Source organism: Halomonas sp. V046 (assembly GCF_052645355.1).
The window spans coordinates 1-57,671 of sequence record NZ_JBQXYF010000020.1 but is presented as its reverse complement, the minus strand read 5'-3'; the positions used below and the strand labels follow the sequence as shown (position 1 = coordinate 57,671).

Annotated in this window: 39 protein-coding genes and 1 pseudogene (1 of these 40 running past the window's edge); 27 read left to right on the top strand and 13 right to left on the bottom strand. The window is 66.7% G+C overall.

The window, feature by feature from the left end; all coding sequences use genetic code 11:
- Positions 1-352, top strand: partial view of a BCCT family transporter gene (locus ACUN9Y_RS20725; protein ID WP_445462646.1) — the end only. The gene continues 1,217 nt to the left of window position 1, outside the view; the window shows 352 of its 1,569 coding nt (coding positions 1,218-1,569); its start codon lies off the left edge, out of view; it ends in the stop codon at positions 350-352.
- 323 nt (positions 353-675) lie between these two features.
- Here ACUN9Y_RS20725 and ACUN9Y_RS20720 read toward each other — a convergent pair whose 3' ends face one another.
- Positions 676-1,284, bottom strand: a complete 609-nt coding sequence (locus ACUN9Y_RS20720) for a hypothetical protein (protein ID WP_445462634.1) — start codon at positions 1,282-1,284, stop codon at positions 676-678.
- Between ACUN9Y_RS20720 and ACUN9Y_RS20715 the strand changes: the two genes are divergently transcribed.
- Both ACUN9Y_RS20715 and ACUN9Y_RS20710 read left to right on the top strand, forming a co-directional pair.
- Positions 1,273-1,872, top strand: a complete 600-nt coding sequence (locus ACUN9Y_RS20715; RefSeq protein ID WP_445462633.1) for a hypothetical protein — start codon at positions 1,273-1,275, stop codon at positions 1,870-1,872. The genes ACUN9Y_RS20720 and ACUN9Y_RS20715 overlap by 12 nt on opposite strands.
- Before the next feature lie 169 nt (positions 1,873-2,041).
- Positions 2,042-2,716 carry a Fe2+-dependent dioxygenase gene (locus ACUN9Y_RS20710; protein ID WP_445462632.1) on the top strand — a complete coding sequence of 225 codons (675 nt, stop codon included), beginning with the start codon at positions 2,042-2,044 and terminating at the stop codon, positions 2,714-2,716.
- Between the two features lie 59 nt (positions 2,717-2,775).
- Here the strand turns inward: ACUN9Y_RS20710 and ACUN9Y_RS20705 are convergent, their stop codons facing one another.
- Positions 2,776-3,723, bottom strand: coding sequence for a GlxA family transcriptional regulator (locus tag ACUN9Y_RS20705; RefSeq protein WP_445462645.1), 948 nt, complete (start codon positions 3,721-3,723; stop codon positions 2,776-2,778).
- Positions 3,724-4,279: 556 nt separating this feature from the next.
- Here ACUN9Y_RS20705 and ACUN9Y_RS20700 point away from each other — a divergent pair.
- Positions 4,280-5,254: a GlxA family transcriptional regulator gene (locus tag ACUN9Y_RS20700; RefSeq protein WP_445462631.1), complete on the top strand. Its 975-nt coding sequence runs from the start codon at positions 4,280-4,282 to the stop codon at positions 5,252-5,254.
- A gap of 288 nt (positions 5,255-5,542) precedes the next feature.
- Complete coding sequence (locus ACUN9Y_RS20695) at positions 5,543-6,757, top strand: TauD/TfdA family dioxygenase (RefSeq protein WP_445462630.1); 1,215 nt, start codon at positions 5,543-5,545, stop codon at positions 6,755-6,757.
- A 75-nt stretch (positions 6,758-6,832) separates the two neighbouring features.
- Here ACUN9Y_RS20695 and ACUN9Y_RS20690 read toward each other — a convergent pair whose 3' ends face one another.
- Positions 6,833-7,912, bottom strand: a complete 1,080-nt coding sequence (locus ACUN9Y_RS20690; protein WP_445462629.1) for a GlxA family transcriptional regulator — start codon at positions 7,910-7,912, stop codon at positions 6,833-6,835.
- Between the two features lie 127 nt (positions 7,913-8,039).
- On the opposite strand from ACUN9Y_RS20690, the gene tmpA reads away from it, so the two are divergent.
- The 16 genes from tmpA to ACUN9Y_RS20610 all read left to right on the top strand — a co-directional run bounded on the left by tmpA (position 8,040) and on the right by ACUN9Y_RS20610 (position 37,227).
- Positions 8,040-9,239: a 2-trimethylaminoethylphosphonate dioxygenase gene (gene tmpA, locus ACUN9Y_RS20685; protein WP_445462628.1), complete on the top strand. Its 1,200-nt coding sequence runs from the start codon at positions 8,040-8,042 to the stop codon at positions 9,237-9,239.
- 29 nt (positions 9,240-9,268) lie between these two features.
- The gene (locus ACUN9Y_RS20680; protein ID WP_445462644.1) at positions 9,269-9,880 is read left to right on the top strand and encodes an HD domain-containing protein; all 612 of its coding nucleotides are present in this window, start codon (positions 9,269-9,271) and stop codon (positions 9,878-9,880) included.
- A complete protein-coding gene (locus ACUN9Y_RS20675; protein ID WP_445462627.1) occupies positions 9,874-11,493 on the top strand; it encodes a 5-guanidino-2-oxopentanoate decarboxylase in 1,620 nt (539 codons plus the stop codon). The genes ACUN9Y_RS20680 and ACUN9Y_RS20675 overlap by 7 nt, the downstream gene beginning before the upstream one ends.
- 171 nt (positions 11,494-11,664) lie before the next feature.
- On the top strand, positions 11,665-12,669 hold the full coding sequence (locus tag ACUN9Y_RS20670) for an ABC transporter substrate-binding protein (protein WP_445462626.1): 1,005 nt from the start codon (positions 11,665-11,667) through the stop codon (positions 12,667-12,669).
- Positions 12,666-13,499 carry a class II aldolase/adducin family protein gene (locus ACUN9Y_RS20665; RefSeq protein ID WP_445462625.1) on the top strand — a complete coding sequence of 278 codons (834 nt, stop codon included), beginning with the start codon at positions 12,666-12,668 and terminating at the stop codon, positions 13,497-13,499. Before ACUN9Y_RS20670 ends, ACUN9Y_RS20665 begins: the two co-directional genes overlap by 4 nt.
- On the top strand, positions 13,481-14,701 hold the full coding sequence (locus tag ACUN9Y_RS20660; protein ID WP_445462624.1) for a pyridoxal phosphate-dependent aminotransferase: 1,221 nt from the start codon (positions 13,481-13,483) through the stop codon (positions 14,699-14,701). Before ACUN9Y_RS20665 ends, ACUN9Y_RS20660 begins: the two co-directional genes overlap by 19 nt.
- Positions 14,702-14,708: 7 nt before the next feature.
- On the top strand, positions 14,709-15,635 hold the full coding sequence (locus tag ACUN9Y_RS20655) for an amino acid ABC transporter ATP-binding protein (protein WP_445462623.1): 927 nt from the start codon (positions 14,709-14,711) through the stop codon (positions 15,633-15,635).
- A gap of 100 nt (positions 15,636-15,735) precedes the next feature.
- Entirely contained in the window at positions 15,736-16,545 is an 810-nt protein-coding gene (locus tag ACUN9Y_RS20650) for a transporter substrate-binding domain-containing protein (RefSeq protein WP_445462622.1), read from the top strand.
- Positions 16,546-16,628: 83 nt separating this feature from the next.
- Positions 16,629-17,348: an ABC transporter permease gene (locus ACUN9Y_RS20645; RefSeq protein ID WP_445462621.1), complete on the top strand. Its 720-nt coding sequence runs from the start codon at positions 16,629-16,631 to the stop codon at positions 17,346-17,348.
- 1 nt (position 17,349) lies between these two features.
- Positions 17,350-18,099: an ABC transporter permease gene (locus tag ACUN9Y_RS20640; protein ID WP_445462620.1), complete on the top strand. Its 750-nt coding sequence runs from the start codon at positions 17,350-17,352 to the stop codon at positions 18,097-18,099.
- A gap of 1,030 nt (positions 18,100-19,129) precedes the next feature.
- On the top strand, positions 19,130-29,860 hold the full coding sequence (locus ACUN9Y_RS20635) for a VCBS domain-containing protein (protein ID WP_445462619.1): 10,731 nt from the start codon (positions 19,130-19,132) through the stop codon (positions 29,858-29,860).
- A gap of 38 nt (positions 29,861-29,898) precedes the next feature.
- Positions 29,899-31,611: a TolC family protein gene (locus ACUN9Y_RS20630; RefSeq protein WP_445462618.1), complete on the top strand. Its 1,713-nt coding sequence runs from the start codon at positions 29,899-29,901 to the stop codon at positions 31,609-31,611.
- Between the two features lie 55 nt (positions 31,612-31,666).
- On the top strand, positions 31,667-32,632 hold the full coding sequence (locus ACUN9Y_RS20625) for an efflux RND transporter periplasmic adaptor subunit (RefSeq protein WP_445462617.1): 966 nt from the start codon (positions 31,667-31,669) through the stop codon (positions 32,630-32,632).
- Positions 32,633-32,675: 43 nt separating this feature from the next.
- The gene (locus ACUN9Y_RS20620; protein WP_445462616.1) at positions 32,676-34,115 is read left to right on the top strand and encodes an efflux RND transporter periplasmic adaptor subunit; all 1,440 of its coding nucleotides are present in this window, start codon (positions 32,676-32,678) and stop codon (positions 34,113-34,115) included.
- Between the two features lie 5 nt (positions 34,116-34,120).
- Complete coding sequence (locus tag ACUN9Y_RS20615) at positions 34,121-36,292, top strand: HlyD family efflux transporter periplasmic adaptor subunit (RefSeq protein ID WP_445462615.1); 2,172 nt, start codon at positions 34,121-34,123, stop codon at positions 36,290-36,292.
- A 170-nt stretch (positions 36,293-36,462) separates the two neighbouring features.
- Complete coding sequence (locus ACUN9Y_RS20610; RefSeq protein WP_445462614.1) at positions 36,463-37,227, top strand: FadR/GntR family transcriptional regulator; 765 nt, start codon at positions 36,463-36,465, stop codon at positions 37,225-37,227.
- 388 nt (positions 37,228-37,615) lie between these two features.
- Here ACUN9Y_RS20610 and ACUN9Y_RS20605 read toward each other — a convergent pair whose 3' ends face one another.
- On the bottom strand, positions 37,616-38,521 hold the full coding sequence (locus tag ACUN9Y_RS20605; RefSeq protein ID WP_445462613.1) for a LysR family transcriptional regulator: 906 nt from the start codon (positions 38,519-38,521) through the stop codon (positions 37,616-37,618).
- Between the two features lie 113 nt (positions 38,522-38,634).
- On the opposite strand from ACUN9Y_RS20605, the gene ACUN9Y_RS20600 reads away from it, so the two are divergent.
- Both ACUN9Y_RS20600 and ACUN9Y_RS20595 read left to right on the top strand, forming a co-directional pair.
- Complete coding sequence (locus ACUN9Y_RS20600) at positions 38,635-39,351, top strand: AzlC family ABC transporter permease (protein ID WP_445462612.1); 717 nt, start codon at positions 38,635-38,637, stop codon at positions 39,349-39,351.
- Positions 39,341-39,649: an AzlD family protein gene (locus ACUN9Y_RS20595; protein ID WP_445462611.1), complete on the top strand. Its 309-nt coding sequence runs from the start codon at positions 39,341-39,343 to the stop codon at positions 39,647-39,649. Before ACUN9Y_RS20600 ends, ACUN9Y_RS20595 begins: the two co-directional genes overlap by 11 nt.
- Before the next feature lie 156 nt (positions 39,650-39,805).
- Here the strand turns inward: ACUN9Y_RS20595 and ACUN9Y_RS20590 are convergent, their stop codons facing one another.
- A complete protein-coding gene (locus ACUN9Y_RS20590) occupies positions 39,806-41,227 on the bottom strand; it encodes a sugar porter family MFS transporter (RefSeq protein ID WP_445462610.1) in 1,422 nt (473 codons plus the stop codon).
- 144 nt (positions 41,228-41,371) lie between these two features.
- On the bottom strand, positions 41,372-42,139 hold the full coding sequence (locus tag ACUN9Y_RS20585; RefSeq protein WP_445462609.1) for an SDR family NAD(P)-dependent oxidoreductase: 768 nt from the start codon (positions 42,137-42,139) through the stop codon (positions 41,372-41,374).
- A gap of 452 nt (positions 42,140-42,591) precedes the next feature.
- Here ACUN9Y_RS20585 and ACUN9Y_RS20580 point away from each other — a divergent pair, with 452 nt between their 5' ends.
- A complete protein-coding gene (locus tag ACUN9Y_RS20580; protein WP_445462608.1) occupies positions 42,592-43,812 on the top strand; it encodes an ROK family protein in 1,221 nt (406 codons plus the stop codon).
- Positions 43,813-44,181: 369 nt separating this feature from the next.
- Here ACUN9Y_RS20580 and araH read toward each other — a convergent pair whose 3' ends face one another.
- The 4 genes from araH to ACUN9Y_RS20560 all read right to left on the bottom strand — a co-directional run bounded on the left by araH (position 44,182) and on the right by ACUN9Y_RS20560 (position 49,642).
- The gene (araH, locus tag ACUN9Y_RS20575) at positions 44,182-45,195 is read right to left on the bottom strand and encodes an L-arabinose ABC transporter permease AraH (protein WP_445462607.1); all 1,014 of its coding nucleotides are present in this window, start codon (positions 45,193-45,195) and stop codon (positions 44,182-44,184) included.
- Positions 45,196-45,284: 89 nt separating this feature from the next.
- Positions 45,285-46,829 (bottom strand): L-arabinose ABC transporter ATP-binding protein AraG, encoded by a 1,545-nt coding sequence (gene araG / locus ACUN9Y_RS20570; RefSeq protein ID WP_445462643.1) that lies wholly within the window; start codon positions 46,827-46,829, stop codon positions 45,285-45,287.
- A gap of 10 nt (positions 46,830-46,839) precedes the next feature.
- Complete coding sequence (locus tag ACUN9Y_RS20565) at positions 46,840-47,832, bottom strand: arabinose ABC transporter substrate-binding protein (RefSeq protein ID WP_445462606.1); 993 nt, start codon at positions 47,830-47,832, stop codon at positions 46,840-46,842.
- 481 nt (positions 47,833-48,313) lie between these two features.
- Complete coding sequence (locus ACUN9Y_RS20560) at positions 48,314-49,642, bottom strand: aldose epimerase family protein (protein ID WP_445462605.1); 1,329 nt, start codon at positions 49,640-49,642, stop codon at positions 48,314-48,316.
- 252 nt (positions 49,643-49,894) lie between these two features.
- Here ACUN9Y_RS20560 and ACUN9Y_RS20555 point away from each other — a divergent pair, with 252 nt between their 5' ends.
- A complete protein-coding gene (locus tag ACUN9Y_RS20555) occupies positions 49,895-50,860 on the top strand; it encodes a LysR family transcriptional regulator (RefSeq protein WP_445462604.1) in 966 nt (321 codons plus the stop codon).
- A gap of 175 nt (positions 50,861-51,035) precedes the next feature.
- Here ACUN9Y_RS20555 and ACUN9Y_RS20550 read toward each other — a convergent pair whose 3' ends face one another.
- The 3 genes from ACUN9Y_RS20550 to ACUN9Y_RS20540 all read right to left on the bottom strand — a co-directional run bounded on the left by ACUN9Y_RS20550 (position 51,036) and on the right by ACUN9Y_RS20540 (position 56,091).
- Positions 51,036-51,962, bottom strand: a complete 927-nt coding sequence (locus tag ACUN9Y_RS20550) for a Gfo/Idh/MocA family protein (protein WP_445462603.1) — start codon at positions 51,960-51,962, stop codon at positions 51,036-51,038.
- A gap of 247 nt (positions 51,963-52,209) precedes the next feature.
- Positions 52,210-54,012, bottom strand: a complete 1,803-nt coding sequence (locus ACUN9Y_RS20545) for an IlvD/Edd family dehydratase (protein WP_445462602.1) — start codon at positions 54,010-54,012, stop codon at positions 52,210-52,212.
- A 279-nt stretch (positions 54,013-54,291) separates the two neighbouring features.
- On the bottom strand, positions 54,292-56,091 hold the full coding sequence (locus tag ACUN9Y_RS20540) for an IlvD/Edd family dehydratase (protein WP_445462601.1): 1,800 nt from the start codon (positions 56,089-56,091) through the stop codon (positions 54,292-54,294).
- 255 nt (positions 56,092-56,346) lie between these two features.
- On the opposite strand from ACUN9Y_RS20540, the gene ACUN9Y_RS20535 reads away from it, so the two are divergent.
- Together ACUN9Y_RS20535 and ACUN9Y_RS20530 are read left to right on the top strand one after the other, a co-directional pair.
- Positions 56,347-57,366: a TRAP transporter substrate-binding protein gene (locus tag ACUN9Y_RS20535; RefSeq protein ID WP_445462600.1), complete on the top strand. Its 1,020-nt coding sequence runs from the start codon at positions 56,347-56,349 to the stop codon at positions 57,364-57,366.
- 89 nt (positions 57,367-57,455) lie between these two features.
- Positions 57,456-57,671 (top strand): annotated as a pseudogene (locus ACUN9Y_RS20530) (TRAP transporter small permease subunit); the annotation flags it as partial.

The following is a 57,671-nucleotide window of genomic DNA, read 5'->3' as shown; positions in this document are numbered from 1 at the left end:
CGCCGACGGGGTGGCCGGTAGCGGGGCAATCGGCTGGATACTGTCGGCCTTGATGGTCTTTCTGCTGATGAGCTGGTTCGTCACAAGCTCAGACTCCAGTACCCTGGTGCTGACCACCATTCTGTCACTCGGCAACGACGATCCCCCCCAGGTCTTCCGCATCTTCTGGGGGGCCGTGATCGGACTAGTGGCGGCGGTACTGCTCATCGCCGGCGGGCTAAAGGCACTGCAGACCGCCCTGATCGCCGCGGCCCTGCCCCTGAGCTTCGTCATCCTGGCCATGACCCTTGGCGTGCTGGTGTCCCTGGTGCGCGAAGGCAGCCGAACGGCGGTAAAAAGCTCGGATGGGTAGCTTTGCGCCGGGCTCTGCATCGGACGTTGCATCGGACTTTGCGCCGAGATTGGTGACCTCGCCGGATCGAGGACATCGCCTTGTAGCGTGATGCCGAAGTGGTCCTGGACCGATGACGGATGACCGATAGCAGAGAGCGCCGCCCCTGGTCCCGGCGTACAGAAGCCCGCCGTCTTTGCAGACGGCGGGCTTCGTTGTGGTGCGTTGCAGCGTGCCGGGCAAGCCACGGCGACTGCCCCTCGATTCGATCGTCCGCCGTGGCCGAATCGACCACGCCCCGTCTCACGTCTCAACCCCGACGCAGGTCGCGTCGGCTCGTCGACTCAGGGGCCATCGGGCTCGAATCGGCCAAGCTCGACCTCGAGGCTGAACAGCGCCGCCGACAGGTCGCCGACACTCATCACCGGCGTCGCCGGCGCCTCGGCATCGGGCCAGGCCTTGAGCACCTTCTCGTAGCCGGACACCAGGGCGTCATAGGCCCCCGCCTGCCGGAAGAGCTCGGCATGCGTCTCGAGAGATTCCCGCGCGGTCAACACGAAGCCACGGCCGTCCTGGTACTCCAGCACGTCATGGAAGCTGCCGTCCTCGACCGCTTCGTCGTACTCCTGCAGGGCCGTCTTCAACAGCGCCAGTTGAACGCGAGCCTGGAAGGCCGGGTCCATCTCGATATCGTCCTCCACGTCGCTCATGGCGGTGCGAATGGTCGTCAGCACCTGGGCAAACGCCGGCTCCAGATCGGACCAACCACCGCCCTGCCGAGCGCGCTCGGACAACGCCTCGAGCTGGTCCTCGAAAGGCGCGATGCCGCGTGCCTCGAACGCCGGCTCCAGGGACTCGTAGACCTCCTGGTAAGGATGCGCGAAGTGGGGATAGGAAGCGGTCTTGTTCCCCTCTTGGTAGAGTTCACGGGCGATGGCAAGGTGGCCCAGCATCTGAGCCAGCTCGACGGTGTAGACACCGGGGTTCGTCGGGTCGATAGCACGACCACCTTCACCACCTTCACCACCTTCACCGCCTTCACCACCTTCACCACCTTCACCACCTTCGCCACCTTCACCCCCACCGGAGGACGCACTCAGGTAGGCAAAAGCCCGGTAGGGGTCGGCGCCCGCGGAATCCTGGCCAGATTCACCGCCTTCTCCACCATGGCCACCTTCTCCACCATGGCCAGACTCACCGCCTTCTCCAGCATGGCCACCTTCTCCACCGGGGCCACCTTCTCCACCATGGCCAGCCTCACCGCCTTCTCCACCATGGCCGTCTTCACCGCCTTCTCCACCATGGCCGCCTTCACCGCCAGAAGCGCCAACGTCGTTGCTGGTCTCGTAGGCGCTGCTATCCTGCTTGGGCGCTTCGTCTTCGCCGTGATCGGCCAGGGCGCCCCCGGAGCCGAGCAATACGCTGGCGCCAACGCCTATCCAGAGCTTGGTGCGGGTCTGATGCGACATCGTGTCCTTCCTTGCTGTTCGAGGTTGGGAGTAGCGTTGGCCCGGCATCCAGCGGCCGGTGACGTGCTGTGACGTTCGACGCCGCGGAGCCGGTTTGCCACGAAGGGCTACACCGCTGTCCGGCTTTCGGCGGCTTTCAGCGGCGTTCTGTCAGGGTTCACAATCTAGCGTGCCGTTGGCGCAAGTGTAATGCAAACGATTCACAGTCGGGTATGATGCCGCCCATTTGCCGGAGCCTGCCATGATTCTCTGTATCGACCGAGTCCTCTCCGACCCCATGGTGACCCGCCTGCGCAGCGCCCTGGAGACCATCGAGTTTCGCGACGGCAAGGAAACCGCCGGCTGGCACGCCCGCACGGTCAAGCACAATCAGCAGGCGGACGGCCGTGACCCCGGGCTTGCCGAGCTCAAGGAAACCATCGGCGATACCCTCGCCAGGCACACCCTCTTTCAGATAGCCGCACGCCCTCGACGCATGAAACCGGTCATGTTCAGCCGCTACCAAAGGGGCATGCAATACGGCAGTCACGTCGACGACGCGGTGATGCCCAGCCCCCAGGGGCCGATGCGAACCGACCTGTCGTTCACGATTTTCCTGACTCCCCCCGAGGAGTACGATGGCGGCGAGCTGGTCACCGACACCACGGTGGGAGAACAAAGCTACAAACTCGCCGCGGGTTCGATGATCCTGTACCCCTCGTCGACACTGCACCGGGTCGCCGAAGTCACCCGAGGTGAGCGGCTCGCGGCCGTGGGATGGCTACAGAGCCAGGTCCGTGACCCCGGCCAGCGCGAGATACTGTTCGACCTCGACACCGCCCGCCGTCGCCTCTTCGAGGAGCACGGCAAGACCGACACCTTCGACGCCTTGTCAAAAAGCCTGGCCAACCTGCAGCGAATGTGGGCCGAGGTCTGACCGCGGCGGCGGTCTGCGGCCGGGCAGGCGCTGCGGCGCCGCCGCAGCGCCGACATCGCTCAGTCTCCCACCTTCCCCTGGCGCAGCGCCGCCGGCGAGTAGCCAAACTGGCGACGAAAGGCGCGGCTGAAGCTCGACGCCGACGAAAAGCCACAGACAAGCCCTACCGACAGCACGTCGCGATCGGTTTCCTTGAGCAGGGTCGCGGCCCGCGCGAGGCGCAACCCGAGATAGTAGCCCGCCGGCGTCTGCGCCAAGGTCTCGGCGAACAGCCGCTGCAGCTGCCGCGACGACACGCCACTGCGCCGAGCCACCTCGGCGAGCGTCAACGGGCTTTCGAGGTGGCGCTCCATCAACGCGACGGCATCCACCAGCCGACGGTTATGGCTCCCCAGCCGTCGAGCCAGGGTCATGCGCTGCTGGTCGCCCCGGGAGCGCAAGCGGTCGTGGATCAGCTGCTCGGAGACATCGACGGCCAGGGCCATGCCGTGGCGTCGGGCGATCATCTCCAGGGTCATGTCCATGGCCGCCGAGCCGCCGGCACAGGAAAACCGTCGCTCGCCGAGCAGAAACAGCTCATCGCTGGTGCGAAGGTGGGGATAGCGTTCATTGAACCCCGGCAGGCTCTCCCAGTGCAGGGTCACTTCCTCGTGGTGCAACAGCTCCGCCTCGGCCAGCACGATGGCCCCGGTGTCGAGGGCACCGATCCGACAGCCGGCCTGATCCTGGCGGTTGAGCCAGGCCACCAGCGCGCGATCGATCCACAGGTCCGGGTCGAAACCGCTGCAGACCGCGACCGTCGGCAGCCTGGGGGCATCGACGACGGCACAGTCGACCAGCAAGGTCATGCCATTGCTGGCCGTGACCGGTGCTCCATCCAGGCCGATCAACGTCCAATCGTAGAGCGGACGCTGAGCGATGCGATTGGCGATGCGCAGGGGCTCGACCGCGGAGAAGAACGCCATCATCGAGAACCGTGGCAATAGCAAGAACCCCCAACGCTCCATCTCCCCTGGATCGTCGGCATAGGCCTTCCACTCGCTCACGGCGACTGCCACCCGGCCCGGTGGCAACACCCTGGCTCCGCGTCCCGGTGCCAGGATACCGGCAAGACCGACCCGGTGGCCGACAGCGGTAACACGCCAGCGGAACCTCCCGACAGGGGCGACGACAGGGGCGACAGCACTCTCTTTCGGTTCGGCATTCGGTTCGGCATTCGCTTCACCCTGGGCTCCTCGACGGACGGAAACGGTAGCGGCAATGCCGGCGAGGATATCACGCGGGTGCGGCCACCGACGGCTTAGGCCCCCTGCGAGTACCGGGTGCCGCGGGGCTTAAGCGACCAGCCATGCGACAAGCCATGCGACAAGCCATGCGACAAGCCGTGCGATAAGCCGGGCGACTTCCCGGGGACCAGCCGACCGACCGCCCGCGTGGTGCACCTCGTCCCTTGGCGGCAGATGCGGCTGCACGAGGCTCGACGTTTCCCTACACTGTCCGCGGGGCGAGCGTTGCCACCCCGCCACCCGCTGGTTCTCCTTCTTCCTGTTGCGGCGAAACGTCATGCGCCTGACCTACACCGGTCCCTCTCCCGAGCCCATCGGCTTCCTGCTGCTCGAGCGCTTCGCCATGGTGGCGCTGTTCTCGGCCATTGAGCCACTGCGCATCGCCAACCGTGTGGCCGGCCGGGAACTGTTCCGCTGGCATCTAATCAGCCGGGACGGAGCGCCGGTGACGGCCAGCAACGGCATCCCGCTGGCGGTCTCCTGGGCTCTGGACACGGCACCGGCGACCCCGAGTCTCGCCGTCTGCGCAAGCTTCGAGCCCCTGGCGACCCTGGACCCCCGCCTGGCCGACTGGCTGGTGGCCAGACGCCAGGCCGGCGCGGCCCTCGGCGGCATCGATACCGGCGTTTTCGTGCTCGCGGCAGCTGGGCTGCTGGATGACCAGACGGTGACCCTGCACTGGGAGAGCCTGCCGGACTTCCGCCGACGTTTTCCCCGCGTCGAGGCCGTGGAATCGCTCTTCGAAGTCACCCCGGAGGGCTTCTCCTGTGCCGGGGCCAGCGCCTCCATCGACCTCGCCCTGGACACTATTCGGCGGCGTCATGGCGATCGTCTGACCCGCCTGGTGAGAGAACAGCTGGTCCATGATCACCGCCGTCTTCCCGCCAGCCGCCAGCGTCACCCGGCCGATGACGGCGAACTCCCTGCCCCCCTGGCCCGCGTCATTCGGCTGATGGATGCCCACCTGGAGTCGCCGCTGAGCGTGGCACACCTGGCCAGCGCGATAGGCATCTCCGAGCGTCAGCTCGAACGCCGATTCGCCACCCATCTGGCACGCAGCCCGAAACGGGTCTATCTCGAACGGCGCCTGCGTCTGGCGCGTCAACTGGTGATCGACACCCACCACGGCGTGATGGACATTGCGCTCGCCAGCGGCTTCGCTTCGCCGTCGAGCTTTACCCGAGCCTTCCGCGAGTACCACGGTCTGTCGCCGACCGCCCTGCGTCGTCGTGCACGCCCACCGCAGCGCTGACTCACGGGCGCTGACCCGCGGGCGTTGTCACCTGTCATTGGCCCACAACCGCTGCCTGCCGCGGCTTACGCAAGCCACCGCAAGCCACCACGCTAACCCCGCTCGGCGATCGAGAGACCCCGTCAGAGAACGAGAGACCCCGTCAGAGAACGAGAGCCCCTGGCGTCGGTTTCTGCATGATGACTGTCGGTTTTTGCACGAATCCGGGCCTGAAAAGTCGTCAGCCTAAGCGCCATGATCGAGCGCCAAGCCGGCGCCACACCTAACATCGTTCTGCGAGGAGCCGACATGAGCACCGCCTCACTACCCATCACCCCCGACTACGACGCCTGGCCCGTCACGGTCGACATCGCCCGGGTCGACGTCGAGCCCAACCTCGTCACCCTGACCTGGGACGATGGCCGCATCAGCCGCTATCACAGCATCTGGCTGCGGGAGAACGCCGCCGATGACAGCACCATCAACCCGGCCACACGGGAGCGCATCCTCGACCTGTCGACCCTCCCGGCCTGGCCGACGGTGAGCGAGGCGCGCATCGATGAGGCCGGCGCCCTTGCCCTGGTCATGGCGCCCGAAGGGAGGTCGCTGCGCTTCCATCCCGGCTGGCTGCGTGCCCACGACTATGACAACACCGCCGACCCAAGGGCGCCCCTGGTCCCCATCGAAACCTGGACCGGCGGCGCCGACGCCGCCCCTGACACCCTCAATGCCAGCGGCTGGCTCGACGCCGAACCGGCGAGCCTCGACGACGAAACCATCCTCGCCCCGGCGCTGGAAAGCCTGCTCGGCAAGGGCCTGGTACGCCTACGAGGCCTACCCACAGAGCCCGGCACCCTGGCCGCCATTGCCGAGCGCATCGGCCCGGTACGCTCGACCAACTTCGGCACCCTGTTCGACGTCAAGGCCAAGCACGACCCGGACTCCAACGCCTACACCGCCATCGCGCTGCCACCTCACGTCGACCTGCCGACCCGGGAGTATCACCCCGGGCTGCAGCTGCTGCATTGCCTGGAGAATACCGTCGAAGGCGGCCAGGCGGTCATGCTCGACGGCTTCGCCGTCGCCGAGGCCCTGCGCGAGCAAGACCCCGAGGCCTTCGCGACGCTGACACGCGTCCATTGGCGCTACGCCAATACTGCCAAGACCAGCGACTACGTCTGGCACTCGCCGATGATCGTCGTCGACGATCAGGGTAACCTCGATGAAGTGCGCATCGCCGACTTTCTGCGCGGTCCGCTGATCACCGATTTCGACCTGGTGGAACCGGCCTATCGCGCGCTGATGGCGCTGCAGACACTGCTGCGTGACCCGACGTTCGCCATCCGCTTCACCTACCGTCCGGGGGATCTGGTGATCTTCGACAACCGTCGCCTGCTGCACGCCCGTGACGCCTTCGAGGGCGACTCCGGCCATCGCTGGTTGCAGGGCTGCTACCTGGAGCGTGACGAGGTGCGCTCGCGCCATCGCATGGTGGAACGCCGTCGTCGCGAACGCCAGCTCTGAGCCGATCGCCGGCCCCGAACCAGGTCCATTCGTCACCAAGGCCCGGGGCCAACCGACGCCCGAGCAGTTCGCGTCTCAGTCGGCCACCAGGCCACGCCGAGCGGTGACGCTCGGCGCCTCCGAGAAGCGCCGACGATAGGCCCGGGTGAAGTGTGCCAGGTGGGAAAAGCCAACGCCGAAGGCCGCCTGGGAGACGCTGACCCGGCTATCGGCGAGCACCCGCTGGGCATGATCGAGGCGCATGCCGAGATAGCATTGCTTGGGAGTCTCGCCAAACGCCGCCATGAACAGCCGAGTCAACTGACGCTGGGACTGACCGGCCAGCCGACATACCTCCGGGATCGCCAGCGACTGCGCCAGGTTGGCCTCCATCACCGCCAGGGCCCTCACGACGCTGCGCGGCAGCGCCGGATCCTGATAGCGCTCCTGGGTCCTGGTGCTGTCCTGACCGCGCTGATGAACGATCTGCCGCCCCACCGCATCCGCCAGCGACGGCCCGTAGAGGGTCTCTATCCAGGCCAGCATCATGTCGATGCTGGCCGCGCCTCCTGACCCCGTCAGGCGCTCGCCTTGCCACTCGTAGTGTGCCGGACTGATGGCGAGCTCGGGGAATTCCTGGCGAAACGCCGGCACACTCTCCCAGTGCAGCGCGACCCGGTGCCCCGCCAGCACCCCGGCCCGCGCCAGAATGAACGGCGCCGTATCCAGCCCCCCAAGCCAGGCCCCATGGGCCGCCAGCCGCCGCAGCACGGCACGCTCCTCCACGCCGACATGCGCCTCCGGCTCATAGGACGACACCACCATCAGGCGTGAATGCGACGCCATTTCGTCGAAGCCGCCCTCGTCGACAAGGCCCGTCAGACGCTCATCCACGTCGATGCGTACGCCATTGCTCGCCACCACCGCTTCACCGTCGGCGGACAACAGACGCCAGGCAAAGAGATCCCGCCCGAACCGGTTGGCCACCCTCAAAGGCTCCAGCAAACAGAACAGCGTCAGCATCGAAAAACGCGGCACCAGCCACACATTGAGGGTGTGCTCGGCGGCATCCGGAGACAGCACCGGCGGCGAATCGGGACGCGGATAAGGATGCGGAGAGGGATGCGGAGAGGGATGCGAAGAGGGCCAGGCATCCGGGGCCAAGACATCGGGCATAGGGCTATTTTTATCAACCATTTGGCGAATTTAATCAAATTGTACCGGAATCCCCCACGTAAGCTAGGGCCAACACCATTTCCGGATCGGCACATCAGCGCCGCTCCCCTGCCGCGGAGATCATCGAGTGACCAGCGCAAGCGATCACCTCAGCCTGACCAGCCAAGGCCAACAACTGCGGGTTAACCACGCCACTGGCACCCTGACTCTCGAGGCCTTGTGGCTGCGTGAACGAGCCCCCGACGCCAACACACTGGACCCCCAGACCGGCCAGCGACTGATAGAGGCCGCGGAACTGCCGCTGGACCTTGCGGTGACCGACGCGACACGCGACGGGGACCGCCTGGCACTGACCTTCAGCGACGGCCACCGTGCGTGCTATTCGTTGACGGCACTGATCGCGGAAACCCGCGCCAACGACGAGCACGCAGGGCTGACGCTGTGGGATGCGACCCTCGACGAGGTGCCACACAGCGACTTCACCGCGGCCCTGGACGACGACACGGCGCTGCTCGACCTGCTCGAGCGGCTCCATCGCTTCGGCTTCGTCAAGGTCACCGGCGTGCCGGCGACGGAAGATGGCATGCAGGCGCTGATTCATCGCATCGGCCCCCTGCGTCGGACCAACTGGGGCGGCATCGCCGACGTCAAGTCCGTGGCCAATGCCTACGACCTGACCATGACCCAGCGCGGCCTCGAGCCCCACACCGACAACCCCTATCGCGACCCCATCCCGGGCTACATCTGGCTGCACTGCCTGAGCAACGCCGCGAGTGGCGGCGACAGCACCCTGGTGGATGGTTTCCAGGCCGCCGAATGCCTGCGCCGTGACGCCCCCGATGCCTTCACCTGCCTGACCCAGGTGGCACCAGGCTTTCGCTACCACGACGACACCACCCGGCTCGAGAGCGAAGGCCCGCTGATCGAGCTCGACAGCCGCGGGCACATCGCCCGGGTGCGCTTCTCCAACCGCACCGAGCGCGTCCCTGCCCTGGAAGGCGAGACGCTGAAACGCTACTACGCCGCCCGCCAGGCCTTCTACCGCCTGATCAGCGGCGACGCGCTGACCCTCCACCTCAAGCTCGAGCCGGGGCAGATGCTGATCATGGACAACTACCGCCTGCTGCATGGCCGCAGCGCCTTCCAGCTCGACGGTGGCGTCCGCCATATGCGCCAGGGCTACGTCGACCGAGATTCCACCGCCAGCCGCCGTCTGCTGCTGGGCGACCGCCGCCACCTGGAAGCCTCCTCGTCGGCCGGGCCCAGCGTCGATGGTGAGTCGCCCGAGCCAGCCACACTGGCCTCGACCCAGGGAGCTTACTCATGAGCCAGCACCACGCCCGGCCTGACACCGCGCTGACCCAGGCACGCTTTCGTCGCTTCGACGAGAGCCGCCACGAGGAATGGGCGCTCATCGATGCGCGCTTTCGCGACTATCAGTCCGACGCCTGCCGTCGCGTGCTCGCCCACCTGGACCGTCTGCGAGGCGACCATCACGGCTATCCGGTTGACCGCTACGAACATTGCCTGCAGACCGCCACCCGGGCGCTGCGCGCTGGCGCCGACGAGGAAATGGTGGTCTGCGCTCTGCTGCACGACATCGGCGACGACCTGGCGCCGGCCAATCATGCCGAGATCGCCGCGGCGATTCTCGAGCCGTTCATCGATCCGCTCAACGTGTGGATGATTCGTCACCATGAGCTGTTTCAGGGCTACCACTACCGCCACTTCTTTGGCCAGGATCGCCATGCCCGCGACGCTCACGCCGGGCATCCTGCCTTCGAGCGTACCGTGCGCTTCTGCGACGAGTGGGACCAAACCAGCTTCGACCCCGACTACGATAGCCTGCCGCTGTCGGCCTTCGTGCCCCTGGTAGAACGCGTTCTCGGCCGCGAGCCCTTCGGCGGGCTGCCGGACCTCGTCGATCGGGACGCCTTGGCGACTGACGAGGGTCGCGCCTCATGCTGACCTGTGCCCAGCAGTTGATCAGCCTGCTCGAGGCCTACGGTATCGATACCGCCTTCGGCATTCCCGGTGTGCACACAATCGAGCTCTATCGCGAGTTTCCCGGCTCGTCTTTGACCCATGTGACCCCGCGCCACGAGCAGGGCGCCGGCTTCATGGCCGACGGCTATGCTCGCGCCAGCGGCCGCCCGGCGGCGTGCTTCATCATCACCGGGCCCGGCATGACAAACATCGCCACCGCCATGGGCCAGGCCCTGGCCGACTCGGTGCCGATGCTGGTGATTTCCAGCGTCAACGCGACCCCGACCCTGGGCCGCGGCCAGGGCCGCCTGCACGAGTTGCCCCATCAGAGCCAGACCCTGGCCGGCGTCAGCGTCTTCAGCCACACCCTGCTCGACCCCGCGGGCCTCGGAGAGGTAATGGCCCGAGCCTTCGCCGTGTTCCAGGGCGCGCGACCGGGCCCGGTGCATATCGAGATTCCCCTCGACGTCATGGCCGCGCCTGTCGGCGACACGGCCGCCAGCCGAGCCGCGGTGCCGTCCCTGATATACCCACCGGCCCCGGCACCCGCGGCACTCGATACCGCCGCACGCTGGCTCGATGCGGCCAGCCGACCGCTGGTGCTGCTCGGTGGCGGCAGCGTCGATGCACCCCAGGCCGCACGGGCCCTGGTCGAGCGCCTCGATGCCCCGACCCTGACCACCATCAACGCCCGCGGCGTGCTCGGCCACCATCACCCCCTGGACCTTGGCGATACCGCGAGCCTCGACGCGGTGCGCCGGCTTGCTCGCGAGGCCGACGTCGTGCTGGCCCTTGGTACCGAGCTCGGCGAGACCGACTACGATCTGGTATTCGATGGCGGCTTCGCCATTGCCGGGAAGCTGATTCGGGTCGATATCGACCCCCAGCAGCTCAGCCGCAATCAGCCGGCGGCACTGGCCATGGTCGCCGACGTCGGGCTGACCCTCGACGCGCTGGCCGGCCGCCTCACCCCGGCTCGGCGCCGGGGCGCCGAGATCGCCCAGCGGGTGCGCGAAGCGCTGGCCCTCGAGCAGGACCCGGACCTTGCGCCCTATGTCTCGCTGTATCAGACCCTGGATGCGGTGATGCCCGAGGCGATCATCGTCGGTGACTCGACCGGCCCCGTCTACGCGGGCAACTTTCTCGCGCGGCGCAGCGCCCCGCGCCGCTGGTTCAATGCCGCCACCGGCTACGGCACCCTCGGCTACGGGTTGCCGGCCGCGCTCGGTGCCAGCATCGCCCGTCCGGACCTGCCGGTGGTCGCCCTGGTGGGGGATGGCGGCCTCCAGTTCGTCCTCGGTGAGCTGGCCACCGCCCGGGACCTTGGCCACCCTATCGCCCTGGTGGTGTGGAACAACGACGGCTACGACGAGATCCGCCGCTACATGACCCAGGACGGCGTCGAGCATCTGGGCGTCGATCTCAAGGCCCCGGATTTTGCTGCACTGGCCGCTGCCTTTCACTGCCGCTACGCCGCGGTGGCTACCCCGGAGACGCTGGCGGGCGCCCTCGAGACGCTGCACCAGGCACGGTCTGCGCTGCTGATCGAGGTCGACGCCAACCGCTGGCTCGCCGCCCACGGGGCCGCCCCCTGACCCAGGGGCGAGCGCCTTCAGCAACGCGACAGCGGAACCCGCGCTTGGCGTGGCGACCGGACAGCGAACCGAAAACGCTCCACCAGGGACACGATAACGACCCTACGACGACCCCACGACCACCTACAATCACGAACCCCGGCCCGAGCCGGGGTCGACCAGGAGAGCCCCATGACGACGCGTTCCCACCCCGCCAGGCCCCGGGCCCAAGCATCTCGCCCGGCGCTCACCGCCCCGGCACTGGCCGCCGCAGCGCTGACCACCGCGGCGCTGACCACCGCGGCCCTCAGCAGCGCCGCCCTGGCCGCAGACATCGACCGTGACGACGGCATGACCCTGGTCGTGCCGCCCTGGCCCGGCGTCACCGTCAAGAGCGAGATCCTGGCCCAGATACTGACGCCTCTGGGCTATAGCGTGGAGCGCCAGGAAGTCAGCTCCACCGTGGGCTACAACACCCTGACCACTGGCGACAGCGATGCCTTCCTCGCCGGTTGGCTTCCGGCCCAGCAGGACAGCTACGATGCCGCCATGGCGGCCGGCGCCATCACCGATCTTGGCAATAATGTCACCGGCGCACGCATGGGCTTCGCCGTGCCTGGCTACGTCTATGACGCAGGGATCCACAGCGCCGCGGATCTCGCCGCCCACGCCGAGCAGTTTGAAAAGACCTTCTACTCCATCGAAAGCGGCTCTACGGTGGGCGACTTCATCAACGCCGCCGTGGATAAGGACGTCTATGGTCTCGGCGACTGGGACGTCATGGAATCCTCCACCCCAGGCATGCTCAGTGAAGTCCGCGCCGCCGAAGGCGACCAGCGCTGGATCGCCTTCTATGGCTGGACACCGCACTGGATGGTGCCGGAGTTCGACGTCCATATTCTCGACGATCCCGAAGAGGTCTACGGCGGCAACAACGGCGCCAGCGACGTCAAGACCATCGTCTCGTCGGCGTTTGCCGAAGCCAACCCCAACCTGACACGCCTGCTCGACCAGCTGGCCTTCAGCGCCGACGAGCAGAGCGAGTTCATCCTCGACTACGGGCTCAACAAGCGTGACCTCGAGGACGTCGCTCACGACTGGCTCAAGACCCATCCCGAGCACCTGGCGGACTTCCTCGACGGCGTCACCACTCGCGACGGCGGCAGTGCCCTCGAGGCGGTGGAGGCCAGCCTGTGAGTACCAACGAGACCGCAAGCCCGTCTCGCCAACACCCGGCCTCGCCATCCGAGCAGCTGATCCGCCGCGACCTGGCCGCGGCCTATCGACTGATGGCGCTGGATGGCATGGACGATGGCATCTCGACCCACATCTCGGCCCGGCTGCCGGGGGAGCGTTTCCTGATCAACGCCCTCGGCCTGCGCTTCGAAGAGGTGCGTCCGGACAACCTGGTCACCGTCGACGCCGATGGTACCCTGCTCGACGACCCTACGGGGCTCGGCATCAACCCCGCCGGCTTCACCATCCACAGCGCCATCCACGCCGCACGCCCGGACGTGGGCTGCGTGCTGCACGCCCACAGCGTGGCCGGCGTCGCCGTGTCCTGCCTCGAAGATGGCCTCAAGCCGCTCAACCAGTGGGCCATGCAGTTCTACGCGCGCACCGGCTATCACGCCTACGAGGGTATCGCCCTGGATCTCGCCGAGCGTAAGCGCCTGGTGGCCCACCTGGGACCGCACATGACACTGGTATTGCGCCAGCACGGCATGCTGACCTGCGGCACCAGCGTCGGCGATGCCTTCCTGCGCATGCGCGACCTGGAGCGCAGCTGTCAGGCCCAGCTGGCCGCCGAGGCCAGCGGTCAGGCACTGACCCAGGCGACGCCCGAACTGTGCGAGCACGTCGCCCGTCAATACGAACGCTGGAACGCCAGCGGCCAGGGCGTCGATCTGGCCTGGCGCGCCGAACTGCGGCGCCTGGGCATCGAGGCCCCGGCCGCCCCGTCCTCGGCCGCGCCTTCCCCAGCATCATCCACTGCACAGGAGTCTCCATGCGCTACTCACGACTGACCGACCGCATCGCCGGCGAAGGCGCCAGCGCCTGGGACATCCACGTTCGGGCCTTGAACCGCCGCGCCCAGGGCGAAGACATCACCGTGCTTTCGGTGGGTGACCCGGACTTCACCACCCCGGACGCCATCATCGAGGCCGCCAAGGCGAGCCTCGACGACGGCGCCACCCACTACGCCGACGTCCAGGGCAAGCAGGCCCTGCGCGAGGCCATCGCCCGACGCTATCGCCAGACGGGCATCGACGCCGACGCCGATCGCCTGATCGTGATGGCCGGCGCCCAGTGCGGGCTCTACGCCGTCGCCCAGTGCCTGTTTGAGCCCGGCGACGAGGTGATCGTGCCGGAGCCGAGCTATGTGACCTACGAGGCGGTCATTCAGGCTCCTGGCGCCGTACTCCGGCGCGTGCCGCTACGCGGCGATGACGGCTTTCGCCTCGACGTCGACGATATTGCCGCGGCGATCACGCCCCGTACCCGAGCCATCCTGCTCAACAGCCCCCACAATCCCACCGGCACCCTGATCGATGCCGAGCAATGGGGTGCCGTGGCGGCACTGTGCAAGCAGCATGACCTATGGTTGATCTCCGACGAAGTCTACGCCGAGCTGATCTTCGACGGCGACCACATCTGCCCGGCCGCCTTGCCCGACATGGCCAAGCGCAGCGTGGTGATCTCGAGCCTGTCGAAGTCCCACGCCATGACCGGCTGGCGGGTGGGTTGGGTGTTCGGCCCCGAGGCCCTGATCACCCACCTGACCAACCTGGCGCTGTGCATGCTCTACGGCTGCCCGGACTTCGTCCAGGATGCCGCCATCGCGGCCCTCAGTGACGAGCGCCAGGCCGATATCGACACCATGCGAGAGGCCTACCGCGAACGTCGTGACGCCGTTTGCCAGGCGCTGGCCGATTGCGATGCAGTGCAGGTCGTCACGCCGAAGGCGGGCATGTTCGTGATGGTCGATATCCGCGGGACCGGCCTGTCATCAGGGCAGTTCGCCGACCGGTTGCTCGACGAGCACGACGTCTCGGTGCTGTCCGGTGAGGCCTTCGGCCCGTCGGCGGCGGGCTTCGTGCGCCTGAGCCTGACCGTCCCCCCCGAACGCCTGAGTGCCGCCTGCTCGCGCCTGACGGCCCTGGCCGCGGCCGCCAGCCACGCCCGAGCCGAGGCCGACAGCGCCCCGGCCACCGCCACTTCCCCCTGAGCCGCCTATGCCATCATCATCTTTCCCTACCTCATCGAACTCCCGACCAGCCAGCCCCGGGAACATCAGCGCCGGGAATATCAGCGCCGGGAATACGAGCCCCGCTCCCCCACAGGGAGCGGCCGCGACGACTCCCCCCGCCGCGGCGTCGAACTCGGCACCCGCCACGCCACCGACGACCGCCCTCGCCGTCGAGGCTAACCATATCGTCAAGCACTTCGGCGACCTGGCGGTGCTTCACGATGTGTCGCTGGCGGTGGAGGAAGGCACCGTCACCACCATCATCGGTGCCAGCGGCTCGGGCAAGAGCACCCTGCTGCGCTGCATGAACCTGCTGGAGCGACCCGACCAGGGCGAATTGGCGATTGCGGATGAGCGGATTCGCTTCGACCGCAATCCCCAGGGCGACATCATCGGGCTCGACCGGCGCCAGATTCAGCGCCTGCGTGCCAAGGTCACCATGGTCTTTCAGCAGTTCAACCTGTGGCCACACCTGACCGTGCTCGGCAACATCACCGAGGCGCCGATACGGGTCAAGGGCATGTCCCGCCGGGAGGCCACCCGCGTGGCCGAGCACTATCTGGAGCGGGTCGGCATGCTCGAGCGCGCCGACAGCTATCCGGCGTTTCTCTCCGGCGGTCAGCAGCAGCGCGTGGCCATCGCCCGGGCGCTGGCCATGGAACCCCGGGTGCTGCTGTTCGACGAACCGACCTCGGCGCTGGACCCGGAGCGAGTCAGCGAGGTGCTGGCGGTCATTCGAAGCCTCGCCGACGAAGGCCGCACCATGCTCATGGTGACCCACGAAATGGCCTTCGCCCGAGAGGTATCCGACCAGATCGTATTCCTCGATCGAGGCGTCGTCGGCGTCGCCGGCAGCCCCAGCGAGGTCTTCGAGCACGAACGCTGCAAGCACTTCGTGGCGCCAGCGGCCTGAGCCACGGACCTCGTGCAAGGCCTTCAACGATCGATTGCGTGGCGTCGTCCCCAGGACGCTGCCAGACCACAAGAGCTAGCCAACAGCCAGGAGTTCCCCGATGACTACCCCCCTTTCCGCTCTCCACACCCGTTACGCCCGCGGCTCCCTTGCCGGCGTGCTGCTCGGCACCCTGATGCTCACCGCGAGCGCCCATGCCGAGGACGTTGAACCACTCCAGATCGGCATCTCCGCCGAGCCCTATCCGCCCTTCACCTACACCTCCTCGGACGGTGACTGGACCGGGTTCGAGGTCGAACTCGCCGACGCGATCTGCAGCGCCATGGCACGCGAGTGCGAGATCGCCCCCACCGGCTGGAGCGGTATCATCCCCTCGCTGAAGGCCGGGCGCATCGACATGATCATGAACTCGATGTCGATCACCGAGGCACGCCAGAAGGTCATCGACTTCAGCGTGCCCTACTACTTCACCCCGGGGGCCTACGTCGCCGCGAGCGAGTTGTCCATCGCTATCCCCGACGGTCTCGATGGCAAGGTGCTGGGCGTCCAGAGCGCCACCACCAATGCCACCTATGCCCGCCGCGCCCTGCGCGATACCGGGGTCGAGGTACGCCTCTACGACCAGGCCGAACAGGTCAACCGCGACCTGCTGTCCGGACGCCTGGACGTGATCCTGGCCGACGAGATTGCGATGACCGAGCTGATCGAGCGCGACGAGGCCGCGGGCTTCGAGATCAAGGCCAAGGCTCCGCACCACGAAGCCTACGGCGAAGGGGTCGGCATCGGTCTGCGCCAGGAAGACGACGACCTGACCGCCGCCGTCGACGCCGCCATCGAGAAGGTTCAGCAGGATGGCACCTGCACCGAGCTCTCCAACAAGTACTTCGGCACGGACGTCTGCGTCGGCTGACGGGTCCCCGGCCACGACGCCGAAGCGCCGTGGCCCCCCTTCCCGACTCCGACGCCGACTCCGATACCACGAGAGCCTTGACCATGAACACCCTATCCCAAGAGGGGCTCGCCGACTGGGCGGGCCCCATCCTGTCCGGTGCCTTGACCACCCTGCAGATCGCCCTGGCCGCCTACGCCATCGGGCTGATGCTGGGGCTGATCGGCGCCAGCGCACGCTTGAGCCCCTGGGCCCCGGTGCGTGCGCTGGCCACGGTCTACTCGACAGCCGTGCGCGCGGTCCCCGAGCTTCTGCTGATCATCCTGCTCTACTACGCCGGCTCCCAGGCCCTGACCGGCCTGACCAATGCCCTCGGCTTTCCCGGCCAGGTAGAGATCGGCGGCTTCGTCACCGCCGTGGGCGTACTGGCATTCGTTCAGGGGGCCTACATGACCGAGGTCTTTCGCGGCGCCATCCTGGCGATCCCCAAAGGCCAGCTCGAGGCCGCCGACGCCTACGGGTTTTCGCCCTGGACGCGCTTTCACCGCATCAGCCTGCCGGCGATGTTGCCCAATGCCCTGCCCGGCATGTCGAACCTGTGGCTGATTCTGATCAAGGACACCGCGCTGATCAGCGTGATCGGCTTTAGCGAGCTGTTCTTCACCGTTCAGCAGGCGGCCGCCAGCACCCGCGCTCACTTCCTGTTCTACGCCGCCGCCGGCGTGCTCTACCTGCTGATGACGCTGACCTCCAGCGCCGCCTTCGCCCGCCTGGAGCGCCATGTGCGCCGCGGCCAGCCCCCCGTTAGTGCCCAGGAGGCCTGATATGGACTTCAGTTGGTTGTCCGACCCTTTCTATCAGGAGTACCTGATTGAAGGCCTGATCAATACCCTGTGGTTGCTGCTGGTCTCGGCGGTGCTCGGCTTCACCCTGGCGGTCGGCATGGCCCTGGCCCGGATCAAGGGCCCGCGCCCGTTGGCCTGGCTCGCCCAGGGCATCACCACGGTCATGCGCGGTACACCGCTGCTGGTGCAGCTGTTCTTCTTCTACTACGGCGTCGGCCGGCTGCTGGAAGACATCCCCGGCATCCAGGACAGTATCTTCTGGGGCGTCCTGCGCGATCCATTCTTCTACGCCACCCTGACCTTTACCCTATCGGTCGGCGCCTACACCGGCGAGGTGTTGCGCGGGGCGCTATTGAGCGTCCCTCCGGGTGAGCGTGAGGCCGGGCGCGCCTTCGGCCTCAGTCCCTTCCAGGTCTTTACCCGGCTGTGGCTGCCCCGCGCGATCCAGCTGTGTCTGCCGACCCTCACCGGGGAGATCATCCTGCTGCTGAAGTCGGTCCCCCTGGTCTCCACCATCGCCATGATGGACCTGCTCCAGGCGGCCAACATCATCCGCGACGAGACCTTCCTGACCTACGAGCCACTGCTGCTCATTGGCGCCATCTACCTGGTGCTCACGGTGCTCCTGACCCTGGTGCTGCGCCGGGTGGAACTGTCCTTTCCGGGGGTCCAGCCGACCCGTCGTCGCGGCGGGCTGTTCAGCCGCGGGACCGACCCGACACCGCTCTGACAGCCACGCCACCCCCGCCCCTGGCCGCGGTTCGCAGCGCCCCACCCGGGCGCTGCGAGCCACCAGCGCCTCCACGTCAGCGCCTCCACGTCAGCGTCGCCGCGTCGCGTCGCGCCGCTGGGGTGGCATCGCACCCCGGCACCGATCGGTGCCGCCCCTGGCGCTTGTTCTCCCGATCTTGCTGTCGGTGATATTTCACGCCCAGGCCTTCCTTAATTCCTGAGCGGTGCTTTCGTTCTTGAGCGAAGCTTTCGTTCTTGAGCAAACCTTTCCTGCTTGAGCGGCGCTTTCGTTCCTGCACCGCGCATTCCTGACTAGAACCCTCCTTTCTGGGCGGCGCTTTCTTGATCGAACTTTGCCTGCCTGAACAAGCCCTGAGTGCTTGAGCGAGACATGCCTGTTTTAGCAAAACCTGCCTGGGCGGTGCTTGCCCTGGCGGTGCTTGCCCTGGCGGTGCTGTCCCAGCCGTGCCAAGCGCAGCCGACGGGTAGCGGCCCGCCACCGATCAGTTCTGTCCGGTCCTGTCCTATCCACAACAAGCCCAGCCCCGACCAGATAAGCCAAGAACTACCCCGTCTGGGCTGACTCCAGCACCCAGTTGAGTATGGAGCCGCCCCCGTTTCCGGCCTAGCATAAGGCATGCGGCTAGCATCAACCCCACTCGCGTTTAAGGGTCCTGCTGCTGCCGCCATCCCCACGCCTGACGAGTGCCGGAGCGCTGCCACTCGTGGGTGGTTGCCGTTGGCCTTGGCCGTGCCCCTGGCAGCGAGGCGCCATCACCTACCCAAGGCGACGCCAGCACGCCTCGCGAGTCGGTCACCACGACCGCCAGACGGCGGGCTCTACGCCGTCTCGACCACCGGTGGCCGACCGTGGTGACGCCGCGTTTGCGCCAGCGTTGTCGATAGCTAGTACCTTCCGCGTGAAAAAATCGGCACACCGTCTACGCTTTTAATACTATGCAATATCGAGTACTTACCGTGGGTACCTGGAGTTTTTTCCCCGAGCACACAACCACAACGGATTCGCCATGAAAGGAACTCAGCCCCGCCCCCAGCTGCTGGCGCTCGAACCGCGCCTGCTTTTCGATGGCGCCGCCGCCACTGCGGTGGACCAGCAATCCGATGATGGCGGCCAGGACGGGGGGGCACCTACGACCGACCAGGACGCACCGCACCAGGGGGCAACGCCCGGCGAGCGCGAGGGCGGCGAAGCGGACCAGCAGGCCAAACGCCACCTGGTCGTCATCGACGCGCGACTCGACCCCGAGCAGCGCAACGCCATCGTCGCGGGCCTGGCAGTCGACGCCGAGCTGATCGAGGTCGGAAGCACCGACAACGGCATCGAGGCCATCACCGCCGCCCTTGCCGGCATGGACGGCGTCGAGAGCATCGAGATCTTCAGTCACGGCGCCGGCGGCCAGTTTCAACTCGGCGACCAGCGCGTGGCCGCCGACACCCTTGCTAGCCTCGATGGGCAACTGGGCCAGTGGCGTGATGCGCTTGCCGCCGATGCCGACCTGCTGCTGTACGGCTGCCGCATCGGCGCCGGCGATGCCGGCCAAGGCCTGGTCGATGCCCTGGCCGCGGCCACCGGTGCCGACGTCGGCGCGTCCAACGACGACACCGGCGCTGTGGCACTCGGCGGTGACTGGGAGCTGGAAACGTTCCACGGCGATTTGGATCGGCAAGGCGCCCTCGACGCCGTGGCGCTGAGTGCCGTGAGCGGTGTGCTCGCCGACGCCGACGCCGAGGTATCACTCGCATCGCCCGGCGACAGCGTACCCTTGGGTGAATCCTTCAGCTTCACCGTGTCGCTGGATAACGCCTCGTCCCAGACCGGCTATGCCCCCTTCATCAACCTATACGTGCCGACCACCGGCAAGGACGGCGACGACGGCATCACGGTCGACTCGGCGACCTATCTGGGGGAGTCGCTTGAGACCATCCTTGTCACCTTTGATCCTGGCGGCGAAGCCGTGCACCCGGTCGCCAAGGACGCCAACGGCAATGCCTTGGTCCTTGTGGCCTCGGACTACGGCCTGCGGGCCGGAGACTCCCTGGTCGTGGTACTGCTGCCCTTCGCCAGCCTCACCAGCGACCAGCCGACCCTGGATGTCGTCGTCAATGCCCGCCTGTCGAGCTTCGCCGACACCGCCCAGACCAGCTCATCGCCGGAACTGGTGATCAAGGCCCAGGGCGGCTTCGAGTTCGGCAACGACGCACTCGACAATCCCCAGGACGACCCGAGCCTGCTCGGCGCCAGCCTGGTCAACTACACCGTCATGCCGACGGTGATCAAGGTCGAGCAGAGCCTGGACATGGCCGAAGGCGAGACCGCCAGCGGCCAGAACTATGGCCATACGCTGACGACCACCGTCAGCCCAGCCGGCGCCGGTACGGACGTCCAGGCGCTGACCAATGTGGTAATCACCCAGCCTATTCCCGACAACGTCCAGGTCACCGCCATCGACCCCGGCGCCGGCGGCGAACTAACCTCGATCACCCTGGCCAGCGGCGCCACCGTCACCCAGCCCGGCCTGATCCAGCTACTGATCAATCGTGACGACATCTTCATCACCGAGTACAGCGTCGAGTACGCCTCACTCAGCGGCCCGGCCTCCAGCACGGTGAGCTTCTACGTACCCGAGACCGATGCCTCGGGCGACGCCATCCTCGACCCGGACACTGGCAACGATAAAGAGATCACCTTCGACCCACCCACCGGCAGCGGCGACTGGGTGCCACTGGACCCCCGAGATCGCGACCCGGATAGCGCCGACGGGACCGTGAACTTCAGCGGCAGCGGCGACGCCCTCAGTTTTATCGCCAAGTCCATCACCCTGCAGAAGACCGCCACCATCAGCGTCGATGCCGGCACGAGCGGGGTAACCCCGGGGGACACGCTGAGCTATGAGCTCGAGATCGCCCTGTCGGACTACTTTGCCTTCGGCAAGGACCGCCAGCTCGAGGGCCAGTTCCTGGTCACCGACACCTTGGGCAATGGCCAGACCCTCGATGGCACACCGACCCTGACTGTCTACAACGGCGCCACGGCGACGATCATCCCCCTGGTGTCCACCACCACGACCAACGCCGATGGCACCACCACCACGGTCTTCGATATCGCCCAATCGCTGGAGGATTTCTACGGCGACGAGAACTGGCTGGCCGGAGACGCCGCCTTCGATGAGACCATCGACGGCGGGGCCACTCGGGCGGTCATCGCTTATACCGCCACGGTAGGTGATGCCTACACCGGCGTTACCGATCACCCCGCGGTCAACGAAGGGGATGCCTTCGGCAATGACGCCCTGGTCGATGCCACCCTGGTCATCGACGAGAACAACCTGACCGGCGAGAGCGAAGCGGACGACTCGAATACCGAATTGACGGTCCCGATCAGCGACGTGGATATCGCTATCGAAGGTGGCGTCACCGAGCTTGCCCCCGGCGATGACGTTACCTTCACCCTGCGCTATGACCTGGTCACCGGCGACCACGAGAACTTCCAGTTAATTGCCTACTTGCCGCTGCCGCTTCTCGACGCCTCGGGCATCGCCTGGAGTGAGGGCAGTGGCAGCGGTACCTGGGCCTTCGCCGCGGACAACACCTGGGCCGGCACCATTACCGGCGTGGAGAGCGGCCCAGGCAACTCCATCGTCTTCACCTTCGACGATTTGACCGCCGATGCGGCGAGCAGCATCGCGGTGAGCTTCACCATGACGGTGGGCGATCAGCCCTTCGCCGACGGCCGCTCGCTGAACGTGCTGGCCGAGTCCCATCAGACCACCACCCTGGACAAGACCGAGCTGATTTCCCAGGACGTGGTCAAGGTGCAGTCGGTGGCAGAGCCGGTGGTGTCGATCACCCACGGGGTGGTGGCCTCGACCGGCGGCACCGTCACCGGCACCACGGGCACCTGGAGCCCCCCCGGCACCTCGGGCGCGCCCTTCGACGGCAGCGTCACCGATCCTGCGGCGGTGGACGGTGACGTCACCGACATCGACGCCGGCGACACCCTGCGCCTGGCCACCCTGCTCGAGAACACCGGCGGCGGCGGTGCCTTCGACGTGACGACCTCCATCGAACTGCCCACCGACCTGACGTTTATCGGCGGCAACCTTGCCAGCGCCAACCTGACCCTGACCCTGGGCGATGGCAGCGTCCTTGTCGAGGACACCGACTACAGCGTCAGCGGCACCACCATCACCCTGCTGGACGCGGGCGGCCTGGCCACACTGCTGGCCGGCCGCGACGGTAGCGCCAGCGACGCCGCCGGCAGCAATATCCTCGTCATCACCTACGACGTCATTGTCGCCTCCGCGGTGGCCGCCAGCCGCACCCTGGGCACCACCGCTACGCTCGAGAACTACGCCAGCATCAACGGCGGTGCCGACTTCACCCCGACGGATCAAGGTGACGACGCCACCCAGCAGGTGGCGGCACCGACCATCACCAAGACCTTCGCCAACGGCAGCCTCAGCGACGACGACTCGAGCGAGCTCCACACCGACGGCGCTAACCTCGTGGTCGGCGAATCGATGCTCTATGACATCGTGGTCACCCTGCCCGAAGGCAGCACCCAGAGCCTGACGGTCGACGACTTGATTCCCCCGGGCATGGCCCTGGATACGAGCTTCAACAGCGACATCGGCTATGAGTTGATCACGCTGACCAGCGGCAGCGGCGCCCTGAGTGCGAACTTTGCCGGGAGCCTTACCTTCGGCTCACTCACCGGCGTCGGCGGGACCCTCGGCGACGATGGCGCCGATGGCCGCTTCACCTTCACCGCCTCAAGCGCCGCAGCCGACAACGCGGAGGGCAACAACAGCTTCGTCATTCGTCTACGCCTGATCGCCACCGACACCCTGGCCAACCAGCAGGGGGTCACCCACGACAACAGCGCCGCGCTCGGCTATTCCGACATCGACGGCGACGAGGTCAATGGCACCACCGCGGTGGATCGCAGCGTCGCCCTCGATGGCGCCGCCCCACGCACCACCCTGGTCGAGCCCACCGTCACCATCGAGCAGACGTTGACGACGCCCTCGGACCCCGGCCTGGGCGTCGATGAAGGCGATGCGATCGAGTACCAACTGTCGCTCGACAATGCCGCAGGCGGCATCGACGCCTTCGATCTGAGCTTCGATAGCGCCATCTCCGCCCAATTGGACGCCCCCTTCCTCGTCTCGGTGGCCATCGACGGCACGACCTACAACGCCAGCGATGCAAACAACCCCTTCGAGATCGTCGGCAACGCCACCGACGGCTATCGCCTGGTAAGCAAGGACGACGCCAATATCGATCTCGCCGCCGGAGACCAGATCGTCATCATCGTCTCGGCCACGGTGGGCGCCACCGCCGCCGACCAGGCCAACCTCGCCACCGAGGCCAGCGTCCAGTGGACCAGCCTAAACGAGACCTCCGAGAGTCCAGGCGTGGAGCGCACCGGCGTCGACGGGGAGCTCGGTAGCGGCGTGCTCAACGACTACCAGAGCACCGATACCTTGTTGATTCCCGTGGCCCAGACGCTGCAGGTCTCGCGGCTGGGGGGCCTTGCCGATACCGCCGCGGCGAACCCGACCAGCGGTGCATCGGAAAACGTGGCCATCGGCGAGATCATTCGCTACCGCGTGGTGGCGCTGATTCCTGAAGGCACGAATAGCGGCTACACCCTGACCATTCAGGTCGACGAGGGCCTGACCATCCCGCCGGAGGTCGCCAACAACATTCTCATAGCCTTTATCGCCAACGGTGGCGGCCTGACCAGCGATGAGACCACCGGGGCCGATATCGTCACCGGCAACGGTCAGTCCGCCGAAGCCGGCGATATCGGCGCTAGTACGGCCGGCAGCCCAACCGGGGTCCTCGCCACCTCGCGCTACACCATCTCTGCCGATGGCCGCACCCTGACCATCGACCTTGGCGATCTCACCAACGCCGACACCGACGATGACCGCGAGGGCATTTCACTGGAGTTCAACGTTCGCGTCGACAATAGCGCAGGCGATCCGGCGGGCAACCAGGCGGGCAAAGAACTTGGAATGACCGTGACCGAGACCCGCGGCGGGCAGAGCTTTACCAGCGAGCGCGTTATCGAGCGCATCGTCGAACCTTCCTTTACCGGACTTGATAAAACGGTGACCGATGTCGATCCAGCGCCAGGCAACGCCAACGGTAGCGCTACGGTGGAGGTCGGCTTTACCCACAACGGAGGCATGCCAGCCTATGAGGTCGAGCTGACCGATAGTTTCCCCGACGGGAGCGGCTATGCGCTGATCGGCGTCACCATCGATGGCACCACGTACAACGCCGGTAGCCTGCCGCCCGGGGTGGTCGATGCCTCGGACGCCAACAACATCCGCGTCACCTTCGAGACGCTCGCTCCCGGCGCCAAGATCAGCCTGAGCTACAGCGTCGAGGTGCCCAACGATGCCCCCATCGCAGCGGCGAATGCGCTGGCCACCCTGACCTGGTCGAGCCTGCCCGACGACGGCACTTTCGATACGTACCGTGGCACCGACGTTGGCGCCGACGGCGCCACCGACGGCGAGCGCATTGGCACCGCGGATGGCAGCGATGCCAACGACTATATCCTGACCGCGGGGGCGGGGCTCGGCATCGTCGAAGGTACCCTGTGGAACGATACCGCCGATGCCAATGGCGTCCAGGACGCCGGCGAAGCCGGCTTTGCCAATCGCACCGTCACCCTGACCTGGGCCGGCGCCGACGGGATCTTCGGCAACAGCGATGACAAGACATTCGATCCCACCACCACCAATGCCCAGGGCCAGTATCGTTTCGGTGTGCTGCCGACGGGCCTATATCGCATCGACGCGGCGGAAACCTTCAGCGCCACCACCGCCGGCGATGTGCGTGCCCGCTACGACAGCGATGGCGACACCTACGGCGACGGTTCGCTGTCCACGATCGACATCGACCTAGCCGATAGCGCCACCAGCACCGCCAGCATCGGCTACGTCGAGCTCAACGACACCCCGGTCAACGACTTGCCGGCGAGTGCGACCGGCGAGGAAGACGAGTCCTTTGCCATATCGGGGCTGTCGATCTCCGACCCCGATGCGCTAACGCCCGGCACCAGCGGCGCCAATTCCCTGGAGGTTATCTTGGAGGTCACCCGGGGCATGCTCAGCATCGCCAGTGCCGGCGACGCCACGATCACCGGCAACGACAGCGCGACGGTCACCCTCGCGGGCAGCGTGGCCGATATTAATGCCGCGTTAGCCACCCTGCGCTACCAGGGCAATGCCAACCTCAATGGCAGCGACACCCTGACGATGACCACCAACGACGCGGGCAACTTCGGTGACAACCCGGACCTGGCCCTCGGCGACGGCATTCCCGGTCAGGCGGACCAGGACGCCCTGTCGGACGTCGACACCCTGACCCTAACCATCGAGCCGGTCAACGATGCCCCCATCGCCAACCCCGACACCGCCATCGCGATAGAAGCCGGCGGGAGCGACAATAACCAGGTCGGCCGCGATCCCAATGGTTTCGTGCTCGCCAACGACATCGATGTGGATCTCGCCAATGAGGGCGACACCCTGACCGTCATCAGCGCGGGCATCGCCGGCGGCACCCAACAGAGCGTCCCCGCCGCCGATGACGGAACCGGCGATCTGTCCATCGACGGCAACTACGGCACACTGGTGATTCGCGCCGACGGCTTCGCCCGCTACGTGGTAGACAACGACAACACCGAGGTCCAGGCCCTGAGGCTGTCGAGCCAGACCCTCACGGAAACGTTCGACTACACCCTTGCTGACGCCGAAGGCCTGTCCACCGGCTCCACCATCACCATCACCATCGAAGGCGCCAACGATACCCCGGTCGGCGTCGACGACAGCGCCACGGCGGTGGAGGCCGGCGGGGTTGCCAATGCCACCGGCGGCCAGGATGCCACCGGCAACGTGCTCGACAACGACACCGACGTGGACAGCGTCGCCAACGGCGAAACCAAGGCGGTCAGCGGTGCTCGCAGTGGCGACAAGGACGAACTCGGCGACTATACCGATGTCGCGACAGAAACCGACATCGTCGGCACCTACGGCACCCTGACCATCAATGCCGATGGCAGCTATCGCTACGTGGTGGATAACGACAATGTCGAGGTCCAGCGGCTCTCCGGCCCCAGCGATACCCTGGAAGAGACCTTCAGCTACCGCGTCACCGACGCGGGTGATCTCGACGGCGTGGCCAATCTCGTCATCACCATTGCAGGCAACCAGGACAACCCGGTCGCCACCGACAACAGCACCAGCGCCCAGGCGCCCTCCACCGACGGCGCCACGCCAGCGGTGGACGGCAGCGGCAATCTGATCGGCGATGATGACGGCGATGGCGTCGACGCCGACGTCGACAGCGTCGATCGGCCTGCGAGTGAATTGAGCATCACCGGTATCCGAACCGGCAACGAGAGCGCCGGCGGCACACTGACCAGCCTTGGAAGCGCCGGCGCCGGCGTCAACGGCCAATACGGCCGCCTGACGGTAAGCGCCGATGGCGACTATACCTACGCGGTCGACGGCGACAACGCCGACGTCCAGGCCCTGGCAGCGGGCGCCACCCTGACCGAGACCTTCACCTATCAGGTGACCGACACCGCCGGCAATGTCGACCTGGCCGAGCTCGTCGTCACTGTGGTCGGCGTCAATGATCCACCCAACGGCGTGGACGATTCGGCCACCGCCATCGAGGCGGGCGGGACGGCCAATGCCAGCCCCGGCCTCGATCCCAGCGGCAACGTGCTAAACAACGACAGCGACATCGACGGCCAGACCCTCAGCGTGACGGCGCTGCGCTACGGTGCCACCAACGGGACCTTGGGCCACGGGCTCACCGCCGCCTATGGCACCCTGACGCTTGACGCCGATGGCCGCTATACCTATGTCGTCGACAACGACAACGCGGATGTCCAGGCCCTGCGCACGACAGGCGATACGCTCGATGAGTTCTTCACCTATACCCTCACCGACCCGCTCGGTGCAAGCGCCGAAGCGACGCTGACCATCACCATCGAAGGCCGCAACGACACCCCCATCGCCATCAACGATACCAGCGATGCCACCGAAGCCGGTGGCACCGACAACGCAACCCCTGGGATCGACCCTAGCGGCAACGTGCTAACCAATGACACCGATGTCGACGCCGGTGATGCCCACTCCGTCTCGGGTATCCGCGTAGGTTCCGAGGCTGCAGGGGGCGCCTTCACCACAGTGTCCGGGAGTCAGGCGCTAACCGGCCAATTCGGCACGCTCACCATCGCCGCCGACGGCAGCTATAGCTACGTCGTCGACAACACTAACGCCAGGGTGCAGGCATTAAACCCGGGCCAGTCCCTGAGCGACGTCTTCACATATCGAATGGCTGACAGCACCGGTGCCCGCGACATTGCCGAGCTCAACGTTACCGTCCGCGGCGCCTGGGACGCCCCGCTTACCACCAATGACCTGGCCCTGGCGGTCGCCGACACCCCGGTCAACCCGACGCCGGGGGTGGACCCCAGCGGCAATCTACTCGACAACGACAGCGACGTAGACAACAGCGACCAGCTAACGGTCGCCGGCGTCAGGACCGGCCTCGAGGCCGCCGGCCCTGTCGCCGACAGCATGACCGGGGACGGCATCAGTCTCGATGGCCTCTACGGCACCCTCACCGTCATGCCAGATGGCAGCTACACCTATGTGGTCGACGACGCAGCCGTCGCCGCACTCGGCCCGATCTCCTTCGTCACCGACGTCTTTACCTACAGCGCCAGGGATCTCGGTGGCCTGACCGATAACGCCGAACTCAAGGTCTACGTTCGCGGTCGCAACGATGCCCCGATAGCCGGCGCCGATGCCGGCGACGCCATCGAGGCCGGCGGCACCAACAACGCTACCCCGGGCTCGCCGGCCAGCGGCAATGTCCTGGCCAACGACACCGATCCGGATGCCGGCATCAACCCCGGCGGGCTGCTCGACCCGAACCTCGCTGTCATCGAGGTTCGTACCGGTGGCATGGGCGGTTCCGGCGACAGCAGCCCCCTCGGTAACCCGCTGATCGGACAATACGGCGCTCTGACGCTCAACGCCGACGGCAGTTACACCTACGTCGTTGACGATAGTCTTGCGTCGGTCCAGGCGCTGCGCCGGAGTGGCCAGACCATGAGCGAGACCTTCACTTACACCATTGACGACCGCTGGAGCGCCACCGCCAGCGCTGAGCTGACCATCACCATAGACGGGCGCAATGACACCCCCGTGGCCCGCGATGACAGCAGCGTCGCCGTCGAGGCCGGCGGGGTCGACAACGCCACCCCCGGCGTCGATCCCGATGGCAACGTGCTGACCAACGACAGCGACGTGGACAGCGTCGCCAACGGCGAAACCAACACCGTGGTCAGCGTCTCCCAGGGGGCCAGTTCGGCCGTCGCCGGGCAAGCGCTCAAGGGTCGCTACGGCACCCTGACCCTGCTCGCCAACGGCGACTATCGCTACGATGTCGACAACGACGACCCCACCGTGCAGGCCCTGCGCACCTCGGGTCAGACCCTGACCGAGCGCTTTAGCTATGTCATGCGCGACCGCGCCGGCGACACCGCCACGGCGCGCCTGACCATCGTCGTCCAGGGCGCCAATGACACCCCGACGGCCCGTGACGACTCGGGATTAGCCAGTGACCAGACGCCCTCGCCCCAGACCCGGGGCAATGTGTTGCCCAACGACGGCGACGTGGATGGTGGCGACGCCCTGAGCGTCGTCGACACGCGTTTGCAACAGGGTGGGAGCGTCAGCCTGGCGGGCGACGCCCTGAGCGGGCGCTACGGCACCCTGGTGCTGGGCGCCGACGGCAGCTACACCTACGCCATCGACCTTACCAACACCGAGGTGCTGGCGGCGTCGGGCCTCGGCCCGGTTCTGAACGACGTATTCGTCTATCGCATCAGCGACCGCAGCGGCGCCACCACCGAGGCCACGCTGACCATCACCCTCGATATCGCCGCCCCCTACATTCCCATCCGCGACGGCGCAGGCCCGCACGTCGGCGGACTCGTCGGCCCTGACAGTGACGAATTGTCGTTGCCCGATATCGACCCGGTGGTCTACGTAACGCCCCAGGTCGAGAGCACCAGCCGTGTGGCACTTGGCTATCAACGCATCAATGGCACCGCCCCGGGCTGGATGGTCAGCGGGCCGGAGATTCAAAGCCCGTCTCTTGGTGAATGGCTCGGCGAGGTCGACGGTCGGTTCGTGGAACGCGGCGTGGCGCTGAGTCGCGCCTTCGCCGAGCAGGACCAGATCTTGCTGCTCGGCCGCCATGGCCGGACGTCGCTCTCCGCCGACGGACTGCTCTCGGACCCTTCGCTCTTTGCACCGACCCGTGAGGGCCTGACCGGCGGTCAGTTTGCCGATCCTGACTCCACCCCTGACTCCACCCCTGGCGCCGACCCTAGCGCCGACCCTGGGCGCCCCACCGAGGCGAATGACGGTGCGGCCGCGCCAGCACCTGGAGGGGACACGCGACCGCAGTTGCCAGCGGGGGCTGAGTGGATCGGCGAGAGGGTCGGCGAGAGCCAGGCCGTCCACGCCCCGAACACCGCAGCCTATGCCAAGGAGGCCGCACCGGCCGCCCCGAGCTTCCGCCAGCAGCTCAGGGGCGCCGCAGGCAGCCTGCCATTGGCCCTAGAGTTCGACCTAGGCGCCGCCCGACCGCTGGATTCGCGCTCCCCCTTTGCCAAGGATGATCTGTCATGATTTCGCCCTCCCCGACTCATGCCGAAAAAGGACCTCGCATGTCGCGATATCGTCTGTCTGCACTGGCCGGCGCCATCGCCGCCGGCATGACGCTCAGTGCCTGTTCCAGCCTCGAACCACAGCCGTATTCCGAGGCCGAGATCCGCCAGCGGGCGATCAGCGACCAGGCCCAGATGTATCGCTATCAGGAGCCCCTCGGCCAGCCGATCACCTTCTACGACGCCGCCGCCCGGGCGCTGAAGTACAACCTCGACTATCGCCTCAAGCTGATGGAAAGCGCCCTGGCCTCGGACCTGCGCGACGTGTCCCGCCATGAGCTGCTGCCCCAGCTGGTGGCAGAAGCCGGCTACAGCGATCGCAGCAACGATTCCGGCGGCACCTCGATCGGCATCGAGGACGGCCAGGAGAGCCTGCGCGCCTCGACGTCCGAGGAGCGATATCGCAGCACCGCCGGGCTCGGGTTGAGCTGGAGCCTGCTCGATTTCGGCCTGGCCTACTACGAAAATCAACAGAAGGCCGATCAGATGCTGATGGCCGAGGAGCGCCGGCGCAAGGTCGCCCAGAACGTGCTGCGCGACGTGCGCAACGCCTACTGGCGCGCACTCGCCGCCCAGCGCCTGATTCCGCAACTCAATATCCTGCTGGCCCGCACCGAGGTGGCACTGGACGCCGCCCGCCAGGCCCAGCGCCAGGGATTGCTGCCGCGCCAGGAGGTGTTGGCCTATCAACGCGCCCTGCTCGACTCGACCACGCTGCTGACCACCCGCCGCCAGGACCTGGAGCTGGCCAAGACCGAACTCGCGGCGCTGATGTCACTGCCCCCGGGCACCCGCCTGATCCTGGCCGACGAGCCGGAGCCGCGTTTGCCGCCGGACGTCACGGATGTCGAGCGCCTGGAGCAGCTGGCCTTGCTGCACCGCCCCGAGATCCGCGAAGAGTGGTACCGCAAGCGCGTCAACCAGACCGACCTGGAGGCGGCCAAGCTGCGCCTGTGGCCGAACGTCACGGTCAGCGCCGGTCTCGAGTATGACTCCAACGATTACCTGTACAACAACGACTGGACCCAGTCGGGGGTCAACGTGTCGTTGAACCTGTTGCGCCTGCTGCAGTACCCGGACCTGAACCAGGCCCAGGACACCCAGGGCGATGCCGATGACCTGCGGCGCACCGCGCTATCGATGGCGGTGTTGACCCAGGTCCGCGTCGGTGCCCTGCGCTACCACCTGGCCCGGGAGGAGCTTCAGTATTCCGATGAGAGCCTGACGGTCGACGAGGACCTGCTCGCCTATGCCAAGGCCGCCAGCCGCTCGTCCATCGGCTCGGAGCTCGAAGTGATCCGCGCCGAGAGCCGTTACCTGCTGTCCCAGTACCAACGCGAGGCCGCCTACTCCCGCGCCCAGGCGGCCTGGGGTCGGTTGTTCAACTCGGTGGGGCTCGACGTGTTGCCGGAGGTCATCGCCGAACATGACCTGGCGACCCTGTCCGGCGAGATCGAGCGCATCATGACCACCCACGAGTCCCAGGGCATTATCGCGCCAAGCATCGATCCACCGCCGCCGTCCGAGCCCTCGCAGACACCGACGCTGACGCCGACCCAGGCGCCGCCAGCCAGTCAGACGCCGCCAGCCAGTCAGGCGCCGCCAGCCAGTCAGACGCCGCCAGCCAGTCAGGCGCCGCCAGCCAGTCAGACGCCGCCCGTCACCAGCGCAGCAGTCTCGGGCCCGGGAGGCGGCAATGCGCGGGTCCTGTAAGCGAGCGGATGCCCATCCCTGCCCCCCCCGTGCGGCTCGTGCAGACGACAGGCCGTTGGCGCGCCCCTCCGGTGACCGCCACGGGCAGGCGCGACGGACACCCTTGGTGGCGACGGCGCTGACGTTGCTCTTGGTGGCATCCAGCCACGCGCCGGCATCAAACGCCCAGTCGGCCACGGCGACCAACGGTGCGGATGCCTTGCCCGGCCTGCAGAGCGCAGCGACAACGTCGCCCGGCCTCGCGACCACGCCGCCCGGCCCCGCGGCGGCCTCAGACGCCACGCGCTTTCGCGTGCTGCTCGCCCCGAGCCAGGACACGACCCTGTCGAGCCGCATGGAGGGCACGCTGGAAGAGCTCCCCGTCAGCCTTGGCGATAGCGTCGCCGAAGGGGATCTGCTGGCCCGCCTGGACTGCCGTATCGAGCAGGCCCGGATCAATGTAGCCAACACCGAACTGTCGATGGCTCGGCTCAACAACGAAGCCAAGCAGAACCTGCGGCGCCTGGATGCGGTGGGCGATCTGGAAGTGGCCCTGGCTCGAGCCGAGGTCGAGAAGGCCCAGAGTGCGTTGAACCTCGCGGCGGCACAGCGTGATCGCTGCGCTGTCAGCGCGCCCTTTGCCGGACGCATCGCCCGGGTCCACGTCAAGCCCTTCCAGACCCTGGCCGCCGGGACACCGCTGGTCGATCTGGTCGGCGATGGCGTGCTCAAGGTGCGCCTCAACGCGCCCTCTCGACTGCTGCCCAGCCTCGCCGTCGGCCAGGCGCTGGAGGTCAGCGTCAACGAAACCGGCCAGCGCTACGCCGCCACCCTGAGCGCCATCAATGCCCGGGTCGATGCGGTGGCGCAGACCGTCGAACTCGAAGCCCGGCTAGAGGCCGCCCATGACGAGCTCAGCCCCGGCATGACCGGCACTGCCATCCTGATCCCGGCATCGGGCGCGGCAACAGGGTCGGCAACAGGGTCGGAAACAGGGGCAGTGACAGACACCGAGACAGAGGCCGCAGAGGCGTCGCCGTGACGCCATCGACCCAAGGTCTGCCGCCCGTGGTCATGAGGATGCAATGAGCGCCAGTGAACACCCCAATCCGGCATCGCTGACGGCGCTTGTCACGGCGCTGCGTGATCGAGCGCTCGGCGCCCAGACGCCCACGGCGCTCGCCTTCTCCATCGCCAACGACCCCTACGCCTTGCTGCGGTTCCGCCAGGCCCTCGTGCTGGTGCCCCGGGGCACTCGCATCGACGTCCGCTGCGTCTCGGGGCTGGCCACCCCCAAGGAAGACTCGCCGTACCTGAACTGGTTGACTCGCGCCGGTCGTTGGCTCGACAACGAGCTTGGCGATGACAGCGCCCGCTACCTGTCCCGCGAGCATCTGGTCGGGCAGCCGCCCTCGAGCCCATCGCCGTCATCGTCATCCCCGTCGCCACCACAGCCCCCGCCGAGTCCCGAACCAACGCCGCCTGGCGGCGCACACAGCATCGACGAGATCGCCGATGGCTGGGCCGAGTGGTGGCCCGATGGCGCCTGGTGTGTGCCGCTGCATGACCGTGAGAACAAGCGCCTGGCGATCGTGGTGTTTCTGCTCGATAGCCCGCCGCCACCGGCACTGCGCGAGCAGATGCCGGGGCTGGCACGGACCTGGTCCTACTGCTGGCAAGCGCTCAGCCCGCGGCGCCAACGTCACCGGCTTCCCGGCCGGAAGCTCGTCTGGATCGCACTGGTCCTCGCGGCCCTGGCGCTATTGATTCCGGTGCGTCAGTCGGCCCTGGCCCCGGCCCAGATCGTCTCCCGGGACGCCATGCTCATCACCAGCCCCTTGGACGGCGTCATCGCCGAGATGCTGGTGCGCCCGCACCAGCCGGTGGCCGCCGGCGCGCCGCTGTTTCGGCTCGACACCACCAGCCTGGAGGGCCGTGCGGCGGTGTTGCGCCAACAGTTGGCGGTGGCCGAGGCGGAGCTCGACGCCGCCGGCAGCCTCGCCTTCGACGACGCCACCAGCCTGACCGAGATGACCCGCCTGCAGGGCCAACGCGACCAGCAGCGCGCAGAGCTAGGCGCCGTCCAGGCCGAACTCGAGCGCACCCTGGTTCGCGCGCCCCGCGACGGCGTCGCGGTCTACCGAGACCCGGACGACTGGCAGGGGCGCCCGGTGGCCACCGGCGAGCGCATTCTGCGCCTGGCCGACCCCAGCCGTCCGGCGATGGAGATCCAGCTGGCGGTGGCCGATGCCATTGCCCTGGACCCCGGCGCCGAGGTCACGCTGTTTCTCAGCGCCTATCCGCTGACGCCCATCGACGGCATCATCGAGCAAACCAGCTACCAGGCTCGCCCGGACGACAACGGCATCGCAGCCTATCGCCTGCTCGCCAGCGTCGATGGCAGCCCCGAGCACGCGCGGCTCGGGTTGCACGGTACCGCCAAGCTCTACGGTGACGAGGTCAGCCTGGGCTATTACCTGCTGCGTCGGCCGCTATCGGCGCTACGCGCCTTTACCGGCTGGTGACGCCCATGGCGACCCACGACCTCACCCTCGAGGCTCACCCGGCCGGCGACGACTCGGCGAACGATCCACGCGCCCACGAGCCGCTGGCGCCCCTGCGCGACGACCTGCGCCTGGAACCGGCCCGCCTGCGTGGCGACGGCGAGCCGGCCTGGACGATCCAGGATCCGGTCACCAATCGCTTCTACCGCATCGGCTGGCTCGAGTTCGAGGCCCTGCTGCGCTGGGGCCAGAGCCCAGGGTCCATCGCCCAGCAGATCGCCGCCCAGACCGCCTTGTCCCCGAGCGTCGATCAGATCCTGGCCCTCGCCGACTTCCTCGAGCGCCACCACCTGATCCGCCCGACGCCCCAGGCCACCGAGCGCCTGGCGGCCCAGCAGGAGAATCGGCGTCCGTGGCAGAGTCCCGGCTGGTGGCTGCACCACTATCTGTTCTTTCGGGTGCCACTGATCCGTCCCCAGCGCCCCCTGGCGGCCATGGCAAGCGCCCTTGGCTGGCTGTTCACGCCCCTGGTCGCCTGGCTGATCGTGGCCCTCGGCCTCACCGGCATCGTGCTCGTGGTCAAGCGCTGGGACCTGTTCACCCATTCCGTGGTAGAAGCCTTTTCGATGTCCGGGATCCTGAGCTTCGCCTGCGCCCTGGTGGTGGCCAAGTCGCTGCACGAGCTCGGCCATGCCCTGGTGGCCACACGGCTCGGCGTCAAGGTGGCCCATATGGGCGTCGCCTTCATCGTGCTGTGGCCGATGCTCTACACCGACACCGGAGAAAGCTGGAAGCTTCGGCACTCACGCCAGCGCCTGGCGATCTCATCCGCGGGTATCCTCACCGAGCTCGCCCTGGCCGGTCTCGCCACCCTGGGCTGGGCGCTGACCTCTCAGGGCCCGCTCAACAGCGCCCTGCTGTACCTCGCGACCACCAGCTGGGTACTGTCGCTGGCGCTCAACGCCAGCCCCTTCATGCGCTTTGACGGCTACTTCATCCTCACCGATCTGCTCGACTTTCCCAACCTGCACGAGCGCGCCGGCGGCCAGGCCCGCATCTGGCTGCGTCGACGCCTGCTCGGCCTCGACGAACCCTGGCCAGAGCCCTTCTCCCGGTCGCGCCGCCGAGCCCTGGTCGCCTTTGCCTTCGCCACCTGGGTCTATCGTCTGGTGCTGTTTCTGGGCATCGCCGTGGCCGTCTATCTACTGTTCTTCAAGGCCCTGGGCATCGTGTTGTTTGCCGTGGAGATCGCCTGGTTCATCGTCCTGCCGGTGGCCAGAGAAGTCTCGCACTGGTGGTCCCGCCGCCGCGCGGTGCCGAGGCGTTTCCGCCTCGCCTGGCTGCTCGTGGGGCTGGTCCTGTTGGCACTGGTGGCACTGCCTTGGCAGACCCGCGTCGGCGGGCCCGGCAGCGTGCACGCCGAGCGCGAGGTGACGCTCTATACGCCCTTCCCGGCGCGCCTCGAACAGCGCCACGCCAACGGCGATGTCGAGGCCGGCGCCGCACTCGCGAGCCTGAGTGACCCGGGCATTCGCCTCGACCTCGACGCTCGCCAGGCGAGCGTCGCCAACATGGACGCCCAGCTCACCGGGCTGCTCGGCAACCCCGACGGGCGCCGCCTCGACAGCGCCACCCGGGCCCGCCTGGGCCTGGGCCGGCGCTCCGTCGAGGCGGCCCAGAGCGAGATCACCCGCCTCACCCTTGCGGCGCCCTTCGCCGGACGCTGGCAGAACATCGACGGCGAACTGGCGGCGGGCCAGTGGGTTGGCCCACAGGAGCCGCTTGGCGTGCTGATCGATCCCGAACACTGGATCGTCGACGGCTACGTCGATCAGGACGAGGTGCATCGACTCAGAGTCGGCAACCGCGTGCGCTTCTTCGTCGAGGGTCGCAGCACGCCCCTGGATGGCGAGTTGATCGACATCGCGCCGACCCGCACCCGGCTGCTGGAGCAGCCGATGCTGGCCGAGCGCCACGGCGGGCCCCTGGTGACCGTGAGTGACAGCGCCGCCTTACGTGGGTCATCGAGCCTGGTACTCGAACGCCCGCTGTTTGCCGTCCGCGCCCGTCTTGACCCGCCCTGGGAGCAAGGCCGCCAGGCTCGCGGCCGGCTGCATGTCGAGGCCGAGCGCCGCAGCCTGGCCGGGCAATTCACCACCTGGGTCGCCGCTATCGCCATCCGCGAAAGCGGCTTTTGAGCGCACTGGCCCGCCCCGCCGTCGGCGAAGGGCCGGCGACGCATCAGGGCGCCCCCCTGCGCCGCGCTGTTGCTCCCGGTCACGCGATGACCTCGGCAAAGGTCGTGACGGGATTGTGGCAATGTTCAACATTCGCTAGCATCAGCGCAGTTTTCCAGTGGAGTCAGCCAGTGCAGTCGCCCCCTCGTGGCACCAGATCGCGCCCCAGCATCAGCGAACACCTCGCCGAAGCCATCTTCTCCGGCCGCTATCATCCCGGCGACTTCGTGCCCAAGGAGGTCGATCTCGCCGAGCAGTTCCAGATCAACCGCTCGGCCGTGCGCAGTGACCTGCGCCAGCTGGTCGACACCGGCATCATCGAGCGCATCTCCGGCCACGGCTCCAAGGTCCGGGCCTTCGAGGAATGGAACATTCTCGATCCTCAGGTCACCGACTGGATGACTCGCTTCGCCGCCCCTAACCCCGAGATCCAGCGCGAGATTCTGGCCTTTCGCCTGGACGTCGAGCCCTACGTGGCGATGACCGCCGCGCGGCGCGCCACCGCCCGTGACCTGGTCGCCATCGAGGAGGCGTTCGACGGCATGGCCCGTGAGATGAACGCCGTCGACGGCTGTGCCAAACGCCTGCACAGCGATTACGACATCGCCTTTCACGTGGCGATCTTCAAGGCCACGCGCAATATCGTCTGGTCCCAGCTCTCGCATATCCTGCGGCCCTCGATCTACCTGCTGATAGAGATGTCCAACGAAAGCGCCACCGACCCGGAGGCGAGCCTGGAGCGCCACCGCGAACTGATGGAGGCGATCCGCGCGCGCCAGCCGCAACAGGCCTTCCGCGCCGCCCAGGCGGTCCTCGCCGGCACCGCCGACGCCCTGGGCCTGCAGCCGGGCGATGCGATTCTCGGCAGCGCTTTCGAGCTACCCCCGACGGCCTGAGGCCGTCGACACCCGCGCGCCTGGGGCCCACCAACCAAAGAAAGCAAAGAAGCAAAGAATGCAACGTCAGCGGGGAACCGACGGTCCCCGCTCGCCTGCTTGGCGTCTCGCTACCGAAGTATGTCGTGGCCAATGTCTGTCATTAGGTAACGCCGCCCGCAAAGCCCGGTTCGCAAGGCCCTGTCCACAAAGCCCTGTCCGCAAAGCCCTGTCCGCAAAGCCCTGTCCGCAAAGCCCTGTCTACAAAGCCCTGTCCGCAAGATTCTGCCCCGACGGAGATGCGGCGCCGTCAGGTACATCACTTGGTCCACGCCCAGGTATTTCTCCACGCAGCGCCCCACGCAAGCCCCCCATGCCCCCCATGCAGCCGCTCATGCGGCCACCTGTACTACCGTGAGCGCCGCCGGCCAGGCGCCGGCGAGTCCTGCGCCGCGGCCGCCGTCCTGAGCGTTCTGACCATCAGGTCGTACAGGCGATCGACAGCCACCGAGCGTCGCGATGCTTCACTGCGATACACCGCCACTTCCATCGGTTCAAGCGGGCCCAGGCCCTGCTCGCTGCCAAGAATGTCGAGATGGGAGGGAGCGCTGCACTGGGTCAACACCGCGACGGCAAGGCCACTCTCCACGGCGGCAATCTGCCCTGCCAGGCTCGAACTGTTGTACACCACTCGATAGCGACGCCCCTGCAAGGCCAATGAGGTAATGGCGCTGCGCTTGGCGAGGCTCGTGCTCTCGTACACGGCGATGGGTAGAGGATCGCGCCGCCACACCTGGAACTGGGGAGCCCCGACCCAGACCATGGGCTCGTAGAACAGCAAGGTGCCATGCCGGGCGCTATCCCGTGACACCAGCGCCAGGTCCAGATCGCCGCACCTGACCCGGGGAATCAACGCGGTCGATTGCTGACAGTTGAGTTCGATTTCCACCGCGCCATGATGCGGTGCAAACCGTTTCAGCACCGGAGTCAGGTACTTGGCGGCATAGTCATCGGGAACGCCGAGGCGAATGCGACCGGTCAGCTCTTCGCCGTGGAACGCGGCCAGGGTCTCGCCGTGCAGGTCAAGCATTCGCCGGGCGTAGCCCAACAGCGTTTGTCCTTCGGCGGTGAGCTGGTGCTGGCGTGGGCCGCGGATGAGAAGCTGGCAGTCCAGCGCCGACTCCAGTTTTTTCAGCTGCATGCTCACCGCCGACTGAGAGCGGTGAACCTGCGGGGCGGCCGCCGACAGGGACCCCGCATCCACCACCGCCACGAAGCACTTGAGCCAATCCACCTGAAGATCGGGGTTCGTCATCGAGCGTCATCCACTATCCGGTTAACGAATACCTTTCACTTGAATTATGCGTTTTCCTATACCGCCTGGCCAGGGCATAGTGCCCGACGACAGGTTGAGCAGGAGAATGGCCCATGGCCCATGCCGCAGCACAGTTGCATCGTCTCGATCGTCCACTGGTGTGGCACGGCTTCAAGCAACTGACACCGATTTCGTTCTTCGTCACCGCCTTCGGCGCGGCTTTCGGCCTGGCCGCCACACAGGCGGGCCTGGACGACTCGACCGTTCTGGTGATGAGCACGCTGGTCTTCGCCGGTGCCGCCCAGTTTGCCGTTCTGGATCTGTGGGGAGCGCAGGTACCGCTTGCCACCTTGTTGGTGACGGTATTCGCGATCAACGCACGCCACCTGCTGATGGGGGCCAGCCTGTATCCCTGGCTACGTCAGCTCGCGCCGGGAGAACGCTATGGCGTGATGCTGGTGGCCTCCGATGCCAACTGGGCCATGTCCATGCAGGCGTTCCGGCGCGGCCAGCCAGGCTTCGGACTCCTGCTCGGCGGCGGCCTCGCGCTGTGGTCGTTCTGGGGCTTCGGCACCTGGGTCGGCACCTACTTCGGCAATCGGCTTGGCGACCCCGAAACCCTGGGACTGGATATGGTGATGGGATGCTTCTTGCTGGCCATGGTCATCGGTGGCGAACGCAACTGGCTCCTGCTGCTCATCTGGACGACCGCCGCCGCCGCGTCGTTGCTGGCGTACCGGTATCTCCCGGAGAACAGCCACGTCGTCGTAGGGGCACTGGCAGGCGCCATCGCCGGAACCGATTGGAGGGCACGAGACCATGAGCGTTGACACAACGGGGGCGGGCCCTCTCGCGATCGTGATGGCCATGGCGATCGTGACATTGGCGACCCGCTGGGGAGGCACCTACGTGATGTCCTTCGTGCCGATCGGCGATCGCGTTCAGCAATTTATCCACGCGATGTCGGGCTCGGTCCTGGTGGCCCTGCTGGCCCCCATGGCCGTGAGCGGTGACAACGGCGCACGACTCGCGCTACTGACGACAGCTATCATCATGCTGACGCTGAAAAAGCCGTTACCGGCCATCGCCGCAGGAATAGTCGCGGCGGCCCTGTTCCGGCAACTATAGCGAGTCGCAGCAGCCTTGTTCACCGACACGATGCCTCGCCTGCGTCGACAGAAAGCCCCCATCGATACCGATGGGGGCGTGCACACAGCGCCAGGCCCGTGATCTTGCGCTGAGGATGAGGGTGAGGGAAAAAGCCACGAGAGATCGCTTCAAGCGTCACTCGTAAGCCATTTCTTCGAGCTCACGCCCGCGGGTTTCCTTGACGGCCTTCATCACGAACACCACCGAGCAGGCGGCGAAGAACGCATAGACACCATAGGCCCCCGCCAGGCCAATGCCGGCCAGCATGATCGGGAACGACATGGTAATGACGAAGTTCGCCAGCCACTGGAACAACCCCGCTATCGCAAGCCCGGAGCCGCGCACCTGATTGGGGAACATCTCGCCCAGCATGACCCACATCACCGGTCCCCAGGAGACATTGAAGAACAGCACGTAGGCATTCGCAGCGAGCAGCGCGATGATCCCCATATCGTCGGACAGCGACAGCTGGCCGTCGACCCGCACGGCGGTCGAGAACGCGTAAGCGACGATGCACAGGGTCAAGGCCATGCCGACGGAGCCCGCCCACAACAGCGGCTTGCGGCCGATGCGATCGACCAGCGAGATGGCGATCAGGCAGGCGCCGATGGATACCGCCCCGCTGATGACGTTGATCAACAACGCATCGCCTTCCGAGAACCCGACCGCCTGCCACAGCACGGCGCCGTAGTAGAACACCACGTTGATACCCACCAGCTGCTGGAATACCGCCAGGCCAATGCCGACCCAGACGATCCGATGCACACGCCCGGTGGTGGAATTGATCAAGTCGCGCAGGCTCGGGGCGTGATCCTTCGCCAGGGAAAGGCGAATGGCGTCCGCCTTGGCGCGCCCTTCTTCCTCCCCCATCAGGGTCGCGAGCACGCGCTCGGCCTTCTGCTGGTTACCGCAGCTGATGAGAAAACGCGGGCTTTCGGGAATTCCCAGCAGCGCCAGAAAGAACACCGTGGCCGGGAACATTTCGATCCAGAACATCCAGCGCCACGCATCGAAGCCGAACCACAGCGTCGCCGTCGAGGAGCCGGCCAGCTTGGCCAGGGCATAGTTGCTCAAAAAGGCAATGAATAGCCCCGAGATGATCGCTACCTGCTGGATGGTCGCTAGCCGACCACGGTTTTCCGCCGGTGCCACCTCGCTGATATAGGCTGGGGTCATCACGCTGGCGGCACCCACCGCGATTCCCCCCATCACCCGGTAGATCACGAACTCGAGAGAGCCGCCGGAAACACCAGAGCCCCAGGCGCTGATGAGAAAGAACAACGCCGAGACGATCAGTAGCGAACGACGGCCGAAACGGTCGGCCAGGCGGCCGGCGAAGAAGGCCCCGACCGCGCACCCCAGCAGCATCGAGGCGACGTTGAAGCCGGTCCCCACGCTATCGGACTGAAACGACGCCTGTAGCCCATCGACGGTACCGTTGATGACCCCGCTATCGAAACCGAACAGAAAGCCGCCGATGGCGGCGATACAGCAGATGGCAAAGATGTAACGCTGGCGCTTGAGCTGCGCCAGGCGGTGAGACGTGTCGGCATGCATGGTAGATCCCCGTTGTTATTGGTGAGGTTGATAGACAGGGTTGTAGTGCCACTTGCATTCATCGGTGCTTGCATCAGCGCGTTTATCAACGGGCTACGCCACGCCGCCGTACCGCGCCCGGTATTGCCAGACTTACAGCCAGTCCTACAGCCAGCCTGCATCGACCCAATAGTTGTGTGCGGTGCAGGCAGCAGCGGCGTCAGACGCCAGGAACACCACCATGGCGGCGATGTGCCGAGGGTGGATGCGCACCTTCAGCTTCTGTTCGGCGATGATCTGGGCCTCGTCGGCCTCGGAGTACCAGCGCGACTGGCGCGGCGTCTTGACGTTACCCGGCACCACGCAGTTGACGCGGATCGCGTCTGCGCCGAGCTCCCGGGCGAGCCCACGGGTCAGGCCCTCGATGCCGGCCTTGGAGGTCTCGTAGAGCGCAAGGCCAGCCTGCCCCAGGTGCCAACTGATCGACCCCATGTTGATGATCGCGCCACCTTCTCGGCGCGCCATGCCCGGCGCCACCGCCTGGCTGGCGAAGACCAGGTGGCGCAGGTTGACCGCGATGCGCTCGTCGAAGTAGTCCGGCGTGATGTCGGCCAGGCTATGACGATCGTCGTTGGCCGCATTGTTGACCAGCACATCGACGTCACCGATGACGTCGAGGACCGCCTTGAGCGCCTCGACATCGGTCAGGTCGCAGTGGTGAAAACACACGCGGGCAGCACTGTGCTCCGTCAACCGAGCCGCCAGCGCCTCGGACGGCTCATCACAGATATCGAGAAAGTGCACCTCGGCGCCCTGCTCAGCGAAGGCGGTGACCAGCCCCTCGCCGATGCCGGAGCCACCGCCGGTGATCACCACGCGTTTGTCGGCAAGCCCCGGGTAGAGGGCGACGGGAGGTGACGCGGATGGATGCATGGACGCTTGTCTCCTGGTGACATTGACTCGGTTCGACGGACCGGAGCGGTTACGGCGATGACGCCATGGGAGCGGCTCCGATGCCCGGGTCGGTACGCGATTGGTCGATCGTTTTAGTTAGTTATCTTTACTAATTATCGAGTATTGACGATACGCCATTCACCCGCCATTGCACTTAGGTCTATTCTCTTCGCCCTATCGACTGTCCCTGAAACCCTTTAATCCGGTGCAATAACGTCGAGATACGCCGGAAGAGTGCCGCAAAAATGCCAGAACAACATGCCATCTCTCGTCGCCAGTCGCCCGCTCCAACAGGAGGGCACTCCGCCGCCATTAATATAGTATTTTAACTAATAACCCCCATGTGTCATGGCGCAGACCCCGGCACGGGGTTCTTGATAGACTAGCGTCGTCCAACGCCACCGCCCGCCTGCCAGGAAGCCCACGCGATCATGACGTCAGTGCCTCGCCAACCCGCCGGTGACCTCGGCTTTTTAAAGCAGCTCAATCGTAATGCGGTGCTCGAGACCCTGCGCCGGACCCCCGGACTCACCCGCGCCGAGATCGCCCAGCAAGCCAGCTTGACCAAGGTGACGGTGGGGGCCGGGGTCCAGGCGCTGCTGGACGATGGCTGGCTGAAGGAAGGCGAACCGGTACGCCGCGGTGGCGGCCGTCCTGGCCGGGCGTTGTTTCTCAACGAGGCACGCCATGCGCTGATCGGCGTCGAGATTGGCGTACACGGCCTGCACGCCATGGCCTGCACCCTCGGCGGAGAGCGACTCACCGAGCGTCACGAAGCGTTGGCCCCGACCACACCGGAGGCAACCATCGACAGGCTGGCGAGCCTGCTGGAGGAGATGCTCATGGCACCCGTGATGCAAGGTCGCGAGCTGCTGGGGCTGGGCCTGGCGGTTCCCGGGCCCACCTCGCCCGGCCGGCGCCGCCTAAGCCTGGCGCCGACCCTCGGCTGGCGCGATGTGGCCCTGCTCGATATGCTGCGCAGCCGCCTGCCACGCCTCGGCGGTCACTGGTTGATGGACAACGAGGCCAAGGCAGCGGCCTTCGGCGAGCTTTACTTTCGCGCCGAGCCCGGGCCCGCGCCGGGGTCGCTGCTCTATGTCAGCGCGGGCTCCGGCATCGGCAGCGGTCTGGTCGAGAACGGCACGCCGCTGCGGGTCATTCGCGGCGTTCACGGCCTCGCCGGCGAAGTCGGCCACACCGTGCTCCAGCCGGGGGGGTTGTACTGCCATTGCGGCAATCGCGGGTGCGCCGAGACCCTGGTCAGCGGTTGGTCGATTCGCGCCGCCCTCGGCATCGACGAGCACCTGACGCTGGAACAGGCCGTCACCGACCACCCGGATCAGGATCGAGTGGCCGTCACCCTGAAACACGCCGGCGACGCCCTCGGCATGATGCTGCTCAACCTGCACCACACCCTCAATCCCGCGGAGATCGTCATCGGCGGCTCGCTGACTCGCCTCGGGCCGGCGCTGCTGGAACCGGCGCTTGCGCTGTTCGAGGAGCAGCAGAATCGGCTACTGCCGGAGGCCTCGCGCATCGTGCCACGCATCCTCGACGACAGCCGACTGGTCGCGGCGCGCGGGGCCGCCGCCGAGGTGCTGTCCTGGGTGCTGTCGGAGCTCCCCGTGACAGCGGCCCACGACCGCCTGTGAGAGCGCATCGCCGAGGCGCGTCCACGGCTTCCATCGGGTCGCAAACCGGTTCTTCCTGGCCGGCCGTCGGTAACAGGCTCATCCTGGCAGGCCGTCGGTAACAGGCTCTTTCGGGCCGGCCGTCGGTAACAGGCTCTTCCTGGCAGGCCGTCGGTGACAGGCTCTTTCTGGCAGGCCGTCGGTAACAGGCTCTTTCTGGCAGACAGCCCCCGAGACCAGCAGTGTGAGCGCCTGGCGGGCGAGAAGGCAGTCCCAGCGGGTTCGCTGGCGAGGGTCCCGTGGCAATGACGCGGCACATCGGCGCCGCGTCAGGCGACCAGGCAGTCGACATCGTCGCCCTCACCGCCCTCCAGCACGTGCGTTCCGACGCTAGGCGCGCGCCCGCCGGGTCTGCTTCCAGCGATCGAACATCACCGCCAACAGCAGAATCGCGCCACGCACCAGATACTGGTAGAACGTCGGCACATTGAGCAGGCCCATGGCGTTCTGCACGCAGCCCATGATCAGCACCCCCACCAACACGCCGGTGATGGAGGCGATGCCACCGGACAACGCCACGCCGCCGAGCACACAGGCCGAGATCACCGCGAGTTCCAGCCCCAGCGCCGTGTTCGGATCGCCGAGCCCCATGCGTGAGGTCAGCAGCACGCCGGCGATGCCGGCGACCACGCCCTGCAGGCCAAACACGATGATCTTGAGGCGCCGCACGTTGACCCCGGCCAGGGCCGCAGCCTCGGGATTACCGCCCGTGGCCAGCACATTGCGGCCGAAGGCGGTCAGGTTGAGCAGTACGCCGAAGATCACGAAGCAGGCGATCATCGCCCACACCGGCAGGGTCAGACCGAGAAAGGAGGCGCTGCCTAGATCGAAGAAGGCCGGCACGGTGATCATCACCGCGTCGCCGCCCGAGGTGATGTAGGCCAGACCGCGGACGAACTCCATCGCCGCCAGGGTGGCGATCAACGAGTTGATGCCGAAGCGAGCCACCACATAGCCGTTGAAGGCCCCCACCACGCCGCCGGCGGCGATGCCGCCCAACACGCCGATGAAGACGCTGCCCGAGGTGGTGGTGATCACCGCCGCCACGACTCCGGTGAAGGCCACGATCGAGGCCACCGACAGGTCCACCTCGCCCAGCGCCAGCACCAGCATCATGGTCGTGGCGATGGTGCCAATCACGGTGACCGACAACAGCAGCCCGACCATATTGCGACTGGTCAGAAAGTCGGGGATCAATACCGACAGACCGATGAACAACAGGATGAAGATCGCGATCAGCCCGGAGGTATCGAGCAGCGTGCGCAGCGGTTTGGCCAGCCCTTGCCGGCCCTTGGGGCGAGGTGTCGTGGTCGCCTCGCCATCGGCGATTCGTTGTGTCGTCATGGTAGGTCCCTGTCAGGAAGCACGCGCGGTGAGTGCGTCGTGTTGTTGTTAATAGTGATGGTGATGCCGATCGAGCGCCTAGGCCGCGATCAGGCCGGTAGCGCCAGGCCCAGCAGCCGCTCCGGCGTCGCGTCACGGCGCTCGACGATGTCGACCAGTTCGCCATCGCGCATCACGCCGATGCGATCACAGATCGCGCTGATTTCGGCCAGGTCGCTGGAGATCACCACCACGCCCTTGCCCTCATCGGCCAGGTCGTAGAGCAGCGAATAGATGTCACGACGAGCGCCCACATCGATGCCCCGGGTCGGCTCGTCCATCACGAACAGCTCGATACGCTCCGACAGCCAGCGCGCCAGGATCACCTTCTGCTGGTTTCCCCCGGACAGGGTACCGATGCGAGTCCGGGCGTCCGGCGTCTTGATGCTCAGGCGCGAGATGAAGTCGTCGGTATTGGCGATTTCGCGCCGGGCATGGCGCATCCAGCCAAAGCGCTTGAAGAAGCGGCGGCAACTGATATTGAGGTTGTCCGAGACGCTGGCGATGGGAAAGATGCCCTGGGACTTGCGGTCTTCGGGGCACATGGCGATGCCCGCCTGGATGGCATCGGCCGGGGTAGCGAAGCGTCGATCCTGGCCCTGGAACACCACCCTGCCCGCACTCGGCGACGCGACGCCGCAGACCAGCCGCATCAACTCGCTACGCCCGGCACCGACCAGCCCGAACAGGCCAAAGACCTCACCACGCCGGACCTCGAAGCTCACCGGTGCATGCAGCCCGTGGCCTTCCAGGCCATCGAGCCCCAGCAGCACCTCGCCAGGCTCACGGCTGCGATAGCCATAGACGTCTTCGATGTCGCGGCCGACCATTTCGCTGACCAGGATGTCGTGATCGAGACCGTCCATGGTCTCGTGGGTGCGGATATGCCGCCCGTCGCGGAACACCGTGACGGCATCACACATTTCGAACACCTCCTCCATGCGATGAGTGACGTACAACACCACTCGACCCTCGTCGCGCAGGCGCTGGACGATGCGTTTCAACTGCCGTGTTTCCTGCACCGACAGGCTGCTGGTCGGTTCATCGAAGGCGATGATTCGCGCATCACGCAGCAAGGCACGGCCGATCTCGATCATCTGCTGCTGGCCGATCGACAGATCCCTGACCTTGGTCGACGGGTGCACCGCGCCCTCGCCGAGATCATCGAGGATCGCCCGGGCACGCTCGTGCAGCCGACGCCGATCGAGCATGCCGTGACGCTCGGGCAACTGCCCGAGCAACAGGTTCTCCGCCACCGACAGATTCGGCGACAGGGTCAGCTCCTGGTAGATGATGGCGATGCCCTGGGCCAGGGCCTGACGGGCATTGCTGAATACCTGGCGCTCGCCGCCGAGCCACAGCGCCCCGGCGGTCGGCTGGTTGACCCCGCTCAACACCTTCAACAGCGTCGACTTGCCGGCGCCGTTCTCGCCCATCAGGGCGTGGACCTCGCCGGCCCGGGCCGAAAAGCTCACGCCGTCGAGGGCACGCACCCCGGGAAACTCCATGGTGACGCCATCGACGTCGAGATACGGCTTGCCAGAGCGCGTGCCAGACTCCTGGCCAGGCGTGTCCGCCCGCTCAGGGAAGGGCATCGGGCCGGTATCAGAGACCGAGCTCATCGCGTACCGCCTCCCAGTTGTCGCGGGTCATCAGGGTGCCCGAAGTTTCCACGTTGGCCGGCGGCTCGACGCCTTCCGCGACCCAGCGGTAGAGGTTGTCGGCGGATTCACGCCCATGGGATGTCGAACTGACCGCCACGGTGCCGTGGAAACCGGTCGGCGTTTCCCGGGAGAACTCGGCGAAGGCGGCGCCGGAGCCGTTGATGCCGACCCCGATCACGTCGGCGGCGGCCAGCCCATACTGCTCGGTGGCACGCACCCCGCCGAGCACACTCTCTTCATTGAGCGCATAGATCACCCAATGCTCGAAGTCGCCGTTCTTGGAAATCACCGGCGAGGCGGCGGAGAAGGCGCTGGCCGTATCGGTGTTCTGCTGGGGCGCATCGAAGATGTTGGCCTGCGGCAAGCCACGCTCGGTCAACGCCTGGGTGGCGCCGTCGGTGCGCTCCTTGGCCGTCGGCAGTTCGTAGTTGGTGATGCGTAGCGCCGCCACGTCTGCCGGGTTCCAGCCCCTGGCCTCCATCTCGTCGGCGATGGCGTTGCCGACCTGCTGGCCGATCTTGATCCCGGACATGCCCAGGTGTGGCACTCCTGCGATGGGCGCTCCGTCGGCGCCGACGAAGCGATCATCGACGGTAACCACCTTCATGCCGTACTGGTTGGCCCGATTCATGATCGCCGGACCGAGGCGCACGTCGGGTGGGCAGATGACGAAGCCATCCGCGCCCTGGGAGTTGAGATTATCGATGGCGCTGAGGACCTGCTGACCGTCTTCGCCGGCCAGGCGTACCACCTCGAAGCCCTTCTCCTCGCCGAGCGCCGTGGCGGCATCCTGCTCATTGATGAACCAGGCCTGCTCGGGCTTCTTGACGATGAAGCCGAGCGTCACCTCGTCCTGGGCAACGGCGCCCACACTGACCCCGAGGGTCAGGCCGGCGCCGAGGGTAACGGTGGCTAGCAGGGAAATCGGTTTCATCACATGCTCCTGATTGGCAGTCTTTGTTGTTAGCGCGCTTCCAACATCCCGGGGCTCGGCGATGACAGCGCCGAGCCCCGGGATGCCCAGGCTCTATGCCTAACCTAAGCCGAAGCCCAAGCCCAAGCCCAAGCCCAAGCCCAAGCCCAAGCCCAAGCCCAAGCCCAAGCCCAAGCCTAAGCCGGCAAGTCATAACCGACTAATAGCGTTATTCGCCAAATGCCATCACCATTTAGATATCACTAACCCCTGTTGCGGCTCGAGGTCTCGGCGCACGCGGCCACGGCGCACACCGGGTTGCGACTAAAGTGCGTCGTCCAGTGCCAATGTCATCCGGCACACCGGGCCTCGGGTAGCGTTTTCCCCGTCCGTGACGCCATCGCGACCGCCCCTTAACGCGAAGACCCCGGACGAGGGTCCGGGGTCTTCGCCCTGGGGTGGGCCTGGGGTGCTGCCAACGTGGCAGGCCGAGACGGGGAGATTACCGGTCGCGGGTGGTGAACCGATAGCGGGTGTGGCTCGCGTAGGTGTCGCCTGGCTCAAGCAGCGTCGAGGGGAAGTTCGCCTGGTTCGGGGAGTCCGGAAAGTGCTGGGTTTCCAGCGCCAGGCCCCCACGCTGCTCGTAGGCCTGGCCGGATTTTCCGATCAGGCTGCCATCGAGGAAGTTGCCGGAATAAAACTGGATACCGGGCTCGGTGGTGAAAACCTCCAGCACGCGTCCACTCTTTGGTGCCTCGACCCGCGCGGCCAACACCAGCTCGTCGTCGCTCGACCCGCCGCGGTCGATGACGAAGTTGTGGTCGTAGCCGCGCCCGCGCTCGAGCTGCGGGTGGTCGGCCTCGATGCGTTCCCCGATGGCGGTGGCCGTGCGGAAGTCAAACGGCGTCTGCGCGAGCTTGCGAACGTCACCGGTGGGGATCAACCCTTGGTCGACCGGCGTGAAGGCGTCGGCGTTGAGCATCAGCCGGTGGTCGAGAATATCGCCCTGCCCCTCGCCCTCCAGATTGAAGTAGCTGTGCTGGGTCAGGTTGACCGGCGTGGTGGCGGAGGTCGTGGCACGGTAACGGATATCGAGGGCGTTGTCGGCGGTCAGGGTGTAGCGCACCTCGGTGCTCAGGGTGCCGGGGAAGCCCTGATCGGCGTCCGGACTTTGAAGCGTCAGCACTAGACCAACGCCGCTTTCATCAACGAACGGGGCGACCTGCCACAGGCGGCGATCGAACCCCTCATTGCCGCCATGGAGCGTGTTGTCGCCGTCGTTCGTCGGCAACTCGAAGCGCTCACCGTCGATGCGGAAGCTACCGCCGGCGATGCGGTTGCCATAGCGGCCGATCAGGGCGCCGAAATAGGGGTTGGCCTCGCGGTAGGCATCGGAGAGGTACCCCTGCAAGGAGGGAAAGCCCAGCACTACGTCGTCGATCTGGCCATCGGCGTCCAGGACCTTCAGCGAAACGATGATGCCGCCGTAGGGAATCACGGACATCTGCATGCCGTTGGCGTTGTCGAGGTGATAGAGCGTCACTTCCCGACCATCGGGTAGCTCCCCGAAGCTCGAGGTGGAGATCTGTCCGCCGGCCATGAAGGTATCCTTTTCATCGGGCGCGGTGGCTGCCTGAGCCGCCGAGCCGACCGCCATCAGTGCCACGGCTACGGCACTGAGCCAGTGGGGTAAGTGGGATAAGCGACGTAAGCCGGCCACGTCGACCACGCCGAAGGCACGACTGGCCGCGGCGCCGGACGCCCGGTGGCGGGGCGATCGAAAGGTGTCGGCGCAGCGGCGTGACGACCGAATGACGCGAGGATAAGCCATGGAGTCTCCTTGATTCCAACGCCGAATGCGGCGTGAGGGTGAGCGCCACAAGCGGCTAGACGCGAGCGCTGAGGCCGGTCGGCCGCGACCGACACGGCAAGCGCAGGAGCCAGCGCCGAGCGACGCATCGTCCCATCCGGCGCCACCTCGGCACCCGCGCGGCCTGGGCTCCTGCCCTGACCCTAGACAGCCGCCACCTTAACCGCTAATACTGCACGACGAACAAACCCATACTCATCTGGTTATCACCTAATGCCTCGACTCGGCCCCCACGACGACCTGGGCCCGGACTGGTTTCTCGACGTCCGACTAAAGTGCCGCCATTTCGAGCTGTTCGTTGCCCTCGACGACCAGCGCAATCTGCACCGTGCCGCCACCACCCTCGGCATCAGCCAGCCGGCCGCCTCCAAGCTACTGGGCGAGCTCGAGCAGCGCCTGGGGGTGCGGCTTTTCGAGCGCCACTCCCGTGGCCTGGATCCGAACTGGTATGGCGAGGTCATGGTCCGCCATGCCCGCGACATGCTGTCGTCACTGCAGCGCACCGGCACCGAGCTCAACGCGCTGCGCCACGGCAACGCCGGCACCGTGACGGTAGGTACCGTCATGGATCCGGCGGTAACGCTACTGACTCAAGCCCTGGAAGCCACCCGCCGGCGGCTTCCAGGGCTCAAGGTCAGCGTCGATGTGGACGTCAGCCAGGCGCTGATCGTCGACCTTCTGGACGGCCGACTGGATCTGGCGCTGTGTCGTATTCCGGCGGGCTTCGATGCGGGCGACTTCGTGTTCGAGGAGATCGGCGAGGAGGCGATCTGTGTGGTCTGTCGGCGCGATCATCCGCTGGCCCAGGAGGCGTCGCCTGACCTCGCCGCCATGCTCGAGTACCCGTGGTCGCTGCAGCCCGGCGGCGCGCTGATGCGTCAGCGCTTCAATTACCTGGTGACCTACCACGGCCTGGTGCCGCCGACGCAGATCGTCGAGACCTCCGACATCCTGATGTCGCTGGCCCAGGCGGCGGCGACGGACACCTTGACGGTGACCACCCGCAAGGTGGCGGAACTGCTGTGTGACCCCAAGCGCTATTGCCTGCTGCCGACCCGGGAGCCGCTCAGCGTTCAACCCTATGGCCTGGTCACCCTGCGCGAGAAGCGCTTGTCGCCGGGGGCCGCGGCCTTGACCACCCAACTGCGCCAGATTATCCAACAGCAACGCGACGCCTGACGATGACTGACCGCCCCCGGCACGACGCCCAGGCCCGGCCCGATCGCTCCGAGGGCTGAGAACCCAGGAACCAAGGGATGCGGACCGAGAACCGAAGGCCGAGACGGCAGGCGCCAAGCACCCAGGGCAGCGGCGACGCCTCGACGCCGCTCCTGCCGCACTGGCCAGCCGTCGGCTATTCGACGAACGCCTCGACCACACGGCGGTGTCCCAGCAGCATCGCATCGGCCAGATGGCGCAGCGGAGCCACGTCGACGTCGCTGTCGCCGCGCGTCAGCAGGTCGCAGAAATGCGCGTAGACGCCCTGGTACTCCCGCTCCGGTTCATCGATCACGACCGCACCATCGATCACCAGACGCGCGCCGCCCCCTTCAAGCTTGAGGGTGCCGCCATCGGTATCGATACGCAGGTCCCAGCGCGGTGGGTCTTCGTGGCGAAAGTCGAAGTCCGCGTCCACGGCGACACCCGCCGCGGTACGAAAAGCGAGCTTCGCGGCGATCGGCGTCTGGCAGTTGAGCGGGACCTCGAGAGCGGCGCGCTTGAGAAAGAACGGCGCCGGCAGCAGATGCGTCGCGATCGACAGCGCATTGATGCCGGGATCGAAGACGCCCATGCCGCCGGCCTCCCATATCCAGTCCTGGCCGGGATGCCACACGCGCACGTCTTCGTGCCAGTCGATGGCGACAGCCGTGACCGTCTTGCCCTGGAGCCAGTCGAACGCCGTCGCGATCCCCGGAGCGAAGCGCGAGTGCCAGGCGGCGAACAGCACCGCGTCACGCTCGGTGGCGAGCGCCTTCATGTCTTCGATCTCGGCCAGCGTCGCCCCCGGCGGCTTCTCCAACAGCACCGCCTTGCCGGACTCGAGTGCCTGTCGCGCCAGTTCGTGACGCAGGTGGGTCGGCGTACAGATGGCGACGGCATCGAGCCCCGGCTGCCCTTGCAGCATCGCGGCCAGGTCCGGGTAACTCGCCACACCGGCCACCGAGGCCGTCGGGTCGGCCACCGCGACAAGCTCGAGCCCGGGCGTCGCCGCGATGGCCCCCAGGTGCTGATCACGCACGATCTTGCCGGCCCCGACGAGCCCTATGCGATATACGCTCATGCCACTCTCCTGCCAGCCCTAAGAATCGCCCCGCAGTCTACCGGCGCCCCGCGCGGGTCGCCAGCAGGTGCGGGGCCTCGATGCAGTTAGGTGGACCACGGCGACGGCCTCGTGCGGCTTGACCTGTCGGGCAGCGCCGTGGCCTGAAGGCCTTTCGCCAGCCCAGCTCCAGATTCAGCTCCAGACTCAGATCCTGGGACACCGCCCACCGGGCGGCATCCCGTGACCAGCCACTGCCAGGCGCCTGTCAGTGGTTGTCCCGGGGCGGACTGACGCGTGCCACGTCGCGGTAGCGATCGGCACCACGCAGCGTCATGCCGCGATCCAGCGGCTCAATCAGGCTGCGCTGAATCTCTTGCCACGGCGTCTGGTGGGCCGGATACGGGTAGCCGCCGGTCGCGTCCAGGCGCCGGCGACGGGCATCGAGCGTGGCCTCATCGACCATCAGCATCACCTCGCCACGACCCAGATCGACCCGTAGCCGATCCCCGGTTTCGAGCAGCGCCAGGGGCCCCCCGGTGGCGGCCTCCGGGGAGGCGTTGAGGATCGAGGGCGAGCCGGAGGTGCCGGATTGGCGGCCATCGCCGAGACACGGTAACGAGTCGATACCGCGGCGAATCAACGCCTCGGGGGGCTGCATGTTGACCACTTCGGCGCCGCCGGGATGCCCCACCGGCCCCGCGCCGCGCATGACTAAAATGGTGGTCGCATCGATCTCGAGCGCCGGGTCGTCGATGCGCGCGTGATAGTCCTCGGAGCCATCGAACACGACCACTCTCCCCTCGAAGGCATTCAGATCGTCTGGGTTCTCGAGAAAGCGCCGACGAAAGTCAGGCGAGATCACGCTGGTCTTCATCAGCGCCGACTCGAACAGGTTGCCCTTGAGGTTAAGAAATCCGGCATGGCCGATGAGCGGATTGTCGAAGCGCCGGATGACCTCGTCGTCCAGGGTCCCGCGGCCCGCCAGGTTCGCCGCCAGTGTCTGGCCATTGATCGTGATGACATCGCCGTGGAGCAGTCCCTGGCCGAGCAGCTCCACCGCCACCGCCGGCACCCCGCCGGCACGGTGGAACTCCTCGCCAAGATAGGCCCCCGCCGGCATCACGTTGGCCAACAGGGGGACCCCGTGCCCGAGGCGCTGCCAATCGTCGTTATCCAGCGCAATGCCGGCATGTCGGGCGATGGCATTGATGTGCACCGGGGCATTGGACGAGCCGCCCAGCGCCGAGCACACCACCACCGCATTCTCGAACGCCTCGCGGGTCAGGATATCCAGCGGCCGAAGATCCTCCCAGACCATCTGCACGGCGCGCTCGCCGGTCTGGTAGGCGACCATGGAGCGCTCCTTGTAGGGCCCCGGTATCATCGCCGACCCCGGCAGGCTCATGCCCAGGGCCTCGGCCATGGAGTTCATGGTCGAGGCGGTGCCCATGGTATTGCAGTGGCCGACCGAGGGCGCGGAATCCGTGGCCCGGGACAGGAACTCGGCGTAATCGATATCGCCGGTCGCCAGACGCTTTCTCAGCTCCCAGATCACGGTGCCGGAGCCGACTCGCTCGTTGCCCCGCCAGCCATTGAGCATCGGACCGCCAGACAGCACGATGGCGGGGATATTCACCGTGGCCGCCGCCATCAGACAGGCCGGTGTGGTCTTGTCGCAGCCGGTGGTCAGCACGACGCCGTCCAACGGATAGCCGTGAAGCACCTCGACCAGCCCGAGGTAGGCAAGGTTGCGGTCCAGCGCCGCGGTGGGCCGGCGCACATTTTCGTGGATCGGGTGAAGCGGAAATTCGAACGCCACGCCGCCGGCGGCACGGATGCCGTCCTTGACCCGCTTGACCAGCTCGATGTGGTGGCGGTTGCAGGGCGTAAGGTCCGAGCCCGACTGAGCGATACCGATGATCGGCTTGCCCGAGGTCAGCTCTTCAAGGGTCACGCCGTAGTTCATGTAGCGCTCGATACACAGCGCCGTGGTGCCAGGATGCTCGGGATTGTCGAACCACCAGCGTGAACGCAACTGGTCGAGGGTCAGACGAGGGCGATCGGTCATATCGGTCTCCAACAAGAGGTCGCGAGCGGGCTCGCGACCGGAGCAATCAGGTGGGCGGGCTTGTCGGCCCGTCAGGGTATCGGCTAGGCATGCCTACCCGGCTAGCGTAGCCCCTGACTGGCCAGATCGGTCGCGAGCCCAGGCGAGATGCACGACAAGGCCAGGACGGTCCTCGATGACGGGCGTCGCGTCGCCAGTGCCCGGGGCGAGCGGCGCCCTCGACCGACCGAGAGTACCAGGCCCGCGACGGCGTGCCCGCCCCAAAACACGGTGCCGGCCCTAGTGAGAGTGGCGCGGCACATCGGCGCCACGGCAGCCGACCAGGAAGTCGAAATCGCAGCCTTCATCGGCCTGCAGCACGTGCTCGATATAGAGCTGGCGATAGCCCCCTTGGCTGGCGATGCGGTTCGACGCCGCCCGCGGGTCGCTCTCGGCGAGGCGCGACGCCAGCTCAGGCTCGTCGATCTCGAGGTTGAGCTTGCCGGCGTAGGCATCGAGCTCGATCCAGTCGCCGTTTCTTACCGCCGCCAGCGGCCCCCCCGCCGCGGCCTCCGGGGCCACGTGCAGTACCACCGTGCCATAGGCGGTGCCACTCATGCGCGCATCCGAGATGCGCACCATATCGGTCACGCCCTTGGCCAGCAGCTTCGCCGGCAGGCCCATGTTGCCGACCTCGGCCATGCCGTGATAGCCGCGCGGGCCGCAGTGCTTCATCACCAGCACGCTGGTCTCGTCGACCTCGAGCGCCGGATCGTTGATCCGCGCCTTGTAATCATCGAAGTCCTCGAAGACCACCGCGCGACCGCGATGACGCATAAGCTCAGGGCTCGCCGCCGACGGTTTCAGTACCGCCCCCTTGGGCGCCAGGTTGCCGCGCAGCACACACATGCCGCCGTCTTCGACCAGCGGATCGTCGAGGGCACGGATCACCTGGTCGTTATACAGCGGCGCGTCCTGGACGTTCTCCCACAGGGTCTTGCCGTTGATGGTCAGGGCGTCCTTGTGGGGCAGCCGGTCGGCTTCGCCGAGGCGCCGGAGCACCGCGGGCAACCCTCCGGCGTAGTAGAACTCCTCCATCAGAAAGCGCCCCGAAGGCTGCAGGTCGACGATGGTCGGCGTGCCACGACCGACGCGGTTCCAGTCATCGAGTTTGAGCTCGACCCCCATGCGCCCGGCGATGGCCTTCAGGTGAATGACCGCGTTGGTCGAGCCACCGATGGCGGCGTTGGTACGAATGGCGTTCTCGAAGGCCTTTTTGGTCAGCACCTTAGACAGCGTCAGATTCTCGTGGACCATGTCGACGATGCGGTTGCCCGACAGGTGAGCGAGCACATAGCGACGCGAATCGACCGCCGGAATCGCCGCGTTATGCGGCAGCGAGACGCCCAACGACTCCGCCATGCAGGCCATGGTCGACGCCGTGCCCATGGTGTTGCAGGTGCCCGCCGAGCGCGACATGCCGGCCTCGGCGGACATGAACTCGTGGATCGAGATCTCGCCGGCCTTGACCTGTTCGGAGAGCTTCCAGACCACGGTGCCGGAGCCAATGTCGCGGCCTTCGTGCTTGCCATTGAGCATCGGCCCACCGGTGACCACCAGGGTCGGCAGATCGCAACTCGCCGCGCCCATCAGCAAGGCCGGGGTGGTCTTGTCGCAGCCCACCAGCAACACCACCGCGTCCATCGGATTGCCGCGAATGGCCTCCTCGACGTCCATGCTGGCGAGGTTGCGGGTGAACATCGCCGTGGGGCGCAGGTTCGACTCGCCGTTGGAGAACACCGGGAACTCCACCGGATAGCCGCCGGCCTCCAGGATGCCCTTCTTTACGTGTTCGGCGAGCTTGCGAAAGTGCGCGTTGCAAGGCGTCAGCTCGGAGAAGGTGTTGCAGATGCCGATGATCGGCTTGCCCTCGAACTCATGATCCGGGATGCCCTGGTTCTTCATCCAGCTGCGGTACATGAAGCCGTTCTTGTCGGCACTGCCGAACCACTCGGCACTACGCAATTTCGTCGCGCCAGCGGCCTTCTGGCCACTGGCATGCGGCTCGTTGGATGCATCGTTGCGGTCGTCGTAAGACATGGCCCTGGGTCCTAAAAAGAAGAGTCCTGAGAATACGTCCTGGACCGTTGCGCGAGACGTCCTGAACTGTCCTGAACGATCGAGGAGCGATAGCGAGCGCCATCGGCGATGTCGCCGACATTACGACGACGGCCGGAGAAAGTACACACATACGAAAGTATATGTTGAACATATAGGCATCATGGGCAACATTAGCGCCACACCAACAGCACACATCCCACTACAACAAACAACCTCCATGACGGGAGACACACCATGTCACGACTCATCCCCGCGCTCCTGCTTGGCACAACGGCCACGCTGATGGCGGCCGGCAGTGTCCAGGCCGCCGACTACGAATGGACCTTCCAGGCCTCCGAGACCGCCGGCGAGCCGAGCTTCAAGGTCAAGCAGGAGTGGGCCAAGCGCATCGAGACCATGACCGACGGCCGCGTCGCCATCGAGGTGCTGCCGATCAACGCCGTGGTCGGGCCGACCGAGACCCTGCAGGCGGTCAGCGCCGGCATCCTCCAGGGCCACATGACCGACCCGAGCTACTTCTCGGGCCAGGACCCGGCCTTCGGCATGCTGGGCAACCTGGTCGGCGCCTGGAACAACCCCTACGACTTCCTCGAATTCATGAAGAACGCCGGCGGCGAAGACCTCTACAACGAGCTGGTCGAGCCCTACGGCGCTCACCTGATCGGTGCCGCCACCTTCCCGCTCGAATCGATCCCGTCGACGGTCGCGATCGAATCCCTCGACGACTTCCAGGGCCTCAAGATCCGCGCCCCCCAGGGCATGGTGTACAACATCTTCGAGCGCATCGGCGCGACGCCGGTCAACCTGCCCGGTTCCGAGGTCTACACCGGGCTTGAGAAAGGCGTGATCGACGCCGCCGACTCGACCGTGCTGTCGAACAACGACGCCCAGGGCCTGCACAGCTTCGCCCCCTACCCGCTCTACCCGGGCTTTCATTCCATGCCGATGATCGCGGTATCGATCAACAAGGACATCTGGGACGGACTGCCCGACGACCTCAAGACCACCCTGGAAACGTCCTTCGACGCCATGGCCTACGACCTGATCGCGCGGCTCAAGGCCCAGGACATCGAGACCCTGGCCCGCCTGCAGGAGGATCCGGAGGTTCACCCGTTCGACCTGCCCCAGGAAGAGCGCAAGAAGTTCCGCCAGGCCGCCGAGCAGGAATGGCAGGAGTGGGCCGGCCTGAACGAGATGACCCAGAAGATCTACGACTCCGCCACCGCCTTCCTGCGCGCCCGCGGACAGCTGTAAATCGAATGCCAAGCCCCGGCCCCGGGTATCGGGGCCGGTTTTCGTCCGTTCCCTGAATCGACGCCGCCAGCAGGCGGCGTGGAGCCACCATGACCTCGACACCCTCTGCTCCGCCCGGGGCACCCCCTGATCCCGTCAACACGCCCCCCCAAGCGCCGCCAAGCAAGGCCCCGGATCCGATTCGCAGCGGCTTCGACCGGATCGTCGTCGCCGCGGCACGCGGCGCGGCCTGGCTGGTGTTCATCGCCATGGCGATCAGCGTGTTCGAGGTCATCATGCGCTACGGCTTCGACTCGCCGACCTCC

Bases quoted from the DNA above. Each gene is read 5' to 3' on its own strand.
- ACUN9Y_RS20590 (WP_445462610.1), bottom strand. From the start codon at position 41,227: ATGCATGCCGACACGTCTCACCGCCTGGCGCAGCTCAAGCGCCAGCGT.
- ACUN9Y_RS20675 (WP_445462627.1), top strand. From the start codon at position 9,874: ATGCTGACCTGTGCCCAGCAGTTGATCAGCCTGCTCGAGGCCTACGGT.
- ACUN9Y_RS20645 (WP_445462621.1), top strand. From the start codon at position 16,629: ATGAACACCCTATCCCAAGAGGGGCTCGCCGACTGGGCGGGCCCCATC.
- ACUN9Y_RS20545 (WP_445462602.1), bottom strand. From the start codon at position 54,012: ATGACCGATCGCCCTCGTCTGACCCTCGACCAGTTGCGTTCACGCTGG.
- ACUN9Y_RS20695 (WP_445462630.1), top strand. From the start codon at position 5,543: ATGAGCACCGCCTCACTACCCATCACCCCCGACTACGACGCCTGGCCC.
- ACUN9Y_RS20565 (WP_445462606.1), bottom strand. From the start codon at position 47,832: ATGAAACCGATTTCCCTGCTAGCCACCGTTACCCTCGGCGCCGGCCTG.
- araH (WP_445462607.1), bottom strand. From the start codon at position 45,195: ATGACGACACAACGAATCGCCGATGGCGAGGCGACCACGACACCTCGC.
- ACUN9Y_RS20630 (WP_445462618.1), top strand. From the start codon at position 29,899: ATGTCGCGATATCGTCTGTCTGCACTGGCCGGCGCCATCGCCGCCGGC.
- ACUN9Y_RS20535 (WP_445462600.1), top strand. From the start codon at position 56,347: ATGTCACGACTCATCCCCGCGCTCCTGCTTGGCACAACGGCCACGCTG.
- ACUN9Y_RS20605 (WP_445462613.1), bottom strand. From the start codon at position 38,521: ATGACGAACCCCGATCTTCAGGTGGATTGGCTCAAGTGCTTCGTGGCG.
- ACUN9Y_RS20580 (WP_445462608.1), top strand. From the start codon at position 42,592: ATGACGTCAGTGCCTCGCCAACCCGCCGGTGACCTCGGCTTTTTAAAG.
- ACUN9Y_RS20620 (WP_445462616.1), top strand. From the start codon at position 32,676: ATGAGCGCCAGTGAACACCCCAATCCGGCATCGCTGACGGCGCTTGTC.
- ACUN9Y_RS20670 (WP_445462626.1), top strand. From the start codon at position 11,665: ATGACGACGCGTTCCCACCCCGCCAGGCCCCGGGCCCAAGCATCTCGC.
- ACUN9Y_RS20615 (WP_445462615.1), top strand. From the start codon at position 34,121: ATGGCGACCCACGACCTCACCCTCGAGGCTCACCCGGCCGGCGACGAC.
- ACUN9Y_RS20555 (WP_445462604.1), top strand. From the start codon at position 49,895: ATGCCTCGACTCGGCCCCCACGACGACCTGGGCCCGGACTGGTTTCTC.
- ACUN9Y_RS20655 (WP_445462623.1), top strand. From the start codon at position 14,709: ATGCCATCATCATCTTTCCCTACCTCATCGAACTCCCGACCAGCCAGC.
- ACUN9Y_RS20660 (WP_445462624.1), top strand. From the start codon at position 13,481: ATGCGCTACTCACGACTGACCGACCGCATCGCCGGCGAAGGCGCCAGC.
- ACUN9Y_RS20635 (WP_445462619.1), top strand. From the start codon at position 19,130: ATGAAAGGAACTCAGCCCCGCCCCCAGCTGCTGGCGCTCGAACCGCGC.
- ACUN9Y_RS20560 (WP_445462605.1), bottom strand. From the start codon at position 49,642: ATGGCTTATCCTCGCGTCATTCGGTCGTCACGCCGCTGCGCCGACACC.
- ACUN9Y_RS20690 (WP_445462629.1), bottom strand. From the start codon at position 7,912: ATGCCCGATGTCTTGGCCCCGGATGCCTGGCCCTCTTCGCATCCCTCT.
- ACUN9Y_RS20595 (WP_445462611.1), top strand. From the start codon at position 39,341: ATGAGCGTTGACACAACGGGGGCGGGCCCTCTCGCGATCGTGATGGCC.
- ACUN9Y_RS20705 (WP_445462645.1), bottom strand. From the start codon at position 3,723: ATGGAGCGTTGGGGGTTCTTGCTATTGCCACGGTTCTCGATGATGGCG.
- ACUN9Y_RS20550 (WP_445462603.1), bottom strand. From the start codon at position 51,962: ATGAGCGTATATCGCATAGGGCTCGTCGGGGCCGGCAAGATCGTGCGT.
- ACUN9Y_RS20600 (WP_445462612.1), top strand. From the start codon at position 38,635: ATGGCCCATGCCGCAGCACAGTTGCATCGTCTCGATCGTCCACTGGTG.
- ACUN9Y_RS20585 (WP_445462609.1), bottom strand. From the start codon at position 42,139: ATGCATCCATCCGCGTCACCTCCCGTCGCCCTCTACCCGGGGCTTGCC.
- ACUN9Y_RS20640 (WP_445462620.1), top strand. From the start codon at position 17,350: ATGGACTTCAGTTGGTTGTCCGACCCTTTCTATCAGGAGTACCTGATT.
- araG (WP_445462643.1), bottom strand. From the start codon at position 46,829: ATGCCCTTCCCTGAGCGGGCGGACACGCCTGGCCAGGAGTCTGGCACG.
- ACUN9Y_RS20700 (WP_445462631.1), top strand. From the start codon at position 4,280: ATGCGCCTGACCTACACCGGTCCCTCTCCCGAGCCCATCGGCTTCCTG.
- ACUN9Y_RS20540 (WP_445462601.1), bottom strand. From the start codon at position 56,091: ATGTCTTACGACGACCGCAACGATGCATCCAACGAGCCGCATGCCAGT.
- ACUN9Y_RS20710 (WP_445462632.1), top strand. From the start codon at position 2,042: ATGATTCTCTGTATCGACCGAGTCCTCTCCGACCCCATGGTGACCCGC.
- ACUN9Y_RS20650 (WP_445462622.1), top strand. From the start codon at position 15,736: ATGACTACCCCCCTTTCCGCTCTCCACACCCGTTACGCCCGCGGCTCC.
- ACUN9Y_RS20720 (WP_445462634.1), bottom strand. From the start codon at position 1,284: ATGCTGGGCCACCTTGCCATCGCCCGTGAACTCTACCAAGAGGGGAAC.